The sequence below is a fragment of the Microcoleus sp. Pol11C3 genome (assembly GCF_036701485.1).
Taxonomy (GTDB): domain Bacteria; phylum Cyanobacteriota; class Cyanobacteriia; order Cyanobacteriales; family Microcoleaceae; genus Microcoleus.
This window is the reverse complement of the sequence record NZ_JAUBQW010000020.1, coordinates 1-57,671: the sequence shown is the minus strand read 5'-3', so window position 1 is coordinate 57,671 and position 57,671 is coordinate 1. Positions and strand designations below refer to the sequence as shown.

Annotated in this window: 47 protein-coding genes, 1 other RNA gene and 2 pseudogenes (1 of these 50 running past the window's edge); 33 read left to right on the top strand and 17 right to left on the bottom strand. The window is 44.3% G+C overall.

Annotation, left to right across the window (positions count from 1 at the left end):
• The 5 genes and pseudogenes from QUA40_RS07625 to QUA40_RS07605 form a co-directional block, all read left to right on the top strand.
• Positions 1–623, top strand: the final stretch of a protein-coding gene (locus tag QUA40_RS07625) for an FAD-dependent oxidoreductase (RefSeq protein WP_333123527.1). Its footprint begins 1,330 nt before the window's first position; 623 of the gene's 1,953 nt are visible here — the last part of the coding sequence; its start codon lies beyond the left edge, outside the window; its stop codon occupies positions 621–623.
• Between the two features lie 474 nt (positions 624–1,097).
• Positions 1,098–1,745, top strand: a complete 648-nt coding sequence (locus tag QUA40_RS07620) for a class I SAM-dependent methyltransferase (RefSeq protein ID WP_333123524.1) — start codon at positions 1,098–1,100, stop codon at positions 1,743–1,745.
• Positions 1,745–2,815, top strand: a complete 1,071-nt coding sequence (locus QUA40_RS07615; RefSeq protein WP_333123521.1) for an aromatic ring-hydroxylating dioxygenase subunit alpha — start codon at positions 1,745–1,747, stop codon at positions 2,813–2,815. Before QUA40_RS07620 ends, QUA40_RS07615 begins: the two co-directional genes overlap by 1 nt.
• A 158-nt stretch (positions 2,816–2,973) precedes the next feature.
• Positions 2,974–4,485 carry a DUF262 domain-containing HNH endonuclease family protein gene (locus QUA40_RS07610; protein ID WP_333123518.1) on the top strand — a complete coding sequence of 504 codons (1,512 nt, stop codon included), beginning with the start codon at positions 2,974–2,976 and terminating at the stop codon, positions 4,483–4,485.
• Between the two features lie 319 nt (positions 4,486–4,804).
• Positions 4,805–5,014: pseudogene (locus tag QUA40_RS07605) on the top strand (HNH endonuclease family protein); the annotation flags it as partial.
• A gap of 101 nt (positions 5,015–5,115) precedes the next feature.
• On the opposite strand, the gene QUA40_RS07600 reads toward QUA40_RS07605, so the two are convergent.
• Complete coding sequence (locus tag QUA40_RS07600; RefSeq protein WP_333123516.1) at positions 5,116–5,589, bottom strand: hypothetical protein; 474 nt, start codon at positions 5,587–5,589, stop codon at positions 5,116–5,118.
• 147 nt (positions 5,590–5,736) lie between these two features.
• Between QUA40_RS07600 and QUA40_RS07595 the strand changes: the two are divergent.
• A pseudogene (locus tag QUA40_RS07595) lies at positions 5,737–6,082 on the top strand (type II toxin-antitoxin system RelE/ParE family toxin).
• Positions 6,054–6,449: a transcriptional regulator gene (locus QUA40_RS07590; RefSeq protein WP_333123513.1), complete on the top strand. Its 396-nt coding sequence runs from the start codon at positions 6,054–6,056 to the stop codon at positions 6,447–6,449. The pseudogene QUA40_RS07595 and the gene QUA40_RS07590 overlap by 29 nt, the downstream one beginning before the upstream one ends.
• 16 nt (positions 6,450–6,465) lie before the next feature.
• Here QUA40_RS07590 and coaBC read toward each other — a convergent pair whose 3' ends face one another.
• From coaBC to QUA40_RS07565, 6 genes are all read right to left on the bottom strand, one after another.
• Positions 6,466–7,665 carry a bifunctional phosphopantothenoylcysteine decarboxylase/phosphopantothenate--cysteine ligase CoaBC gene (gene coaBC, locus QUA40_RS07585; protein ID WP_333123511.1) on the bottom strand — a complete coding sequence of 400 codons (1,200 nt, stop codon included), beginning with the start codon at positions 7,663–7,665 and terminating at the stop codon, positions 6,466–6,468.
• Between the two features lie 143 nt (positions 7,666–7,808).
• On the bottom strand, positions 7,809–8,021 hold the full coding sequence (gene isiD / locus QUA40_RS07580) for a protein IsiD (protein WP_006632739.1): 213 nt from the start codon (positions 8,019–8,021) through the stop codon (positions 7,809–7,811).
• A gap of 45 nt (positions 8,022–8,066) precedes the next feature.
• Complete coding sequence (locus tag QUA40_RS07575; protein ID WP_333123508.1) at positions 8,067–8,690, bottom strand: alpha/beta hydrolase; 624 nt, start codon at positions 8,688–8,690, stop codon at positions 8,067–8,069.
• A gap of 364 nt (positions 8,691–9,054) precedes the next feature.
• On the bottom strand, positions 9,055–10,119 hold the full coding sequence (locus QUA40_RS28970) for a sensor histidine kinase (RefSeq protein WP_445301132.1): 1,065 nt from the start codon (positions 10,117–10,119) through the stop codon (positions 9,055–9,057).
• A gap of 27 nt (positions 10,120–10,146) precedes the next feature.
• Positions 10,147–11,145 (bottom strand): CHASE domain-containing protein, encoded by a 999-nt coding sequence (locus QUA40_RS28965; RefSeq protein ID WP_445301131.1) that lies wholly within the window; start codon positions 11,143–11,145, stop codon positions 10,147–10,149.
• Positions 11,146–11,523: 378 nt separating this feature from the next.
• Positions 11,524–13,434, bottom strand: a complete 1,911-nt coding sequence (locus QUA40_RS07565; protein ID WP_333123505.1) for an acetate--CoA ligase family protein — start codon at positions 13,432–13,434, stop codon at positions 11,524–11,526.
• Positions 13,435–13,817: 383 nt separating this feature from the next.
• On the opposite strand from QUA40_RS07565, the gene QUA40_RS07560 reads away from it, so the two are divergent.
• Together QUA40_RS07560 and QUA40_RS07555 are read left to right on the top strand one after the other, a co-directional pair.
• Positions 13,818–14,015 carry a hypothetical protein gene (locus tag QUA40_RS07560; protein WP_333123502.1) on the top strand — a complete coding sequence of 66 codons (198 nt, stop codon included), beginning with the start codon at positions 13,818–13,820 and terminating at the stop codon, positions 14,013–14,015.
• Between the two features lie 665 nt (positions 14,016–14,680).
• Positions 14,681–15,526, top strand: coding sequence for a cyanophycinase (locus QUA40_RS07555; RefSeq protein ID WP_333123500.1), 846 nt, complete (start codon positions 14,681–14,683; stop codon positions 15,524–15,526).
• Positions 15,527–15,687: 161 nt separating this feature from the next.
• On the opposite strand, the gene QUA40_RS07550 is transcribed toward QUA40_RS07555, so the two are convergent.
• Positions 15,688–15,936 carry a hypothetical protein gene (locus QUA40_RS07550; protein ID WP_333123497.1) on the bottom strand — a complete coding sequence of 83 codons (249 nt, stop codon included), beginning with the start codon at positions 15,934–15,936 and terminating at the stop codon, positions 15,688–15,690.
• Between the two features lie 975 nt (positions 15,937–16,911).
• On the opposite strand from QUA40_RS07550, the gene QUA40_RS07545 reads away from it, so the two are divergent.
• From QUA40_RS07545 to QUA40_RS07530, 4 genes are all read left to right on the top strand, one after another.
• Positions 16,912–17,151: a hypothetical protein gene (locus QUA40_RS07545; RefSeq protein WP_333123494.1), complete on the top strand. Its 240-nt coding sequence runs from the start codon at positions 16,912–16,914 to the stop codon at positions 17,149–17,151.
• Positions 17,152–17,249: 98 nt separating this feature from the next.
• The gene (locus QUA40_RS07540) at positions 17,250–17,579 is read left to right on the top strand and encodes an alpha amylase C-terminal domain-containing protein (RefSeq protein ID WP_333123491.1); all 330 of its coding nucleotides are present in this window, start codon (positions 17,250–17,252) and stop codon (positions 17,577–17,579) included.
• 278 nt (positions 17,580–17,857) lie between these two features.
• Positions 17,858–18,235, top strand: a complete 378-nt coding sequence (locus tag QUA40_RS07535; protein WP_333042016.1) for a BON domain-containing protein — start codon at positions 17,858–17,860, stop codon at positions 18,233–18,235.
• A 90-nt stretch (positions 18,236–18,325) separates the two neighbouring features.
• Entirely contained in the window at positions 18,326–18,760 is a 435-nt protein-coding gene (locus QUA40_RS07530; protein WP_333123488.1) for a DUF2294 domain-containing protein, read from the top strand.
• Here QUA40_RS07530 and QUA40_RS07525 read toward each other — a convergent pair.
• On the bottom strand, positions 18,729–19,187 hold the full coding sequence (locus QUA40_RS07525; protein WP_333123485.1) for a response regulator: 459 nt from the start codon (positions 19,185–19,187) through the stop codon (positions 18,729–18,731). The genes QUA40_RS07530 and QUA40_RS07525 overlap by 32 nt on opposite strands.
• 541 nt (positions 19,188–19,728) lie before the next feature.
• Between QUA40_RS07525 and QUA40_RS07520 the strand changes: the two genes are divergently transcribed.
• Both QUA40_RS07520 and QUA40_RS07515 read left to right on the top strand, forming a co-directional pair.
• Positions 19,729–20,532, top strand: coding sequence for a DUF2267 domain-containing protein (locus QUA40_RS07520; protein ID WP_333123483.1), 804 nt, complete (start codon positions 19,729–19,731; stop codon positions 20,530–20,532).
• Positions 20,533–20,934: 402 nt separating this feature from the next.
• Positions 20,935–23,580 carry an EAL domain-containing protein gene (locus tag QUA40_RS07515; protein ID WP_445301130.1) on the top strand — a complete coding sequence of 882 codons (2,646 nt, stop codon included), beginning with the start codon at positions 20,935–20,937 and terminating at the stop codon, positions 23,578–23,580.
• Between the two features lie 316 nt (positions 23,581–23,896).
• On the opposite strand, the gene QUA40_RS07510 is transcribed toward QUA40_RS07515, so the two are convergent.
• On the bottom strand, positions 23,897–25,549 hold the full coding sequence (locus tag QUA40_RS07510; protein ID WP_333123480.1) for an alpha-amylase family glycosyl hydrolase: 1,653 nt from the start codon (positions 25,547–25,549) through the stop codon (positions 23,897–23,899).
• A 485-nt stretch (positions 25,550–26,034) separates the two neighbouring features.
• The gene (locus QUA40_RS07505) at positions 26,035–26,754 is read right to left on the bottom strand and encodes a response regulator transcription factor (RefSeq protein WP_333123477.1); all 720 of its coding nucleotides are present in this window, start codon (positions 26,752–26,754) and stop codon (positions 26,035–26,037) included.
• Positions 26,755–27,152: 398 nt separating this feature from the next.
• On the opposite strand from QUA40_RS07505, the gene QUA40_RS07500 reads away from it, so the two are divergent.
• Complete coding sequence (locus QUA40_RS07500) at positions 27,153–29,015, top strand: ATP-binding protein (protein WP_333123474.1); 1,863 nt, start codon at positions 27,153–27,155, stop codon at positions 29,013–29,015.
• Between the two features lie 654 nt (positions 29,016–29,669).
• Here QUA40_RS07500 and QUA40_RS07495 read toward each other — a convergent pair.
• A complete protein-coding gene (locus tag QUA40_RS07495) occupies positions 29,670–30,197 on the bottom strand; it encodes an orange carotenoid protein N-terminal domain-containing protein (protein ID WP_333123471.1) in 528 nt (175 codons plus the stop codon).
• A 327-nt stretch (positions 30,198–30,524) separates the two neighbouring features.
• Here QUA40_RS07495 and QUA40_RS07490 point away from each other — a divergent pair, with 327 nt between their 5' ends.
• Positions 30,525–30,890 carry a hypothetical protein gene (locus QUA40_RS07490; RefSeq protein WP_333123469.1) on the top strand — a complete coding sequence of 122 codons (366 nt, stop codon included), beginning with the start codon at positions 30,525–30,527 and terminating at the stop codon, positions 30,888–30,890.
• 232 nt (positions 30,891–31,122) lie between these two features.
• Here QUA40_RS07490 and QUA40_RS07485 read toward each other — a convergent pair whose 3' ends face one another.
• Entirely contained in the window at positions 31,123–32,283 is a 1,161-nt protein-coding gene (locus QUA40_RS07485) for a glycerate kinase (RefSeq protein ID WP_333123465.1), read from the bottom strand.
• Between the two features lie 96 nt (positions 32,284–32,379).
• Complete coding sequence (locus QUA40_RS07480; protein WP_333123462.1) at positions 32,380–32,712, bottom strand: DUF565 domain-containing protein; 333 nt, start codon at positions 32,710–32,712, stop codon at positions 32,380–32,382.
• Between the two features lie 361 nt (positions 32,713–33,073).
• Between QUA40_RS07480 and QUA40_RS07475 the strand changes: the two genes are divergently transcribed.
• The 13 genes from QUA40_RS07475 (at position 33,074) to nuoK (ending at position 44,369) form a co-directional block, all read left to right on the top strand.
• On the top strand, positions 33,074–33,652 hold the full coding sequence (locus QUA40_RS07475; RefSeq protein ID WP_333123460.1) for a hypothetical protein: 579 nt from the start codon (positions 33,074–33,076) through the stop codon (positions 33,650–33,652).
• A 296-nt stretch (positions 33,653–33,948) separates the two neighbouring features.
• Entirely contained in the window at positions 33,949–35,880 is a 1,932-nt protein-coding gene (locus tag QUA40_RS07470; RefSeq protein WP_333123457.1) for a glycosyltransferase family 39 protein, read from the top strand.
• Positions 35,881–36,030: 150 nt separating this feature from the next.
• On the top strand, positions 36,031–36,273 hold the full coding sequence (locus QUA40_RS07465) for a hypothetical protein (protein WP_333123456.1): 243 nt from the start codon (positions 36,031–36,033) through the stop codon (positions 36,271–36,273).
• Entirely contained in the window at positions 36,260–36,658 is a 399-nt protein-coding gene (locus tag QUA40_RS07460) for an HNH endonuclease signature motif containing protein (RefSeq protein ID WP_333123453.1), read from the top strand. The genes QUA40_RS07465 and QUA40_RS07460 overlap by 14 nt, the downstream gene beginning before the upstream one ends.
• A 181-nt stretch (positions 36,659–36,839) precedes the next feature.
• A complete protein-coding gene (locus tag QUA40_RS07455; RefSeq protein ID WP_333123450.1) occupies positions 36,840–37,862 on the top strand; it encodes a ParA family protein in 1,023 nt (340 codons plus the stop codon).
• Between the two features lie 81 nt (positions 37,863–37,943).
• A complete protein-coding gene (locus QUA40_RS07450; protein WP_333123448.1) occupies positions 37,944–38,162 on the top strand; it encodes a hypothetical protein in 219 nt (72 codons plus the stop codon).
• A 128-nt stretch (positions 38,163–38,290) separates the two neighbouring features.
• Positions 38,291–38,428 carry a ParE family toxin-like protein gene (locus QUA40_RS28960; protein WP_445301129.1) on the top strand — a complete coding sequence of 46 codons (138 nt, stop codon included), beginning with the start codon at positions 38,291–38,293 and terminating at the stop codon, positions 38,426–38,428.
• Positions 38,429–38,563: 135 nt separating this feature from the next.
• Complete coding sequence (locus tag QUA40_RS07440) at positions 38,564–40,339, top strand: serine/threonine-protein kinase (protein WP_333123443.1); 1,776 nt, start codon at positions 38,564–38,566, stop codon at positions 40,337–40,339.
• A gap of 186 nt (positions 40,340–40,525) precedes the next feature.
• Positions 40,526–40,916: a transfer-messenger RNA gene (gene ssrA, locus QUA40_RS07435) on the top strand.
• Between the two features lie 348 nt (positions 40,917–41,264).
• Positions 41,265–42,383, top strand: a complete 1,119-nt coding sequence (gene nuoH, locus QUA40_RS07430; RefSeq protein WP_333123440.1) for an NADH-quinone oxidoreductase subunit NuoH — start codon at positions 41,265–41,267, stop codon at positions 42,381–42,383.
• A gap of 102 nt (positions 42,384–42,485) precedes the next feature.
• Positions 42,486–43,061, top strand: coding sequence for an NAD(P)H-quinone oxidoreductase subunit I (gene ndhI / locus QUA40_RS07425; protein ID WP_333123438.1), 576 nt, complete (start codon positions 42,486–42,488; stop codon positions 43,059–43,061).
• 190 nt (positions 43,062–43,251) lie between these two features.
• Positions 43,252–43,875 carry an NADH-quinone oxidoreductase subunit J gene (locus tag QUA40_RS07420; RefSeq protein ID WP_333123436.1) on the top strand — a complete coding sequence of 208 codons (624 nt, stop codon included), beginning with the start codon at positions 43,252–43,254 and terminating at the stop codon, positions 43,873–43,875.
• A gap of 188 nt (positions 43,876–44,063) precedes the next feature.
• Positions 44,064–44,369 carry an NADH-quinone oxidoreductase subunit NuoK gene (nuoK, locus tag QUA40_RS07415; protein WP_333123533.1) on the top strand — a complete coding sequence of 102 codons (306 nt, stop codon included), beginning with the start codon at positions 44,064–44,066 and terminating at the stop codon, positions 44,367–44,369.
• Between the two features lie 84 nt (positions 44,370–44,453).
• Here nuoK and folB read toward each other — a convergent pair whose 3' ends face one another.
• Both folB and QUA40_RS07405 read right to left on the bottom strand, forming a co-directional pair.
• Positions 44,454–44,810, bottom strand: a complete 357-nt coding sequence (gene folB, locus QUA40_RS07410; RefSeq protein WP_172190257.1) for a dihydroneopterin aldolase — start codon at positions 44,808–44,810, stop codon at positions 44,454–44,456.
• A 152-nt stretch (positions 44,811–44,962) separates the two neighbouring features.
• Positions 44,963–46,336, bottom strand: a complete 1,374-nt coding sequence (locus QUA40_RS07405; RefSeq protein WP_333123433.1) for a serine/threonine-protein kinase — start codon at positions 46,334–46,336, stop codon at positions 44,963–44,965.
• A gap of 1,153 nt (positions 46,337–47,489) precedes the next feature.
• Between QUA40_RS07405 and QUA40_RS07400 the strand changes: the two genes are divergently transcribed.
• Positions 47,490–50,384, top strand: a complete 2,895-nt coding sequence (locus QUA40_RS07400; protein WP_333123432.1) for a response regulator — start codon at positions 47,490–47,492, stop codon at positions 50,382–50,384.
• Entirely contained in the window at positions 50,381–52,198 is a 1,818-nt protein-coding gene (locus tag QUA40_RS07395) for an EAL domain-containing protein (protein WP_333123429.1), read from the top strand. Before QUA40_RS07400 ends, QUA40_RS07395 begins: the two co-directional genes overlap by 4 nt.
• A gap of 37 nt (positions 52,199–52,235) precedes the next feature.
• Here the strand turns inward: QUA40_RS07395 and QUA40_RS07390 are convergent, their stop codons facing one another.
• On the bottom strand, positions 52,236–55,436 hold the full coding sequence (locus QUA40_RS07390; RefSeq protein WP_333123427.1) for a PAS domain-containing protein: 3,201 nt from the start codon (positions 55,434–55,436) through the stop codon (positions 52,236–52,238).
• A 347-nt stretch (positions 55,437–55,783) separates the two neighbouring features.
• On the opposite strand from QUA40_RS07390, the gene QUA40_RS07385 reads away from it, so the two are divergent.
• Entirely contained in the window at positions 55,784–57,169 is a 1,386-nt protein-coding gene (locus QUA40_RS07385) for a response regulator (protein ID WP_333123424.1), read from the top strand.
• Positions 57,170–57,671 lie beyond the last annotated feature (502 nt).

Genomic DNA, 57,671 nt, shown 5'->3' with positions numbered 1-57,671 from the left:
ATGTTCCGGGGATGCAGCATTTGTTTAGTTTGGCCAGCGGTGAGGTAAATCCGCAGGTGTACAGCCGGATCGAGAACTTAAAAATAGCCGATCCGTTTGCGGTGGGTCGTTTTTGGTTCGATCGCGAATTTCCCTGGGAACACAGCAATTTCAGTTCGCTTTCCGGCTACAAACTGACTGACAGCATCACGCTTTACCACCGAATTCAGGATCAGTTCATCGAGTGGAATCAGAAAACTGGCGGTAGTGTTGTGGAACTGCACGCTTATTGTTACAAGGAGAAGGAATTTCCGAATCAGGAAGTTTTGCTGGCGACTTTTGAGCAAGAATTGTACGAAATTGTGCCGGAATTAAAAGAGGCAAATATGCTGCACCGGGAATTGGTAAATCAAAAGAATTTCTCGGGATATCCGCCCGGTAGTTATGCGGAACGCCCGGAGACTTGCTGCGCTGTACCTAATCTTTTGTTTGCGGGAGATTGGGTAAAAATGCCGTTTCCTTGCGGTTTAATGGAAAGGGCAGTTAGCAGCGGTTTGTTGGCAGCTAATGCTATTTTATATCAGGAGGGTTTGCAAAGGCGATCGCTCTTGACGGTGAATCCCGAAGGCGTGTTAAAAATCTAAGGTTTGCAGCGGGGGCGGGTTTTATAAATCGTCAATTATTGGCTGCTATCCTGGGTGAAACCCGCCCCCAGCCCTACCAGTTTAGATTTTAGGATCGTGAATTAAATAATTTGCATAAGCCTGTGGGATGGGCCAGAAAGCCCGTCTCTTATAGACGGGCTTTCTGGCCCATCCCACAAGAAAATCACGCATTGCAGGTTATTTAATTCTCATTCCTTAGATTTTAGATTTTAGATGTGAAAAAATGGGAATGACTGATTCAAGAAGGGTTTGAAGCTTTTCTACAGTTGCCTTGTTTTTTTAAGATGAGTTACGGTTTGGGGGGGTGGTTTCGCTGAGGAGAAAAGGCAGAGCTTGCGAACAAAAAAAATATCTGCGTTGAGGGGGGTAGATCTGCGGTTAAAATATTATTGAATGAGTATAAAGCAATAATAGATGCTGAAGAGTAACTGCAAAATTTGCAATAAATCTGTAATGTTTGATGCTTTTGCAACAGAATACGATTTCGCTGCCACCTTGCAGAACCCGAACGATTTCTTTACTAGCAACCTATCGGCTAGCAAAGGTGCAGCATTAGATATTGGCTGCGGTTCGGGAATTCTTGCTTTTGAATTAGCCCAGTATTACGATAATGTAGTCGCCGTCGATTTTTCCGCAAAAATGCTGGCGATCGCCAGTCAAAAACGCTCAGCTCCCAATATCGAATACATCCAAATGGATGCCAGTCAATTAGCGCTCGATAGCCAATTTGATTTAATAGTTAGTGCTGCCACTTTTCACCACCTGCCAAACCTACCCGCCGCCCTAAATGCAATTAAAAAATTGTTAAATCCGCACGGAAAAATCGTGTTTTTAGATAATATTTCGGAAGTCGAAACCCCTGCTACAATAGGCTACATATTAGGTGCAGCGAGAGATTTTAGACCCGACTGTTCCACCTACGGGTTTCGCAATGCTTTAAGATTATTAAAATTTCGATTGTCGCCTGGGTGGTTGAAGCATTTAGCTAGCGATAAGTATTTGTCAGAACGGAGATTTAAAAAAATTTACGGTCGTTGCTTTCCCGGCTGTTATTTTGTAAAATTGGGTTGTTTTATGGGCGTAATTTGGGAACATTTGTAATGCAAAACAACGCGATAGAATCGGTATCTGCAAAAGAACAAAAAACTCACATCCGCCAGTTGGGCATTAATCTCGATCTGTGGTATGCAATCGCCCGTAGCACCGAGGTGCAAACTCAGCCCGTCGCTGCGAAAATCTGGAATCGGGCGATCGTACTTTTCCGCGACAGTGCAGGCAAAATCAACGCTTTAGAAGACAGATGTCCGCACCGACAAGTTAAACTCAGCCACGGCAAAGTTAAAGGCGATTTAATCGAATGCGCGTACCACGGATGGCGCTTAAATGCAAGGGGGGAATGCGCCGAAGTCGATTATTTAGCAGAAAATCAAAAGCTACCTAACTGCAAAATTCGCTCCTATCCAGTCAAGGAAAACAACGGTTTTATCTGGCTGTTTCCTGGCGACGAAACCCAAGCCGAAAAAACTAATTTATTGGATTTGCCAGAGTGGGAACATCTCAATTATGTTGCCACAGTTTCAGTTATTAACTGTCAGGCACACTATTCATTTTTAATCGAAAACTTGATGGATATGTACCACGGACACTTGCACGATGATTGGCAAGCTTGGGCAAATCCAGTGTTAGATACTTTAGAAGAAAACGAGCATCAAGTAACTGCTCGCTATCAGGCACAAAGTTATTACAAAATAGATAAAATCTGGTCAATTTCTCAGTTATTTTTTAAGTCTTTGCGCCGACTGCACCCGGAACCGCTGGAAGTGAGTTATGTTTACCCGCACTGGGTTTCAACTTTGGGGAGCGACTTTAAGATTTACTGCTTGGTTTGTCCGGTCAGCGAGACAGCAACTCGCGCTTATTTAATTCACTTTACCTCATTAAATGCGTTTTGGCGGCTGCACAAATTACCGGTTTGGTTTCGGAAATTTATCAAAGATAGTTTGTTTGGTGCTGCTCAAAAATTATTAGATGGTTTGGTGCGGCAGGATGTGTTAATGATTGAGGAAGAACAGGAGGCTTTTTTGCAGAATTCAGAAAGAAAAAATTATGAATTAAATCGGGCTTTGGCGAGCGTGCAAAAGTTGATGAGAAGTCAGGCAGAAAAGGGATAATTCAGGATCGGATTGAAACCTGCGGCGGGACGAATGAACCAGCGTGCACAGGCTAAGTTGAGAGTTCGCCTTTCCAAGCTTGAGCATGGTATTCTAGCAATAAGGAAGATTGACTTTCGGGAAGCAATTACCAATCACACCTAACACAGGACTCCAGCATGAACCGTGTCAGCATCAAGGGTGAACAACATCCGATTAAAAAAATATTTAGCGATGACTTTATGTTCACCATTCCCCTCTACCAGCGTCCCTATGCTTGGACAAAGGAGGAAGCTGGGGAACTTCTGGAAGACCTGCTAACATTCTTGGGAGATGGTAACGAGACGATTGATGAACTCAACCCGTACTTTCTCGGTAGCATTGTTTTGATTAAATCGGAGCAGCCCAAGGCTGAAATTGTAGATGGTCAGCAACGTCTAACGACTCTCACCATACTACTAGCTGCTCTCAGAGCATCATTGCCAACAGAACACGCCAATGACTTGACCACTTATCTATACCAAAAAGGCAGCTTAATCGCGAATATCTCTAATCGTTACCGTCTGACTTTGCGCGAGCGAGATGCAGACTTTTTCAAGACATATATTCAAAATGAAGGTGGTATTAACAAGCTTCGAGAATTGAACAGTGCTGAGCTGATGGATAGTCAAAAACTTATTAAAGAAAACGCATATTTATTCTGGCAACGTTTGCAGACTATCGCCGAATCCCACCGTATACGTCTTGCCCAGTTCATCATTACCCAGTGCTACTTAGTAGTAGTTTCAACGCCTGACTTTGACTCTGCATATCGGATATTTTCTGTGTTGAACAACAGGGGATTGGATCTCTCCATAACTGATATCTTGAAAGCGGACATTATCGGAAAAATACCCGAAAGCCAACAAGAAAAATATACTAAAAAGTGGGAAGATACCGAAGAAAATCTGGGCCGCGAGTTATTCAAAGATTTGTTTTCTCATATTCGCATGATTAAGGAAAAGAAAAAACTTAGCAAGAGTATCCTTAAAGAGTTTCAGGAAAACATTAATCCTGCGGCTGGGCCTCAGCAATTCATTGATGAAATTTTAGCTCCTTATGCTAAGGCTTTTTCGGAAATTCACAACTCAACCTATGAAAGCGAGGGGCGTGCAGAGGAAATTAATCAACTATTTAAATGGTTAAACAAAATTGATAATTTTGACTGGATACCACCAGCCATTCTATACCTATCTCGCAACCGTAATAAGCCCGATAATTTGGTGCGTTTCTTTATAGATTTAGACCGCCTTGCTGCCGGTTTAATGATTGTCCGCGCCAATATCAATGAGCGCATTGAACGTTACAGCAGATTGCTTACTGCTATTGAGCAAGAGGAAGATTTATTCAATTCCTATTCACCGCTCCAGTTTACTCCCGAAGAGTCAAACAATATCCTTAAAGTCCTCGATAGTGACCTTTACCTAATTCAAAAAATTCGTCGTTATGTTTTGCTGCGCTTAGATGCTGCTCTGTCAGAAGGTGAAGCATCTTACAACTTCTCCAACATTACTGTCGAGCACGTACTTCCCCAAAATCCAGGGGCTAATAGTGAGTGGATGAAGTGGTTTCCTAGTCAGGAAGAGCGCGATCAATATGTACATCGTCTTGGCGGTAGTGCCCTGAAGGTAATGATGGCTGAAACAGCCTAAAAGCGGGAGTCTATGGAGACACTGCCGTATAGAAAGATCCAAGTATCCGCCCAAGACAGAAGCCACCATGCTGATTCTCTCGTTGAGCTACTGGCTATCTGGCTGCAAAGACGTGAAAGAAGTCGGGATACTTCAGGGCTGCAAAGCCGACTTTAAGCTCTGAAAGCCTTGTCTGGAAGAACTTATAGCCATCATTACCTAAATAGGACTACCAAAGAAGTCGGGATACTTCAGGGCTGCAAAGCCGACTTTAAGCTCTGAAAGCCTTGTCTGGAAGAACTTATAGCCATCATTACCTAAATAGGACTACCGTCTTGGCAACTTAGTTTTGCTATCTTCTGCGAAAAACACTCTGGCACAAAATTATGATTTTGATGTGAAAAAACAGAAGTATTTCACCACTAAAACAGGTGTTTCACCCTTTGCACTTACTACCCAAGTGCTGCGGGAACAGGAATGGACGCTAGAAGTAATCGCTCGACGACAGAAAGAGCTGATTAATGTTCTCAAGAATCTTTGGCGCTTATAGGATAATTGAATTTGATATAAAATCGCTCTTATCTGTCCATCAGCACAAAACCATCTGCGTCCATCTGCGGTCAAAAAAATCTAAATTCCGCAGCAAAAACTTTACTTTTTAGGCCGCTGCTGCTGGTAAACGCTGACAACTTTATCCGCAAAAGTAGCAGTTGCGCCACTTTTGCAAGCTGCGGATTCCCCTGTCATCCACCAGCAAGCGGCGCGGCGTATAGCGGTTAATTCATTGTTGCTGCTAGCTTTGTATTCGTCACGCAGCAAATCGCCCACGATACAGGTAACAATTGATTTGGCTTTTGTTGCGTCGGCCTCAAATTGTTGCGGTGTTAAATCTTGTTTGGTACAGAATTTTGCCCAGCGGGAAATATTCTTGGGTAAAACTTGCCACTGACTGTACATTCCGTCGTTTGCGGCTTGTGGCGGGGCGGCTTGTCGCAGCGCTTCTACGAGGGCGGAAACTTGCGCGTCGGTGACTGGTTGCGCTGCTGCTGGAAGTGCTTGCAATCCGAGGCTAATTATCAGGCTGCCGAATAGTAGATTGGTTTTTGCGATCGATTTAAAATTCATTCAGAAGGCCCTGTTTTAATCAAAGTTTCCTGCCACAAAGTTTAGCTTAAAGTCGATCGAATACCTCTGTCTTAAGTATGATTTGCCCACTTAATGCGATGTCGATCGCCCTTACGATAGAAATTGTTAATCAAGTACGATAAAATGATGGAAGTACAACCCAGGGAAATTCTACGTTACACTAAAGCAGAGGGTAGGGCACCATTCACCGAGTGGCTTGATGCCCTCCGCGATCGGAATGTTAAAGTTAGAATCCAATCTAGGCTTGACCGAAGTTGAGCAAGGTAATCTCGGAGATTTCAAGTCAGTGGGACAATGAGTTTTTGAACTCAGAATTAATTATGGCCCGGGCTACCGCGTCTACTTCGGACAAGTCGGCTTGACAATTGTGGTCATCCTCATAGCTGGGGATAAAAGCACCCAAGAACAGAACATTCGACAAGCTATAGAATACTGGACAGATTATGAAAAACGTGAAAGCACCGACAAGTGATAGCTACCGCGAGTACCTAATTGAATCTCTCCACGAGCCGGAAGAAGCGGCTGGTTTTATCGGCGCTATTTTGGAAGAAAAAGATCCTGAACCCGCCCTTTTGAGAAATGCCATCCGAAAGGTGATTGAGGCTCGAATCAGGATGAATGCTCTTTCGGAGTCAGCAAAAGAACATCACGGAAAACTCGACAAGATGCTGACAGAAAGCGGCGGTTCGGAAATTTACAGCTTGGTAGAAGTGCTCGAAGTATTAGGATTTAAACTAGAAATTACTGTCGCAGATACTGAATTGTCGGCTGACTCGGAATCAACGGATTTGGGGGAATCAGAATTATCGCCTGAACCAGTAGTAATTAATCCCAGTTAATGAGTAGATCGCGCCCTCACCCGTTCATCACAAAATCTAACAACCGATGAGCCATTTCTAGCTTGCTGCAAGGTGCTATTTCTACTTGCTTGCCGGCGGCATTAATTAATATTGCTTGATTGGTATTGCTGCCGAAACCTGCACCTATTTGATCGATCGGGTTGGCGGCAATTACATCCAGTTTCTTTGCCCGCAATTTCTCCAAAGCTGGCTTGACAATATCTCCAGTTTGTGCTGCAAAACCGATTAATTTTTGGTGTGGCTGTTTCAATTTTCCCAACTCTGCCACAATATCCGCTACCGGTGCCAACGGTAAACAATTCGGGAGCGATCGCTTCGGCAATTTCTGACTACTGTACTCAGCCGGCTTCACATCCGCAACCGCCGCAGCCATCACCGTCAAATCCGCATCGTGAAAGCATTGCAGCATCGCCTGCCGCATTTCTTGTGCACTCGTAACTGCGATCGCCCGCATACCTGACAGCGGCAATTCGCCCGTTATACTGTGTACCAGCGTCACAGTCGCGCCGCGGTGCTGTGCAGCTTGCGCCAAAGCTATACCCATTTTGCCACTGGAAGGATTGCCGATAAACCGCACCGGATCGAGGTGTTCGCGCGTTCCTCCCGCACCGATCAACACCCGAAGGCCTGCTAAATCTCGATCGCCCTTCGCATACAACAGCGATTCAATATGAGGCAAAATATCACCAGGTTCTGCCATGCGGCCGACACCCGCGCGATCGCACGCCAGCATTCCCGTTCCCGGATTCGCCGCATGATAGCGCCCATCCGCCAACACTTCGCGCCAATTCCGCTGCACCGCCCGCTGTTCCCACATATCCGTATTCATCGCCGGTGCCAGCAAAATCGGGCAATTAGAAGCCAAGACAGTATTAGTCAGCAAATTATCAGCAAACCCCCCCGCCAGCTTAGCCAAAGTATTAGCAGTCAGGGGAGCAATCACAAAAACTTCCGCCCATTCTCCCAGTTGAATATGCAGCGGGCGGCCGTGACTTGGTTGCCAAAAATCTTTGTCAGTAAAAGCAGGATGGCGGCAAAGAGTAGCAAAAGTCAAAGGCGTTACAAACTCCCCGGCCGCATTAGTAAGAATAACTTTAACTTCCACTCCACCTTTTGCTAAAGTTGAAACTACTTCGCAAACTTTATAAGCCGCAATCCCCCCACTAACGCCGATTAAAATTCGTCTGCCTTTCATGTCATTAAAAAAAAAAAAGAATCAAGAAAGAAATTAAGATAAAAACAGACTCAAATCTCTAATTCATCTGTTTAATCCGCAACAAAATATGCTGCTAACTTCTTCCTCAATTCCATCGAAAATTTTGAGCTAGATTTTTCAGTCTATGCTTCGTCGTAGGCTTCCATATCCAGAAGGTGGAGATAAGGTTCAACCAGCTCCGGCCGCTGAAAGGCAAGCGATCGCAACAAATGCCAATCATTCAATCCCTCAAAAGGATCTGTATAATCGTCAACTTCCAAACGGACAGCCAATTCTGCCACGTCCTGAGAAGTAAGTACAGCAATATCGCGCGATGCTTTGGTTAAAGTTTTCATTTTTTTCCCCTGCCCGAGACTTCCGCCATACTATATCCTAAACCTTTAATCGGATTTCGACACAGTTTCTACAACAAAACTTCGCATTACATCTATAACTTCGGGCAGAATCTCGTGTCCCATGTTAAATTCTCGATACTGCACCTGAGCTCCCCAAGCAGTCAAACTGTCGCGCGATCGCACAGCAGCACTAACGGGCACAATAGTATCTTGAGTACCGTGCACGATTAAAACAGGTGGCAAAGCACTCCCAGCAACTGGCGAAATCGGGTGTAAATAACCGCTCAGACAAATTAAACCCGCTAGGGGCAAAGTCAATCCCACATCCAGAGTCATCGCTCCGCCTTGAGAAAAGCCCCCTAAAATCGTCCGAGACAAAGGCACGCCCGTGCTGCTTTCCAAAGACAGCAACAATTCCCTCAGCAATTGCCGACTTTCTATCAATCCCTGAGCATCTTTGCTTTGAAGGTTATACCACGCTTTGCCGCTCGTTACTTGGGGATGGGGAAAGGGGGCATCGGGAAACACAAACTGATAATCCGGCAAATTGAAAGCCGGTGCTAAAGAAGTCAAATCCCGAGCATTAGCACCCCATCCGTGCAAAGCGACAATTAAAGCGACAGGTTGGCGATCGGTTGTGGGCGGAATGCTAATAGATTGTAAAGACATCGTAGTTAATAATTGGTAATCTGGCCTTGCTACAATTATAAATTGTCACGACGGGTAAAACCCATATATTTGTTTTCGGCAATATTCCACTGGAAATTAGCAGGCGCTTGCCAATCACTCTAACAATTGACTGTTGACTGTTGAAAGTAGAGTGCGAAATCCGAAACTTTCCCAAGTAGAGTGCGGATAGTTCACCTTTTATAAACAGGAATTAGGGAACATTTCATATTTGTAAAAACAATTCTTATGGCTACTTCCTTCTTCCTCTTTCCTCCTGCCTCTTGCCTCCCAACTCCCATTTCTAGCTGGGCTGCAAAAGTGAGAGGCTTCCAGCAATACTCAGCTAGAAGCGAGATTTCTCCCGCTAATTCCAACTGGCACCTACCGCAGGTGAAACCTTTGAAACAGATTGCTCGGACTGTTGCCGAACGGGCACCTCAATCCAGAATTCAGTTCCCTCTCCCGGAGCCGATACGCACCTAAACGAACCTTGATGTTTTTCCACTATTTGATAGCCGATCGACAATCCCAAGCCCGTACCTTTGCCTACAGGCTTGGTAGTAAAAAACGGCTCAAACAAACGTTTTTTGACATTCTCCGTCATGCCAGTTCCATTGTCAGCAATCCGCACGCATACACAATTAGAACTTAAAAGTTCAGTGCGAATCCAAATAGTAGGTAAGAATGACGAAGTTGAGGAATTTTGCCCAAGCAGCTTTTTTTTATTTTGTGGCTCATCTAAAACATCAATGGCATTGCTCAAAACATTCATAAATACCTGATTTAATTGTCCCGCCCAGCACTCCACTAAGGGCAAATTGCCGTATTCTTTGATGACTGTAATGCCCGGAAAATCTGCTTTGGGTTTCAGCCGAACATCCAAAATCATCAAGGTGCTGTCAATGCCTTGGTGAATGTCAACCGACTTCATTTCAGCTTCATCCAAGCGCGAAAAATTCCTCAGAGAAAGCACGATCTGGCGGATGCGTTCAGCTCCCACATTCATAGATTTTAGGATTTTAGGCAAGTCTTCACTGATAAATTCCAAATCTATCTCTTTTAGTTTCGCTTGCACTTCTGGCGTTGGGTTCGGATATTGCTGCTGGTATATTTCCACAAGTTCCAGCAAGCTTCGAGTATATTCGCCTGTATGGATCAGGTTGCCAGAGATGAAGTTGACAGGATTGTTAATTTCGTGGGCTACTCCAGCCACCAACTGCCCCAAGCTGGACATTTTTTCAGTTTGGATGAGTTGAAATTGAGTTTCCTGCAAATTTTTTAGTGCTGTTTCTAGTTCAGCGGTACGCTCTTTTAGTTGAATTGTGCGATCGTACACTTGTTGTTCTACTTTGGCAGTACGTTCTAGAGACATCAACAGGTAAACCGTCAAGCTGCCAGTAATCAGCAGCCCGATCGCACAAATTGCCACTGAACCCTGATGCGTCCTCAGACCATTTTACCCCTTCCCTGGCAAAACTAGCAGCATCCACTGGCGGTCTGCTACGTTAAATAAGCGAGTGCAAGCACTAGGATTGCGACAGATTTTTCCCCGAACATTAGTTAACTCTGGCTTTTCTAGTTTTGGGTTATCTATCAACTGCTTAGCTTGTGAATCGTAGCGCACCAGAAAGCGTTCTTTCCCTGTGGCCGAGTTGTCGTAGAGGTAAAAATTAATACTGTCTAAATTTAGGGATTCTAAAGAGAAATCGACCATACTGGTGATCTGAAACAGACCCGCAATAACTCCCCGAAGGTTTTGGCGACCGTTGACCGAGTTATCTAGAGAAGTTGTGCGGCGGGCTACTGGGAGAAATACTTGCAATCCCGGTTGATCGTTGCTGACTAATGTGATCCGCGCGGAAGCAGCTATTTTCCCGGTATTTACCGACTTCTCTAAAGCTGCTTTGCGATCGGGGCTGGAGGCAACATCAAAACCGATCACTTTGTTATCTTCTTCTAGTGCTTCTCTGTAGGCTATTGGAAAATATTCCGATCGCACTTTTGCTTTGATCGGCTTTTTGTCAGCATCTCGCTCGTAAATTTGAAATGCCGGAAAACCTTCGGCTCGAATTGCCGCTTCGTAAGCTGATTTTTGGGCAGCAGGCACGCGCCGAATCCAGTTAACAGAATGGATAGCAGAATTTCGGGAAAGTGCAGGTTGAACGAATTGCTTAAAACCTTGTCTGCTAACTTCAGTAGATGCGCTGTAGAATGCTTGAAGTGAGTACAGAACTTCTAAATTTTTGTTGATGCTTTGCTGCAATGCCGCATTCAGGCGATCGGCTTGCTCATGAAATTGAACTTGCATTCGTTGGTTTTCCGAATGCCACACAAATGCCCCGGCTGCCAATGACAAGCTCGTACCGGTGCAAAGAGTCAGCGCTACTGGAATGTAGCAACGGTACGACTGTAAACTTTTCCTCTGCGAATTAAACCAATTGCTCGCAACATTCATATTTCCACACCTTCTGCCACCGGAGTGCAATTCGTTTAAGGACTTGTGAAGTTCCTTGATAACACGAGGGACAGCCCAGAAACAAAATTGTCTAAAAACTTATGATCGCAGGAATACGGCTTACCCTGCGAAACCTAATTTCTACGAAAATATTGGTGTGGTAACGAGAAATATGGCAAGAAACGGGGTTTCTGAGGAATAGTGCATCCACGACTGAGGGATTGCCACCAATTGTAACTAAGTGTAACGAAGCGAGTTCAAATCTGGGCGATCGCCAATTTCCTTCCCCTGAGGCACCCGGTAACCAGAAAAAGCCTTTATCTGGTGGGGCGGGTATTGAGTACCCGCCCCACAAAGCCAACTTAAATGTGGAACAGCTTACAAAACAGTCCCTATTTCCTTCAAATAAACCCGTGTAAACGGTTCATCATCCCCCAGAGTATACTGTTCGATCAACCCCTGGCGGCGAATAGAAACACTACTTCCCTCCCTCACCACAACAGTATCGTGATCGGTGCTTTCTCTGACCAACATCATCTCAGTTTCCCCCGGATTGTCCAGCACCACCATATTGCTTCCCTGATAAAACATTCCCTCAGCTTCCAAAATGTTTTCAGGATATTCAGCAATTAACAAATCGAGCTTGGGATTCCGCAGCAAACTTTGCACGTTAAGATTGTAATTCTTATTCAAAACTTTTTCAGAACGGTTGACAAAAAGTCCACCGCGACAAACAGCACCGATCGTCCAATCGGGATGCTGCAACAGAATGTGATCGATTGTTTCTTGCAGTTCGTGCACCGAAATTCGGTTGAAAGTAATAATCGGAATTCTGGCGGATTTTCCCGATTCAAAGAAAGTTTCGATAATATGCGAAGGCACATCCACCCCTTCGCCCACAGCCGGGTTGAGGTGCATAAAAATTCCAGGGGCGGCATTGATTTCGAGAATCCCAAAATTGCCTGTTTTCCAAGATTTGGCGAGAGTTTCTGTTACCACATCAACCCCCAAACAAGTTAACCGAAAATGTAGGGCGATATCTTGAGCTAAAACAATGTTATCCGGGTGAATATTGCGGGTAGCGTCGATGCTGACGCCGCCTGCGGAAAGATTGGCGACTTTGCGTAGAGACACAGTGCGATCGCGCTCTAGGACACTATCCAATGACAGCCCTTGTTCGGCAAGATACATTTCCATCGCTTCGTCGGACTGAATTTTGCTCAGGGCGGAAGTTGGCGTATCCAAACGTTCGGATTTGCGGTTTTCACGCCGGATCAATTCGCGAATTGTTGAGTCGCCATCACCTGTTACCCAAGCGGGTCGGCGTTCCGTTGCCGAAACAAATTTGCCGTCAACGCACAACAGCCTAAAATCCGATCCTTTGATGCTGTTTTCCACAATTACTCGCACCGGTTCTGTTTCGGGAATTGCCTTAACTGCTCTTTTAAAAGCGGCCTGCAATTCCTCAGCATCTCGGATATCTGCTGTGACGCCAATTCCTTTATGACCGACTACTGGTTTGACAGCAACTGGGTAGCCAATGTCTCTAGCAACTGTCACAGCTCCGTTTTCTGTGGAGACGATATCGCCTTTGGGAACAGGAAATCCTAATGTAGCGAGAAAAGCTTTACAATCGTCTTTGCGCGTGGTAAAATCTGAGTCTAAATGGCTGTCAGAATCAAAGGTAGTTGCAGAGCCGCGCACGAGTTTTTTGCCGTACCCGTATTGCATCAATCCTTCATCCCACAAATAAAATACGGGAATGCCTTTTTGAGATGCCGATCGCATTAACGAATAAACTGTCGGACCTCCGTAAACTGACTGCCGGAACATATTTTGCAGCGCGGCTATTTGTGCTTCCAAGGGAAAGTCTTGATTTTGATTGATGGCTTCAAACCAATCCCAAACTGCGTAAACTACGGATCGGGCGGTGCGGGCGTGAAGTGCTTCTATGCTAATTCTGTTAAACTGAGAAAATGGCTTGATGTTCGAGTGTTGGAAGTGCAAACCCATGTCGAGTTTTGCTACTTCTGAGGCGGTACGCCCGAACAGTTGGGCGTGGTTCGAGAAAGTTTCGTGCAGGAGTTGCGGGTAGCGCTGGCCAATAATTTCCTGGTAATGTGCGATCGGCAAAGGTTCGCTCGCGCCCGTCAGTGCCAAATCAAAAACTAAAGCCGCTGTTCCTAAATAAGGGTTTGGCCCCATATAGTGTTTGAAGTTGAAAACATCAAAAACATCGGTTTTTCGAGCATTGACGCGGGCTGTTTCAGTGCTTTTTTCTTGCAGCATTTTCTAACCTCCTTTTCTTTAATTTTTCACGTTAACTCTCTGGCCGGTGCATTAGATACTACCCGCAGGTATAGATATTCCAGCAGTTGATACAAACACTCTCACCAATTCTGCCTTCAGCATCGCGGCAAAGGGGGAGTGCGGAATTGGGGGAGTAGGGGATAAGGGAAGTGGGGGATAGGGGAAGTGGGGGAGAGTGGGAAAATATTTCTTCTTCCTTCAATATCTAACTAAGCACTGATGACTAAGCATTTATCGCTAAGCACTTATAACTAATGGCTACTTCCTTGCCCCCTACAAAAAAAAGCTATAACTTTTGAGAGGTGCACTGTGCACTTATAATTGTTTATGACAGTGAAGGAGAATTTAAGAGGCAGCAAATTATGAAGATCGCACAAACTGCTCTCAGGGATAAAGTTCACGAATTAGCTGAGGAAGCCTTTCACCGGAAGCTAATTTCTGGCTACGGTGATGGTCAAAACAGCAACGAATATCAGATTGTCTGGAACGGCAAACCCAGACACCTACCTTTAGAACGGGCGAGTACCATATTGAGCAATTTGATCGAGCGATCGCACTAACGGGCGATCGGACTAATTTAGGACTTACGCTCATCAATCCGATTTCTACGAGCAATCAGAGGAGGATTAGCAAATAATCGGATCAGAAACCGGATTGATCACCGCGCGCGCGTGGGCCCTGTAATTTAAGCTCATTTCTTGACCTCTCCTATCTCCTGTTAGGGGGGGTAAGTTTGTTTTGTCGATCATCGAGGATGAGTTAAATAGATAGTCCTAGACGCAGAAACCGGTTTTTTTTACCAGTCCCGGACGCAACAGCTCTCTCAAAAACCGGGGTTTCTGAGTTAAGTTTTTCCGTTCAAACGTAGAATTCTCGTTCCTATTCCCGGTTTATTTAGTAGACCTCTTGCAAAAATCCTTTTCATCAATTGATGGGACGGGCAAGATGCCCATCCCACAAGAAAACATAACTCTTGTGGGATGGGCATCTTGCCCGTCCTAATTATTTTTGCAAGAGGTCTACTCTAGTGCCTCCAGGACTGTTTACCAAACCATCGTTATAGCCCCGAGCAAAAGTAAAAAACAACCAGAACGCTTGAGCTGTATGCGTCCTGGAGGGGTAGAAGTCTGAGATATTTTTTGTATCCATATATACCTTTGGGCCGTTTTCGGAAAAAAGAAGTTTGTGTTTTAGTGAAATTAAATAAATTAACAGTGGAGATAATATGGCGAGCAACGAGAACCAGGGGAAGTTGCTAATTATTGGCGGCGCCGAAGACAAAGAGGGGGACTGCAAAATTCTGCGGGAATTCTTGCGGTGTGCCGGAGGCACTAAAGCCCGCATTGTTGTCATGACTGCTGCGACAAGCCTACCGGGAGAAGTAGGAGATAATTACATCCGAGTGTTTGAGCGGCTCGGCGCTGAAGATGTGCGAGTTGTTGACACCCAGAAACCCGAAGATGCCAACAATCCAGATTATTTAGAAGCGATCGAACAAGCGACAGGCATATTCTTTACCGGCGGAGATCAAGCGCGGATTATTAGCTGCTTGAAAGACACCAAACTCGACGCAGCTATGCACAAACGCTACTCTGAAGGGATTATCATTGGTGGCACCAGTGCCGGCGCAGCGATGATGCCAGACATGATGATTATTGAAGGAGACTCGGAGACAAATCCCCGCGTTGATGTGGTAGCAATGGGCCCGGGAATGGGTTTCCTTCCGGGAGTTGTCATCGACCAGCATTTCGCCCAGCGAGGTCGTCTGGGACGCTTAGTTTCGGCACTCTTGCTGCAACCTGCCGTGTTGGGATTTGGTATTGACGAAAATACAGCTATTTTAGTCCACGGTGACGAGTTGGAAGTTATTGGCGAAAGCGCTGTAACTGTCATCGACGAGTCGGAAAAACTCCACGACAATGTAGATGGACTTTTGAAAGATGAGGCTTTAGCGATTTGCGGCGCCAAGTTGCACATCCTCCCCCACGGATACCGGTTTAACTTGAGAACTCGCCAGCCGGTGCTCCATAACCTAGCAACTACAGCACAGACAGAAAGGGCGATCGCCTAATTTGCTTGCAACTGGCAAACATCTCAATATTATGTAGGGTGCGCCTCGGCGCACCTTACCGCTTCAACGAAGTATGAGGATGAAAAACCCAGTTGCTGCATCCTAAACTAATAAAAGAAGAGGATTTTACCTCTTCTTTTTTTCCTGCGGTTTCGGATTTTTTAAGCACTTTTCTGTTCGCCAAAAATCGACTGCTGCCCTTCTGCAGTCGATATTAAATTCCACCCTTGAGTTCTCAGCTTCTGAAAAGTTGCCCATCCCTTAGAACCGCCCGGTTCCCGGTAGTCGGATACAGCAAACTGCGGAAAAGCTGTATAAGGCCGCCACCCCTGACGGGCATCGGTGCGTAAGTGCAATATCTTTTCTCCCTTGCCTCCGAGTCTGGGCAACCAACACATTTGTTTTAGCATTTTTAACACTCCAGAGTTTTACAGTAATGGTAATTCGTCAACATCCCACATTAAACTTTTAGAGCCTTAGAGCCACTGCTCGGAATATCTAACGGGTAACAGGGACGGATGAGATTTTCACCGATTACCAATTACTGAGGTAGCAGCAGTCGTTAAAGCTGATGAAAGGTTCTACAAAGTTTGCCGGTCAAAAACTATAAAACAAGTGCTGCCAAGACATAAGCAACAATAATCATTGCTCTTCTCGGCTCAAACTTGGCTTAAAGTCGCAGGAAAACCCAGTTGAATAAAGCATTCATTTTTCTGGTTTCCCTTGCCTTTTAATTACACGCCGATCCTCGCTGTTTCCGCATAAAATGACATCTTTCTACAGTATTAGCTCTGTTAGCTAAAAAATGTTCCTTTAGTTACAAATATTAAACTCTTATCACGATTTATCTAGTTATCAAAAGTTAAATTACTTTTCATAAACAGCCCTTAATATTTTTTAGTTACTTTAACTACATTTTTGATTGGTTTAAATCAAGCCTTCGGGTGCTTAGCGGCGCACCTTACTCAATCGCTAGGGTTCGCACTACTAAATCTTCCGGCTCCGCCCCCAAGTACCTTACAACATATAGCAATCCTAAATGATTAGACTCGTTACCAGGAAGAGCCTGGTAACGCATATCCGGAGGCTCTGCCTCCATAGTCTGGGCCGAGGCAGAGCAAGAGTGACATCGGTTTCCAGGCTCTTCCTGGGAACCAGTTAACCAGTTATTGAAACTGATGCGAGGATTGCTATATATTTGGCAGCACGACGACAAAGAACTCCCCGAGAATGAAGAATTAGGATCGCGAATTAAATAACTTACAATTTTAATTGTTATTGTGGGATGGGCGTCCCGCCCGTCCCACAAACTTGTGGAAGTTATTTAATTCTCATTCCTTATCTGTGCGATTTGGGGATAAATGCGATCGAACTAATGCCAGTTAATGAATATCCGGCACGAAAGTTTTCGCATTTTTGCCCTAGAAAATCTGGGGGCGAAGACTTTCGATAGCGAAAAGCTCAAGCAAGTTCTGGATGCCAAGCAACAAGGCTATCAAAAGGTAACTAATGTTATCAATTATTTAACCAGTCACGACCGATCCCACTTGCTGGCCGAAGCCAGCTTTCGGGATATCGCTCAAGAACGGCTTTTAAACCCGCTAAATGGGGAGCGGTTTTGTTAGTCACAGCAGTAGGAATACCGATGCTGTGGATGGGCGAAGAGTTTGGACAATCCACTCGGCAAACTCCCAACTAGCCGAATAAACTGCAATGGTCTTTGTTGAAAAATCAGCCAAATCATGAGTTGTTGGATTACTACAAATACGTGATGCGGCTGCGGGAAAAAGTTCCGGCACTTTATACCGAAAATATTGAATTTATCCACGAAAATGCCGAAGCAAAAGTGCTGGCTTACTACCGCTGGAGCGATGAGGGAACGCGAGCAGTAGTTGTCGCCAATTTTTCTGATACTTATCTATCTGGTAACAGCATTCCTAAGTTTCCGGCTGCGGGAACTTGGCACGAGTGGATGTACAACAAAATGGTAGAAGTTGGGGAAGAAGGGTTTAAGTTTGATTTGCCGGAATGGTCAGCCCAAGTATTTGTTTGAGAGCGGGAGAATTATGTCTCCAGGCAGATGATCGGCGAAGTTGTAGAACAGTAAATTGTATTTACGACTGACGCACCAAACTCAACAAACCGGGTTTTTCTGCCTAGGTGGATGGCTGTAACGATACTTTTTTGTAAAAAAAACTCGGTTTCTGCATCCAAGAGTGCGATCGTAATTCCTGGTATTGAGAATAACAATTACAGGGCGACTTGCCAACCGTGAATTAACACGTCAATTAACACGTCAATTAACACAAACTTTGTCGGAGGACAAACTCTATGGGCTGGCTAAAAAGATTGTTTGGTTTAGAAAAACTTGAAAATCAAGAAACTGTGGACGCTCCTGCTTACCAAGCACCTGTCGCTCAATCTCAAGCTCAAGCTCAACCTGCTGCGAGCGCTCAGACAATCCCACCGGAACGCATGGGCTTGAATGGAGAATACGATCAAAGCGGCTTAGCTAAACGGGTGGCTCAGGCTTTCGATGCAAATCCCGATGTTGCGGATATTGAGACTGTTTATGTGGCTCAACTTGGCACTACTGTGGTTCTCAAAGGTACAGTTCCCAGTCAGGAAATTGTCAACAAGTTGGTGACAATTGCTAAAGGTGTTAAGGGTGCAACTGGGGTGGAAACTAATGAAGTTACTGTCGGCTAACGCGACGGTTATTTCTAACAGTTAGTAGGTAGGAGTTAACCGTTAACTTAACTGCTAACTGTTAACTGCTAACAGTCTTTTTTATCTATCATGGTTTCAATAAAAAATATGACTGGGGAAACCTTAGAACCTACTCGGGGTAAATTAGAACGGACTCTTTCGCAGGGAATTCAAGCTTTGTACCGCTCTCAACTCGGACACCCCACGAGTCAGGCGCTCTGCAATCTTTTGGATAACAAATTGATAATAGTTATCGAAAATGGGCTTACTCAACCCGAAAAACTGCTGGCTCAGAACGGTCAGCAAGATTTGGCCTTGCAGGTGCGGACACAATTAGAATCAGTTCTGGAATTGCCACTGAAAGAATTAATCCAAAAGGTTTTGGGCGTGGGAGTCACTGATTTGCTCCGCGATGCCACCTTGGAGACTGGCCGCACTGGAACGATCGCAATTTTGGACTCTGCACCTCAAGTTCGTGATTCTAATTATAAATCTAAAACTCAACCAAAACCATTGGATATCTGAGGTGCTGGCGAATAACTATTTCTAAATCTTTGATGTTAAAAGGTTTGGAAAGGTATTCCACGCAGCCAGCTTCGAGAATTCGAGCGCGGTCTTCTGGCTTTGCTAGTGCTGTGACAGCAACAATCGGAATATGTCTGATGTCGGGATTTTGTTGGACGCGCTTTACTACTTCCATACCGTCTATATCCGGCAGGCAAATGTCGAGTACGATTAGGTCGGGATGTCGATCGACTGCTGCTGAAAGAGCTGCGTACCCGTCCACTGCTCCCACGCACTCGCAGCCGAATAAATCGAGTATTTGTGTCAGCAGTTCTAAGTTGTCCTGATTGTCGTCTACAGCCAAGACTAAAGGACGCTTGTCAACCGGGGGTTTACCACTAATGAAAGACGAGGATTCCAATTTATTTTTCCAACGAGGGTAGTTCATAAATGCCGATCGAAACGATCAAAAAAGTTGTGTCCGAGGCATTCTTCAAGTGGCGCTGCGGCACTTGAAACCGATTGGCTCGTATTTGTAGCTCTCCGATGACCAGTTGGTCTAACCCGATACAATATGGCTACAAGCTGCGGGCAAAACGACCGCAGTTGATTAACCCCATCGCATCTGCTTAATTCTACCTCTCCTAGCGCTAATTACCAACTGAGGCTTTCTTGGTGTGTCAGCCTGGGTAAAAATACGCAATAACTACGAAAAATCTTACCAATAAAGCATCCTCGCTTAATAGCATTCAATAGTGGCGACAGCTTTTTAGGATATTAACCACATTAGAGATCGGTTCCCATAGACGGATCTACCTAAAGGAAGATTCTAGCGGGAACTTAAGTTTCCTAACTTCCATCTGCTGAGAGATACTTGATTACTCTACTTTATACTTCAATGTTTTTAAGTAGTAAGAATTACAATTTAAGCGAGTAAAAATATTCAGTTTTTACTTAAGCTTTACCGGATATTAACCTAGGAGGTTTTAATGACAATTCCAATCAGAGACGACCTGACTTACATTTTGCTCAAAAAGATTGGCAGCGGCAACGGCAGGGGAGAGTCGGAAATTAGGAACGCAGCGGAAGAATATGTCGGTCACGCGGTGGCGGAAGCGGAATTGCTCGGTCATTTGGACTACCTCAACCAAAGGGAATTTATCAAAGCGGATTTTAGTGGACAGCCTTACGGAGGAGCTGAGTTATTGCCGCCTTTAGTGGCATTTCAAGAAGCCGAGTTAACAGAAAAAGGCCGCAAACTGTTACACAAAATGGAGACGAATCCTCCAACGTCGCTCCTCCAGGAAGGATCGGCAGTTCCTATCGCTTCAAAGGATATGCCGTTTTTGGAAAAAGTGCTGGTAAAAGGTCACTTGGAGGATATTTTTGATGCCCGCGACATTACCGAAGTAGTGTACCGGGTCATGCGCGACGTGATGACAAAAGACGCCATCGAGCACGTGGAATCTGAATTGCACAAAGAAGTTTTGCCTACGGATGACAAAACCCTGCAACAAGAAATAGCAGACCTCTGGAAAGATACCAATCCGCTGGTGGGATTGCTGAGCCGGATACGTCAGCCTTTGACCGGCCCGCCTGCACCTGCGGGGATCGATGGCAATTTGTTTGCACGGAGGGTGGAACTAGAAGGCGCACTTCCTTCAGGAGTAAAACCGGAAACTGCGATCGCCGCTGTATTTTCGGCAACGAAGGATGAGCTGTCCGAGGAGCGAATTCAGGAAATAGCGGGCTTTTTGCCCGATCGAATTCGGGAACTTTGGGCGTCGGCTTAACGCAACATTTCCGGGTATAAATACTTACAAGCCGGGTTGACGAACCTGCATTCTGCGCTCTTGAGCCAGAATGCAGGTTCGTCAACCCGGTTTCTCTATATCTCTTGCCTTCTAACTGTGCAATTGTTTGGTCGTGAGGACTTGAGTCCCGATCGAACTCGATCAAACTTGAGTCCTCACTACTTGTGAGATCGCTCATTCCTTGGCTTCTAACTGCTGTGAAAAACCCGGTTTCTGGGCGAAATGTGGCCCGAAACCAGAAATAGCCCCAGAAACCGAGTTTCTCGCTCCCGGCTTGGCTACATCCAATAGATGTGGGGAAAGTGTTGTATTCTATAATACAGGGCCAGTTAAGACTGTGGCTCGCAAAAATGCTGTCCACAGCCTCGGAGCTCTAAAGAGATGGCCCGCACAAAAGTTAGACAAATGTCACAATCGACTTTAGAACAAGAGATTTTACTGAATCGAATTACCAATCGCATCCGCAACTCTTTAGAACTGCAAGAAATATTGACGACAACAGCCCGAGAAATCCGCAGCTTTTTAGGGAGCGATCGGGTAAAAGTTTATCGCTTTGAGGCCGACGGTAGCGGTGAGGTCATTGCTGAGTCCACCAACGGCGACAAATTGCCATCTCTGCTAGGTTTGCGCTTTCCACCAGGCGACATTCCCAATAGTGCCCGGGAAATGTTTCTCAAAGCGCGACAGCGAGTGATTGTAGATGTGGAATTGAAGCATCAAACAATTAATCGCTTAGATTGTCTCGAAACCGGCAAAACTTTAGCAGTTGAAGATATTAGCTATGGTCCTGTAGACCCCTGTCACGCTGAATATCTGAAGGCTATGGGAACCCGTTCTTCTCTGACGGTGCCGATTTTGCATCAAAATCAACTTTGGGGGCTGTTGGTATCTCACCACAGCCAAGCGAAACGGTTTAGCGATCGAGAATTGAAAATGGTGCAGTTGCTTGTGGATCAACTTTCAATTGCGATCGCCCAATCCTTTCTGCTAAGTCAAGCTAGAGGGCAAGCGCGCGACGAAGCCGTTATCAACCAAATTACCAGTTTGCTGCATTCTCCTCTGGAACTAAACGAAATTCGGCAAGCAGTTCTCCAACAAACTGTCAAGCATTTGCAGGGTTCGGGAGGGCGACTGTACATTGCAGCCGAGTTGGGCGATCGGCCGTCTTTACTTTATACCTACGGCCAGCAGCCCCGGGACATTGACCTTGAACTCAGCCCATTTTGGCAGCAGATCATGGGGTTGGCTAACCAAGACGAGCAACCAAAAACTCCTGAGATCAGCCAATTAGGTGTTTATCAAAATGTATATTCCCAGCATTACAATTCAATTGACAAAAATATTTTCAGTTTAATCGTACCCAACTTGTACGCGATTTCCGATATTTCTAAAGAACCTCACCTCAAATCTTTATCTGCAAATTTTCTGGAAGCTTCCATAGGATCATTTTTGGCAATACCGCTGCAATACGGCCAACAGTGCATCGGCTGTCTCACCATTTTTCGCAGCCCTATAGAAACCGAAATTGTGTGGGCGGGCCGTTGCAGTTCCGACACCCGGAGCGATCGTCCCCGAAAGTCCTTTGCAGCTTGGAAAGAAATCAAAATCGGCGAAACAAAAAAGTGGAGCAGCGAGGAACAGAAGCTCGCAAAATCTTTAGGAACTCACCTGTACATGGCTGCAATGCAGAGGCGCGTCGAAGCGATGATGCGACATCAAGCTTCTCACGACCCATTAACAGGTTTAGCGAATAGATTGCTGTTTAATGAAAGGCTGTCTTTAGCTTTAGCTAACGCTCACCAGAATGCAGAAATGTTGGCGGTGATATTTCTAGACTTAGACCGATTTAAAAATGTTAACGATACTCTCGGTCACCCAGTGGGCGATTTGTTGCTGCAAAGTGTATCTCGGCGTTTGACTAAGTGTTTGCGCGTGGGGGATTCGATTGCCCGTTGGGGCGGGGATGAATTTACTGTGCTGCTGTACAATATCAACAGCCCTGATGAAGCAGCTAAGATTTGCCAGGAAATTATCCAGAGTTTAAGCACTCCTTTTGATTTTGATGGTCGAGAACTTTATACTAAAGCTAGTTTGGGAATTGCTTTGGCTCCTTACGACGGAGAAGATGCAGAAACTTTGCTGAAAAATGCTGATGCTGCGATGTACAAAGCTAAACAGAAAGGTCGGAATAATTATCATTTTTATACGCGGGCGATCGGCAGTAAAGTATCAGAGGATCTTAAGTTAGAAAATCATCTTTACAAAGCTCTGAAAAAATCCGAGTTTGTGCTGCACTATCAACCGCAAATAAACTTAAATACTGGCCAAATAGTTGGCATGGAAGCTCTGATTCGCTGGCAGCATCCCGAACGCGGTTTGATTTCTCCCGATCGATTTATTCCCTTAGCTGAGGAAACAGGATTAATTTGCCAAATGGACGAATGGGTGATGCGGACTGCTTGCTTGCAAAATCGAGCGTGGCAGTTACTGGGATTGCCGCCGATGCGGATAGCTGTAAATTTATCAGCCCGGCAGTTTCTGCAAGCTAATATGGTACAAACCATCACTGAGATTTTATCAGAAACCAAGTTAAATCCCGAGTATTTAGAAATAGAAATTACCGAAAGCATTGCCATGACAGATGTGAATTTAACGGTGTCGGTATTGCAGCAGTTGCAGGACATGGGAATTCAAATTTCTCTGGACGATTTTGGCACTGGTTATTCTTCGCTGTGGTCTCTGAAAAACTTTCCGCTCAATAATTTAAAAATAGACAAATCTTTCGTGGCAGATTTGGTGACCGGCAGCAACGGTGCTACTATTGTGAAACTGGCGATCGCCTTGGGACAGGGCCTGAATTTACAGGTGATTGCTGAGGGAGTGGAAACAGCAGAACAGTTGGCGTTTTTGCGATCGCATCACTGCGATATGGGTCAGGGTTACTTCTTTAGCAAACCAATACCGGCGGCGGCTATAACCAAATTGTGCTTAGAAAATCAACTGGGTAAAATAGGTAGTTTAATTTAATATTGAGGAAGCGGAAAAAAAAGAGCTTCTGTGTAGAGTTGTAAAGTAGATCGGTTTTTTCGTTTGTAGTCAGGGCTTCAGTCCTCATATTAGACAAGATTAGATAAATCTTTGAATTTAGAGGGAAACCGCAGATGCTTTTCAAGATAGTTTCTGAATGCAATCTTGTCTAATGTTGAATTGGAAATGAGTGCTGTCAGTTCCTGATATCATTTCCGGTGAATTAGCCGTAATAAAGAATGTTTGTAGGGAGGACTAAAGTCCTCACTACAAATCAATTTTATTGTCGTCGTTAGAGCGGACACGATGTGACAGCTTACTGCCAAACAAACACTTTCGCTTCATATTCCGGCAAGTCAATCATAATATTATTATCGCCCGATTCAATATCATAATTGCCCGTCCATTCGTGCCAAGTTCCGTTTGCCGGGAAGTGGGGAACGCTGTAACCCGCTAGATAATTTTCCGACCAATTCGCCACTACTACAACTCTCGAACCTTCATCGTTCCAGCGAGTGTAAGCAAAAACTTTCGACTCGGGGTCTTCGTGGAAAAACTCGATGTTTTCTGTGTAAAGTGCTTGGTTATTTTTACGCAGGTGAATCAAGCCTTTGTAGTATTCCCACAAACCTTTATTCATGTCATTTCCTAGCAGCGTCCAGTCAATTTTAGCTTGCTCGATAGTTTTGGCTTTGTATTCGCCAAATTCTTCACCCATCCAAATCAGCGGCACGCCAACTGCTGTCATTAACACCACGGTTCCCAACTTCGCCCGCTTGAATGCTGCTTCATCCAAAATCCCCTGCGAACCCAATTCGGCAAAAAGGCGATCGTGGTCGTGATTGGTCAGATAATTCACTACATTCGTAGCACCCAAGTAACCTTGCCGCTTGCAGTCAATCACATCTTTGAGCCGTTCTAAATCAAAATTGTCCCCGCAGAGTTGTGGAATGATGCAGTGATAGAAACTGTCGTGCCAGCAGCCGTCCATCGGCCCGTCTAGATTCGTGATGCTGGGATCGTCGGGAATGTATTCGGCAACGGTATAAAACGGTTTGGGGCCGGCGACACTTTTGGCTTCTTGAACTATCCAGTGCATGAAATCGTAGTTAGCAATTTGTCGCGCCGCGTCGAAACGAATGCCGTCGAGATGATATTCTTGAACCCAGAAGCGGACTGTATCGCCAGCAAATCTGCGTGCCGGGAAAGTTCCTAAGTTTTCGTCGTAGAATTCGTAGTTAAATTCCGGGCCCCAATTGTTGTCTGCATCGCGGGGTTCGTGGTGATACCAATAATCGTGATCGATTTGAGTGAGGGGGCTCGATGCTTCCGAGTGGTTGTAAATCCCGTCCATGATGACGCGAATACCGCGCCCGTGACACTCGTCTATCAGGTTTTTGAGTTCTTCTGTGGTTCCGTAGCTGGACTCGGCAGCGAAGAAGTAGCGGGGGTTGTAGCCCCAACTGTAGTCGCCTGGGTATTCTTTGAGGGGCATGAGTTCGATCGCGTTGATGCCGAGTTCGACTAGGTAATCGAGTTTTTCGACGACGTGCTTGTACTGGCCGCGGGCCAGGGGATCGGCTTCGCCGCCGGAAAAGTCGGCAACGTGCATTTCGTAAATCACTAATTCCCGATCGGCCGGTAGCGGTTTATCGTCGTGTTTCCAGACGTAGGTATCGATAATGCGATCGCCGTCTTTGATCCGAACAAGGCCGTTTTGAGTAGGATCGTCGATGTCAGTCGCGTAGGGATCGACCACATCTACCCACTGATCCGCTTCCACAAACCAGCTTTTCGACTGAACGCGAAATTTGTATTGATAAACGCCATCCTCCAACTCAACTCGCGTGCGGAAATAACCCTCTTCGTCCTTTTCCATCGGAATCTCTTCCCAATTAGAAAAAGAGCCAATCAAGGCAGCTCCTTTGTTGTAGGGAGCAAATAACTTGAATTCAATTGGAGCGGCCATAATACCTCTTTCTAAAATATTTCAGTAGTAGTTGATACTTTTAATTTCGCAAGTTTAAGCGAACTCAGCATCGCTCTGCGGATATAATTTCTTTAAGGCTTAACTATTCCTAAAAGTATCGTAATCCGGCCAGGGCCTGCGCCTTTTATGAAGTGATATCGCGCAATATTGGCAGTGGGAGCGAAATTTATCTAACTGGGGAGCGCTCAATAATAAGTATTAGTAATAGGCTATTTTTTCAGCATCTATCTTAAGTTATATTTACTTTTTTAAAGCTTTAAAAAAATATCTGTACTTGGATAGATGCGGATTTAAACTTTATCACTTTTTTAACAACAAACAATTGCTCGGCTGGTGCACACTGCCTACCCTAATTTTGTGGTAAGAATTAGTCAGTCGGTGTGCACTGGCCACCCTAAATCAGTGGCTGTAAGGTGCGCCCAGCGCACCATACTTTTAACTTGATGTTGCCTGACGATCGGGCTTCATCCAACCAAGCCAGAACGCAGGGCGAGAACGGCTGCCTGAGTGCGGTCATCAGCACACAACTTGTTCAAAATATTGCGGACGTGAGTCTTGACTGTACCGACAGTAATGTACAGCTTTTCGGCGATTGCAGCATTGCTGTAACCCTGCACGATCAGTTCCAAAACTTCTAATTCCCGCTCGGTTAAAGGGTAAGTCTCAATGATGTGACTAAACTCGGGTTCGGCAGCCTTAATTGTGACTCTTTTGCCCTCAGCCTTCGGTTCTTCCGCCGCGGGTTCCTGAGTGCGAGCTTGTTTGAGGACGATACGGGCGATCGCCGGATCGATCCAAGAGTTACCTTCGTGAGTTACTTTTACTACATCTAATAACTGATCGAAGCTAATATCTTTCATGCAGTAAGAGTCAGCTCCGGCGGCAAAAGCTGCCAGAACTTCTTCTTCATTGTCCTGAAAAGTCAGAATCAAAATTTTTGTATCGGGATCGGACTCCGCTACGGATTTTTTGAACTTTTGTGTAAGTTCAATGCCATCAAAATCTGGCAACCCAATATCTACAATTGCCACGTCAGGTTTTGAAGACTGAAGCAGTTTCAATCCATCTGTAGCGTTAGCTGCATCGCCGACAACTTCTATCGTGTCACGCTGTTGTAAAGCTGTGCGGATGCCGACTCTTGTCAGGTCGTGGTCTTCTATCAAAGCAACGCGAATTTTACTCATCTTTTTTCCAATAGTCCAGTAAACCTTAAAAATATCGTCACTTGACTCAGCCTAACTGAGCAAATTTGAGAATGTGTCCTGATTTAGGGTTTTACAGGCTGCACATCATTTTTAAGCATACTCATGCAGCCGCCAAGAATGCAAGTTAATTTTTAAGTTATTTTGCGGCGATGCCTGCACGAGCCCGATCGGGACAGGTAAGCTCTCAATGTTTCAACATTTTAACTGAATTATCTCATTGTCCGCCCGTTGATAGAGGTAAAGATACCACTACCCGGATAAATTTAAAGTATAAAAAATTTTGATGCACTTGAGCCGTCAAAATCAATAAAGCTAGCAGCACTCCTTCTTTAGCCGGTGTTAGGGCTCAAGTCCAATGCTTATTTATATAACCTGTTATGACTCAGTATCACGGCAATAAGTCTTTTCAGTCGGAGTTTTCCGACTCTGAAATCTTACACAAAGTATCTGAAATAACATCCCCCCAACCGCAAGTTTGCGAGTGCGAAACTCAGGACGATCGCCTGTGGTCGGCAATTCCTCACATAGTTTGGAAAACAAAGGCCGACGGCTGGGCGACTTATTTCTGTCAGGGCTGGGAGGAGTACACGGGCGTACCAGCAGCAGCAGCTTTGGGTTTCGGCTATCTGGCGCAGATCCACCCAGAAGACCGTCCTCGTCTATTGGGGAGCTCGCACAGTTCTAAGTTCCCGCCGCCAAGTTACGAAATTCTATTTCGTCTGCGGACGCGAGAGGGCACTTACCGCTGGAATCGGGCGAGAGCAACGCCCGCTAATCTAGACAGTCAGGAAGTTTTGGAGTGGGTGGGCACCTACAGCGAAATCGACCCCATCCAAAAAACTCCAGCCGAACCAGAATTTTTGTCCCATCAAGTGCCCTTGGAAGACAATTTTACAGCAAAAAATTTGTGTGAAGCCCGGACGGTATGGGACGCGGAACACGAGTTGCACGCGATTGATCGATTTACAAATCTGTTGAGCCAGCGCGCGGGTAGCTTGGGTAAGTTGTTGCAAGGTATTGCGGACGCGACTGTAGAGGCGATCGCAGGAGCGGAATTTTGCCTAGTTGCTCTCCTGGATTACGATTGCAGCGGCCTAAAACTCAGCGCTGTCGGGGGCACGGAAAACTTTGGTGAGGGCAAAACCCCGCACGTGCAAAACAAGCTGCTGTGGAAAGCATTTGCGACGGGAGAGTCTGTACTGTTGCAGTCGGAGTGTGGGGATGGCGACGGCTTGCTGCCGGCGGCGGCTTGTGCTGCGGCGATCGAGTCGGAGCCAAGCGGGCGTTTGGGTGTGTTGGCCATCGGCAACGGGAAAGACTGCGGGGCGATTGACACCCATACTCAGCAACTGCTGGCAGTGATGGGAAAACAAGCTGCGATCGCGATTAACAACACACTGGCGATCGAAAAATTAAAAAAGCAGGAACAGCTTTTAGACTTGCAAAACGAGCTGCTAATTCGCCAGCAGGAAGAACTGGAAAATCAGGGGCGACGCATTCAACAGCAAAAATTGCAACTGCTAGAAGCAGCCAAGTTAAAATCGCAATTTTTGGGCATCATGTCCCACGAATTGCGAACACCCATGAATTCAATTATCGGCTTTTCCCAATTGCTGCTGCGCCAGCACAAACAACTGCTGACCCCCCAGCAAACAGAAATGGTGGGGCGCATTTTACATAACGGCAAAAACCTGCTACTGCTGATTAACGATATCCTCGACCTCTCCAAAATCGAGAGTGGCGGCACAGAATTAAAAATTGAAAAATTTCATTTAGGGCATTTAGTAATGGATGTCGCCCGGGAATTCGGAAATCAAGCCACCGATAAGAATGTGGCAATGTCCGTCAGCGTGTGCTTGCAGGATCAGTTGATAGTTAATGACAAGTTGCGCCTGCGGCAAATTTTGGTCAATCTCGTTTCCAACGCGGTTAAATTCACACATGAGGGCAGCATTTACATTGAGGTGCGGGAATTAAATTGCGATCGGCTAATGATCACCGTTCGGGATACAGGAATCGGCATCTGTGAACAGGATATTCCCCACATTTTCGACAAGTTCCACCAAGGCGACCAAAGCACAACTCGCAAATATCCAGGCACCGGTTTAGGACTAGCTATTTGTGCTTCTTTAGTCAAGAGGATCGACGGTACAATTACTGCCGAAAGTCAACCCAAAAAAGGTTCGACATTTCGGATACAATTCCCGCGAAAAGTTTACCCTAAAAAACTCACGGGCTGACTGAAAACCTTTTTTCTACCACTTTTGAAAAATAGGGCTATATATAGCAATCCTCGCATCAGTTTCAATAACTGGTTAACTGGTTCCCAGGTTCTGCCTGGGAACCGATGTTTCGAGGCTCTGCCTCGGCTGCCACAATGGAGGCAGAGCCTCCGGGTATGCCTTACCAGGCAGAGCCTGGTAACGAGTAATCCTAAATCATTTGTGTAATTCTTGTAGGGGCAAACCCCCCGTGGTTGCCCCCATGAGCCCGGGGTAGGCACGGGGAGTAGGGGTAGCACTACCCCTACATCTTTTGAAATGTGCTGTAGCAAGACTTTGTTAAACTGGTATTATATTTACAGCAAATTGCTGATTTCAATAGTGATGTAATAGTCATGGCGAGCGATTGTTTCGCGAGCGATCGCCATGACATACTATACTAATTGCCACTAAAAAAAAGCAAGTATTAAAACCGGATTTAGTATACAAACGACGGACATAATGAGGTTTATTTATGTCCGCTAATTATATAAAATCTGGTTTTAATCCCTCCTTTATTCTTCAGTCGGCGGATGACGTTGGGCGAAGCTCAGTCTTGCCCTGAGCTTGTCGAAGGGTCGAGCCGCAGGCTGGGTTTGACTCTCTGCAGCGGTTTGAACCGCCGAGTCTGATCTAAAGACTAGAAGTTTTCCCTACTTCGGCCTGAGTAGCAATTGGTTTAACATCGGTGTAGCCCATATTATTAGCTACGTCGCGCAGCACCGAAATTTGCTGTTCAAACTCAAGATCTTCAATTTGACCCAACACGCCATTGACAGCCTCAGTGGCCTCATATCCTTCGGGGATATCGACAATTTTTTCCCCCATATCAATAGCCCAAGCATACCAAACCAGCAACTGATTGTTAGCAGTTAAAGCTCCGTAAGCGTGAGAATAGGGCGTGTCGGATCGATTGACAATACCTCGCATTATATTCAGTTGTTCGTCATGGGAAAGGTTGTAAAAATCACCCAGCAGCATGGGAGCTAATTCTGGTTGGGCGGCGACGGGAGCGGCTGGTGTAATTGAATCTCCCATTTTTTCATAAACAAAGTAGAGCAGCGCCAGTTTTTCATCTGTACCCAACCCGTTGATTGTCTGAAGGATGCTTTGAGTCTCGTTGGAGAGAGAGTGAGGATTGGTGGCGGCGGGTGAGTTCATAAATTAAATTCCTTAAAAATGTTTCCAGAATATATAAGTATCAAGATTTGTAAGTGCAAGTCACCATCCCCGAGAGGTAATACGATTTGAGATTTGAGATTTGAGATTTGAGATAAAACAATGGGTAATGGCTGAGTATGTATGGGTTTGGAGCTTGCCTAAAGTTACATTATTTTAAGAAACTGGTGTAAGGTTGAGCCGCTACCCTAGAGTAAATCATCCTTAAGATAGAAGCCAACGATACATCTGCGGGTAGATGCAAAAGCCGGGGATTCAAGTAATAATTTATACAGTGAATTGTTAAATAAAACTAGCAAGGAGTCGGCTATGTCTGAAATCAATACAGAAGTCAATAACATTGAAAACTTTGACGCTCAGCAGATCACTGAAAGCGCGGAAGCTGGAGAACAAAAGTTGCCGACCGTTAATGTATCAGCAGACTACGAAGCTTCAAAAGAATTCAGCGTTAGTGACATCGATCGCACGGGTGCCGGCGCTCAAGCTGCCGCCGCTGCAACTGCACCTAAATTTCCTATTCCCGCTCCTAAAGATATCGCAAAGCCAGCAGATACAAGCGGTAATCCCGCTGATTTTCGTTCGATGGCTCAAGACCTTAGCCCCGCAGGTGCACCGGGCGAAGTTACCGACGATTTGATCCAGAAAGCGATCGATCTTGGAACTCCCGGCAGTTAATTTAGAAATTCTCCATCCTCAATGCAAAACCTCTGTATTGTAGGGTGCTTATGGCGCGCCGTACCTCTATAATTCGCGCGTCAAACCACTTTTTGCATAAGTCCTGAATTCTCAAGTGAGTGCACGATAAGCTGCAATACAGTAGGGACGGAACAAGGTTGTGTCCTTCAAGGCTGCAATAAGGTAGGGACACAACATTGTTGTGTCCTTAAACCGTTAATTTTAAGTCTTCCTAATAGCTTAAATTAAAGTCGATCGCCCGACAAATTGTACCAACAGTGCGATCGCTCAGAATTTCAATTACTAAATCCACTCGATCGCCCTCCACCATCGACTTAATAAATAACTCGGGATGTAGCGCTTTCCAGAAATATTCGACAAACCGATTAATTTCGGCTTCTGACATTCCCGACTTCCCCGCCGCCATCATTTCCCGTTCCGCCTGATTGCGCCAGACTTGAGAAATGCGATAATCTTGGGGATACAAAACCATCAACCGATCTAATCTGTTCCACAGCGGCAGATAGTCGTGCAGCTTCACATTCATATCGCGCGCAAACTGACAGTCACCCTCTGTGGAAATCGGAAACGGTGCATCCGCCAAAAACTCGTTCAATTTGTCATCAGCCACCGGATTCACGCCGACAAACCAACCTTCAAAAAGTACAATATCCGCGCCGGAAATAATTTCGGGTTGACTTCTATCTCCTGCACCTCCATAGGCAGATTTGTTAAACCTGGGAATTTCTATATTTTTATTAATTAAATCCGGTTTTAGGGCATCAGATTTGGGATTGTCAAGTGCTGCTAAATCGCGAGTTTGAGAACCACGCAACTTGTCTAAAACTGCGATTCCCAAGTCAATATCGTGAGTGCCGGGGGGGCCGCGCCAAATTAAACGCGGGTCGGCTTTTTGGAGTTGTTGGCGATCGGCATAAGTCTTGTAAAGATCGTCTAAAGAAAGGCTGACAGTAGAATATCCCAATTTTCCCAGAATCAGCCTCAAAACTTGGCATAAAGTTGTTTTTCCTGTTCCTTGCCCTCCTAAAATTCCTTGAATTAAAGGACGGTTTAAACTTTGTTTTGCAGCCGATAATTGCATTGCCAGTGGCAGCCACAGATTCCACAAAGTTTCGAGAAAAACAGTTGACTTTAGGGGGAAAGTATGCAGTTCGTCAACAAGAGAAAAGAATAAATCGGTTTTGCAGCGGACAACATCGGCTACATTGTCGGAAGTAATACCAAAAGCGCGCGTTAGCGAAGCCCTCGAAGAGGATCGCACATCATCCGCAAGTTCCCACAAAGCCAGGTGCTCGAAGTCGAGAGCGATCGGGCGATCGCCGGCTTGCCACCGGCGTAAAATTTCAACAGGGGTTACAGTCGATCGATCCATCAGCTCAAAACTCTCTAGGCGGGGGCTGGTTTTGTATAAATATTATCTGCAACTGACCAATATTTGAGCCTAAACCCGCGGTGATTCAAAAAGTTTTTAAGAGCCCAGTTTGAAAGCCTCCACAAATAAATTGTAAGTGACGCCAATCTTCAGAGCATTGAGCATATCCACCCAAAAAGAACCCGCAGCAGACCGCCGGCCGCCGTAAACCAGCCAGTTCGCGAATTCCGTCAACAAAACCAACAGCCCGGCGGCGATAATATCCCAATCAGCAGATTGTCCGGCGATCGTCGAAATAGCTGTTCCCAAAAAAGTGCCGAACAGCAGACTAATTATCAGAAGCGAAATCCGCCGCCAAGGATTGCTCAGCCAGCCTCGGAAGCGATCGCCTAGAACATCAATTAATCTGTTAATTCGGGTATTCTGCATAAAAGTTATACGATTTGAGATTTAAGATTGGAGATTTGAGATGCGGAATGACCTATGAATATTGGGGTTGGGAGTACGGGCCTATAGTGGTACTCTTTTTTTCAACTGGTATTAAAAGCTATACCGATGAGTAAACAAATGCCCCTCCCGACCAACTCCAAATCCTTACCGGGGTCAGTATGTCGCCATCTAAAATCTAAAATTTAACATCTAAGATGGTATTGAGCGATCGCCGACTTATAGCCGAGAACGCTCAAGTAATTAAGTGTAACTGTATCTTGTGGCACAGCAGACCCTGGTTTTACATTAAAAATAGTTAAGACTAATTTCGGGTGCTGTCTATCCTTTAAGCCTAAAATTTATGAATCTTAAAATTTACCAGATCGTAATTGGAGTGTCGATCGTCCTAATTACAGGAATGTTTCTAGGACGTTTTGAAATCACTATCTCCAACGGTTCAAATCCTTCCAGCGATTGGCCCTCACAAGCCACCGCATATCCCCCCACACCCCCCGTTTCCCCAGTCGCGAGAGCTTCTGCAGACACCGCCAGCGAGCCAAAACCCGACTCCACACCAACCCCCCCAGATCCAGAAGAGGAATTGCTTTCCTCAATCCCTGCAAATACTAATGTCACCGGCAGTCTGCGCGTCAGCAACCGCAGCGAACACCCAGTGCGAGTGGCCCTGCTGTCGAAACAGCAAGCCGAGAAATCTTACGGTAAACCGGCGCACTGGGATTTTGCGCCGGGGGAAGGTGGCGACAAGGGACTGATGCTATCGCTGCCGGAGGGAAAGTTACAAGTCAAACGGGGAGACATTTTAGTGGTTTTTGCTCAGGATGGTTCTCGCCACTACTGGGGGCCTTACGTCGCCGGGGAGACAGCCTCGCCCGCTTGGAACAGCACAGCCGGAGAATGGCAATTAATTTTGCAGCCGTGAACCCTTAGCTGCAGGTGCGGAGATTTTGGTCTAGAAAGCAGGTTGCTCCGGTTTTATTGAGAATGTTGGCAGATTTGAGTTGAACCTGAGATATTGCGTTTTTCAAGAGCGGGCGGGACGCCCACCCCACAAGAAGCTTGATGTCTTGTGGAACAGGCATCTTGCCTGTTCTTGAGAACGCTGCAAGATTTGAATTGAACCGGATTCGATCGAATTCCGAGTTTCGAGAATGCGAATCTTTCGGTAGACTCTCTATGCGAGCTAAAATTTAAAATCTAAAATCGCAGGAAGTTTGGGTGAAGGAAGTTATTAAAAATTTGTCAGAGTTTAGGAATCGCCCCATCGCACCAAAGCTGCTGTCGCTGTTGTGGCTGTGCGCGATCGCCTGGGTAGGTTTCTTGTGGAATCTCGGCAACATCGGTTTAGTTGACGAAACCGAACCATTGTTTGCCGAAGCCGCCCGTCAAATGACGGTGACAGGGGATTGGATCACTCCTTATTTCAACGGCGAAACCAGGTTTGACAAGCCACCGTTGATTTACTGGCTGATGGCGGTGGCTTACCGCACTCTGGGCGTTAACGAATGGGCCGTGCGTCTTCCCTCGGCTTTGTGCGCGATCGGTCTGACTTGCCTGGGATTCTATACCCTACAACAGTTCACTCACTCGCAGGAAGAACGAAGTTCGGCAACGAGCACTGTACGGGATTTAACGGATGTCAGGAAGCAGGAAGAAGTTCGATGGAAGCCGGAAGAAGAAACAGAGAATCAAAACTCAAAACTCAAAACTCCCCGTCTCCCACTCTTTCTTTCTACTCCTTGGATTGGTGCTGCCCTAATAGCTTTAAATCCCCACACTATTGCCTGGGGACGGACTGGCGTTTCAGATATGCTATTAGTCGGCTGTATGTGTTCGGCACTACTCGCATTTTTCCTTGGTTACACTCTAGAAGAACAGAGAGAAAAAGCCGAATTTTCCACTGTTTCCGCTTCCCGATTTCCCAATAAGTGGTATCTGACTTTTTACGTACTAATTGCCTTAGCAATTCTGGCTAAGGGGCCTGTGGGAATTGTCGTGCCAGCGCTGATTGTTGGCAGCTTCGGGCTTTATTTGGGAAATTTTCGGCAACTTTGGCGCGAAATGCGTCCGGTGTCGGGAATCTTGATTATTCTCGCGATCGCCTTGCCTTGGTACATTTTGGTTATTTTAGCCAACGGTCAAACTTATATTGACAGCTTTTTTGGCTATCACAATTTCCAGCGTTTTACGGGAGTAGTCAACAAGCACTCGGCGCCTTGGTATTTTTACTTTTTTGTAGTGCTAGTGGGTTTTGCACCTTGGTCGATTTATTTGCCACTCGCGATCGCCCGTACCCGTTTTTGGCAGCGCAGTTACTGGCGTCGTCAACCGCGCTCGGCTCAGTTGAGTTTGTTTGCCCTATTTTGGTTCGGCTGCATCTTTGGCTTTTTTACGATCGCCGTGACCAAATTGCCGAGTTATGTATTGCCTTTAATCCCCGCCGCTGCGATTTTGGTAACGCTGCTGTGGAGCGATATTATTGCAGGCAACGAACCCGAAAACAGGCGGGGAAAGTTAGAAAAAAAACCGAATTATTTACCGCGAGGACTGTTAGCTACATACATTTTCAATGTTGTCTTTTTACTGATTATAGCCGGAGCAACTTTCTACTGCTACAACTGGCTGGGAGATGACCCGGCAATGCCCAATTTTCCCCAAGCAATTCAGCAGTCGGGATTGCTGATTGTCGGCGGTACGATTTGGATAGTTACAGCCGTGGCGATCGCACTTTTACTCTGGAAGCGGCAACAGCGCTGGATTTTGGTTGCTAACCTGATCGGGTTAGTAGCATTTATCATCTTTGGTCTTACTCCCGCCTACAAAGTGGTCGATATCAACCGCCAGTTACCTCTGAGGCAGTTAGGGCAGGTTGCGGTTCAACAAAAACTGCCGGGGGAAGAGTTTATTATGGTTGGTTTCTGGAAACCAAGTCTGGTTTTTTATACCCAAGAGCCGGTGACTTACTACCGATCTCTCACAAAGGCGATCGACTACATTAAGGAATCTAAAAACCCAACTTCTTCCTCTATTTTGTTGCTGGGATATCCAGAGAAATTTGTGCAATTAGGATTGCAGCCAAATCAATATCAATTGTTGGACAGTCGGGGCGCTTACCAACTCGCCAGGGTTCCGAAAACAGCGTTTCGATAGTGTATTGTACTGCGGCTGTGGCAAGCCGACCTATAGGGTGTTTTATAGGGGCAATCCTGCGTGGTTGCCCGTGAATCTGTAGATGGTGCGTCCAGGACTGCAAAAGCTATAATCTACTCACTACCTAAAACCCTAAGCTCGGAGCCTACAATGGTTTCAATTCTCAACAAACCCTCCTCGTTAATTCATGAGATTTGCATTGAAAAAGTTGATCGGTGGAAGTTGTTCAAATTTAGTGAATCGCTCCAACAGCGCATGGAACAATTGTTAGAGAAAAAAAAGGCAGATCAACTAATGGCAGAAGAGGTAGCGGAACTCGACGCCATTGGGGAATTAGATCGCATCTTTACCCACATCAATGCAATGATGGTGGCTCAAGATGTCAATCAGTGAGCCTACAAGACAAGCGATTCGAGAAAGAGCGAGATATTTATGTGAATACTGTCATTCCCCAGAACGTCTAAGCGCGAATCGCTTTACCGTAGATCATGTTATTCCACGCTCTTTAGAAGGTTCTGATGACATTAGTAACCTTGCCTTAGCCTGTCGTCGTTGCAATGAGCGACGTTACAATTTTGTTGCCGGGGTCGATTCAGAAACCCAAGAGATAGTTCCTCTTTTCAATCCTCGCCGTCAACAATGGGCTGAGCATTTTGTATGGGTAGAGGGTGGAGTAGTAATTCAGGGTGTTACACCAACAGGACGAGCCACTTGCACCCGTCTCGATCTGAACGATATGCGCTATCCAGAGGAAGATTCTATTCGAGCAACCAGGTGATTTTGGATACAAACTGGGCTGCATCCTTCACCCAGCGATCCGTGTCAAACTTAACGTAGTAATTTTTGTGAGACGACTAAACCAATAAAATTCAGACTATTTTGGTGTACTATTTTTAGAGATGATGTACACTTGTCCCAGTACAACCATTAAAAAACCATTATTTAGGCAAAAAGCAGGTATGAAAAAATACGCTTACTGGAATAACAAAGGCGGTACAGGTAAAACTAGCTTGGCATTTCAATCTGTCGCTATCTTTGCTGAACGCAATAAGCAGGCTAAAATTCTGGTCATGGATCTATGCCCTCAAGCTAATATCTCCGAACTATTTTTGGGTGGTTTGCTGGGTAAAGGTAGTGAGAACCTTCTCAAATTACAAAGTTATAGCCCAAGAAAAACAGTTGGGGGCTATTTCCAAGAGCGGTTGCCATCACCGTACAAGATGCCACAAATTAATGTACAAGATTTTATAAGTAAGCCGTGTGTATTCAATCAGAACATATCTGATAATATATATCTGCTTGCTGGAGATGCGCTTGTTGAACTGCAAGCGAATGCAATCTCAACTTTAGCCAATACTCAAATTCCAGGAACTGATACTTGGCTTAAGATTGTGGATTGGCTAAATGACTTCATTAACAGCTTGGATAATGATTATGATTACATCTTTGTAGATGCTAATCCAAGCTTTTCAATATATACACAAATTGCTCTTGCGGCTGTTGATTCCGTCATTTTGCCCGTGATGGCAGATGATTCTTCTAGAAGGGCTGTGCAAAATGCCTTTTCATTAGTTCACGGTATTAATTTGCCTTCACCTATTTATAGTCAACATAACTTCTCGTCGCGGCTAAGCTCCGCTGGTAGGGCAACTCCTCAATTTCATGTGTTTCCCAAAAATAGGCTTACTCAGTACATGGGTGCAGCTTCAGCGTATCACTCAGTACTGACATCTATTGACCAGATGATTTCAGAGATTTTGTCTTCAAGGCCTTCAGTATTTTCGTTTAGTAATATCAGTGATGGGATTGTTGAGCTTCGTGATTTTCAGACAACGGGTGTAGTTGCTTTTGCTTTTGGTCTACCTTTTACAGCAATGAAACCACGTATATATAATATGTATGCCGGTACGGATACTCAAGTAAAAGCTGAGTATCTAGACAACTGTATAGAGTCAATGGATAGGCTAATTTCAAAGCTATGAGCGTGTTTGGACTACGCTCAACTTGCCTGAAACAATGGATAATGTATAGGATGCCATTTTAATTGTAAAAGTGTGGTAGCCATGACTGAGTTACTTGAACGTGCGATCGCCAAGTTGAAAACATTGTCTGCCAGCGAGCAAGATGCCCTCGCTTCAATGATTCTGGAAGAACTTGAAGACGAGAGGCGCTGGGATCAATCGTTCTCCCGTTCCCCAGATGTTCTTGCTAAGCTCGCAGCGACTGCAATGACTGAGTATCATGCAGGCAAAACCCAAGAACTCGATCCAGAAAAATTGTGAATTCACGCACTACAATCGAGTTCCGTAAATTATTTGCTGATTTACCTCAACAAGTTAAAGAGCAGACGCGAGCGTCCTAGCGCCAGTTCAAAGAAAACCCAAGTCATCCCAGCCTGCGTTTCAAGAAGGTGCATCCAGAGTTACCAATCTATTCTGCCAGAATTAGCCAAAACTATCGAGCAGTTGGTCAGTTGGATGGAGACAGTGCGATATGGTTTTGGGTTGGTTCACACGCAGATTACGATAAGTTGCTGGAGCAGTTGTAGCACCATAGGTGGAATCGACTCGGGAAGGAATGGCAACGCCGATCGAGGATTGCGATCGCCCTTTGGACTGGTGAGGAGAGCCCACTATACGTGCCATAATCAGCCATATTCTCTGGTACGCGATCGCCTGAACCTATGGATGCGCTAATCGGCAAAACTTTACAGGGTGGAAAGTACACCCTAGAACAAGAATTGGGCCGCGGCGGCTTTGGAATAACTTTCAGGGCAAATCACCGCTATTTAGGACAGCCTGTAGTCATTAAAACCCTCAACGAATCTCTGCGGCAGCAACCCAATTTTGCTGAGTTCGATCGCAAGTTTCAAGACGAAGCGAGGCGGTTGGCTTCCTGCGTTCATCCGAATATTGTCCGCGTCAGCGATTTCTTTGTGGAAGACGGGCAGCCTTACATGGTGATGGACTACATCGCCGGTCAGAATTTGGGCGATGTAGTCGGTTCAAATAATCCGCTGCCAGAAAATCTCGCAATTTCCTACATAACTCAAATTGGTGCTGCTGTGAAGGCGGTTCATCAAAAGGGTTTGCTGCACCGAGATATCAAACCACAAAACATTATTCTGCGCCAGAATACTCAGGAAGTTGTGTTAATTGATTTTGGAATTGCCCGCGAGTTTACTCCCGGTGCAACTCAATCTCACACTAATATGGTGTCCGATGGCTACGCGCCCCCAGAACAGTATTTTGCCCAAGGAAAATATACGCCCGCAACAGATGTTTACGGTATGGCGGCGACGCTTTACACTTTACTGACAGCACAGGTGCCGGTGGCTGCAATTTTGCGTACCAGCCAGCCGATGCCTTCGCCCCGCGACTTGCAGCCTCAGCTAAGTGCGGCTGTCAGCTCTGCGGTGATGCGGGGGATGACGGTAGAAGCTCAAAATCGCCCTGCTAGCGTGGATGAGTGGCTGTCGCTGCTGCACGGGCAGCCTCATGGTGCTGCGTCGCCGGACACCGGGCCCACGGTGGCGGTGATTCCGGGACACGGGCCTCAGTCGCCTGCGGGTTCCAGAACAGCGCCTGCTGTGGTGTCTTCTGGGGAAGGCAACCGCAAGATTTGGTGGATTTTGGGGATCGTGGCGATCGCACTTATTGTTGCAGGTTTTGTCGGTATTGCTAGGGTTTTCCTCAACCGGCCGTCTTCAGAACCCGCACCGGTGGCCCAGGACGATCGCACTTCGGCCCCAGCAGATCCAGACGCGCGCTCAAGGCCCGCACCAATTCCCGCGCCGACACCAACGCCAGCGCCGACTCGCAGAGAAACTCCGCCACCTGCTGCTGAAACTCCAGCGCCCGCTGCTGAAACTCCAACACCAGCCCCAACTCCAACACCAGCCCCAACTCCAACACCAGCCCCAACTCCAACACCAGCCCCAACTCCCGAAGCTGCCGAACCCACACCAACGGAAAAACTTGTTGACAAAGAGTTGCCGCCAGATCGATCGCCCGCACCCAGCGAACAACCGGGAACCAGTTATCAGAAGACTCCCACAATCCCTGGGTTTGCGGTTGGTACGCCGGAAAGTCAGATTTTATCCCAATTGGGAGAACCCACTGACTCTCAAGCCCGGGGCTATTGGCCGAATACTCGCACCGCACTTTATGAAATATTGCCAAATCGGATTACTCTCGGCTACATTTACGATCGCGATTCGGGCGAGCTAGTACAAACAGAGGGTTCTTTTGCCCAGTCGGTGGACGATTTGGTGGTGCGAACCGCCTTAAACGGAATGGTGGGCGGGGCCAGCCGGGAGATTTTGCAAGGCTTGGGCGACGTGCAGCAGCGCCGGAGTAATCGGTTTACGTTTAGGAAGGGTTCCCTCGAAGGGATGATCGAACGCAACGAGCGCGATCGGATTTACATCGGCGTCTGGGACGACAACTTGCATGATTAATTAGGAATTACGCACGGGTGGTCAGAAACCGGGTTTTTTGCCAGATACTTGGTTACAGCCCGCATTAACGGCAAAAAACCCGGTTTCTTTAGTCCCCAATCCAAAATCTAAAATCCAAAATCCAAAATCTAAAATCGCTTGACTTGACGCAACACGAAATATTGTCTATAATTAAAGAACACACGAGGGGCTGTAATGGTTTCGACAGGGTGGCGAAAGCTGCTCCGTGATGCAGGTCGAGAGGGAGTCTACTCTCGTTAATATCGGCTCAAAAAAAATAGTAAATGCGAACAACATCGTTCCTTTCGCTCGCAAAGCCGTAGCTGTAGCCTAAAAACTTCTTGAGCTTGGTTTAGAGTGTATGCCACCTCACTCCGTTAACGGTAGCATAACAACCCCCAACGGATGCCCTAGCTAAACGTTTCTAGTCGGCTAGCTAGGAAAGCAATCACTAGAAAATCCCCCCATTTGGGATAAAGATGGTTCCCGCCCCGAGGATTAGAGGGGATAAACCTGTGAACGATCGGAAGGTAAATACCCATTTTGGACGGCAGTTCGATTCTGCCCAGTTCCATAAAAAAAGTGACGTAAAATCAATGGTTTAAGCCATTTGAAAGTTACTTTAAAGCATTAAAAGGGCCCAGAGTTAACTCTGGGCCCTTTTGTTTGGCATTCCATGTTCATTAAATCTAAAATCTACTAAGCTTGTTGCCAGACTCAACATACATAAATTGCAAACCCATTAGCTAACCTGGGCTCTCACATAAAAATAATTTCACCCTCTCTGTAAGTTCTTGGAGCCTGTCGGGCGATATACTATTAGGCGGTAAAGCATTAAAAATCTTTACAAAGACCCCGATTTCTAAGCCTACTCCTACAAAGGACGGGTGAAAAATTATATGCTGAGCGCTCAAAAGCTGGACAAATGAACCCAGGAATTGACTTACAAGGAAGTTTCGTAGAAGCCCTCATGAATTTGGGCTTACCGGCGGACATCGCCCAAGTGCTTTGGCTACCGCTGCCAATGTTGCTGATGATTGTCGCTGCCGTTTTCGGGGTACTCACTAGCGTCTGGCTGGAACGGAAAATTTCCGCCGCCGCTCAACAGCGGGTAGGCCCGGAATTCATCGGCCCTCTGGGAGTTTTAGCACCCGTTGCTGACGGTCTGAAGTTGGTATTCAAAGAAGACATTGTACCGGCCAAAGCTGACGCGCTGCTATTTACCCTAGGGCCGGTAATTGTGGTGATTCCAGTTTTTCTCTCCTACTTAATCGTGCCCTTCGGAGAGCATATGCTGATTGCCGATATGGGGACAGCGATATTTCTGTGGATTGCCCTGTCTAGCATTCAGCCGATCGGCTTGCTGATGTCCGGCTATGCTTCAAACAACAAATACGCCCTCCTCGGCGGACTCAGAGCCGCGGCTCAATCCCTCAGCTACGAAATTCCCCTAGCTTTGGCAGTATTGGCAGTCGTGATGATGTCCAATAGCCTCAGTACGATCGACATCGTACAGCAGCAAGCCGGCTACGGCATTGTCGGCTGGAATATCTGGCGGCAACCTGCTGGTTTCCTGATTTTCTGGATTGCAGCATTAGCAGAATGCGAACGCTTGCCCTTTGACCTCCCGGAAGCAGAAGAAGAATTGGTAGCAGGATATCAGACTGAGTACACAGGCATGAAATTTGCTTTGTACTATATCGCTTCCTACGTTAACCTCGTCCTTTCTTGCCTGCTAGTAGCAGTTTTGTACCTCGGCGGCTGGGAATGTCCGATTCCTGTCGAAGTGCTGACAAATGCCCTGGGATTGAGCGAGACGACTCCTTGGTTACAGGTAATTACTGGCTTGCTGGGCATTACGATGACCATGTTGAAAGCCTACTTTTTCCTGTTTCTGGCAGTTCTGCTCCGGTGGACTCTGCCGCGAGTTCGGATCGACCAATTGCTAGATTTGGGATGGAAGTTTTTACTTCCCGTTGCTCTAGTTAATTTGCTATTGACCGCAGCTTTGAAACTTGCCTTTCCCTTTGCTTTTGGGGGTTAATTGATAATAGGTAAATGGCAACAGGTAAAAAAAATAGCTGTTAACCAATTACCTATTATCAATTAGCAATTACCAAAAACTCAAGTACAGAGAGAGAACACCATGCTAAAATTCCTCAATCAAGTAGGCGAATACGCCAAAGAGACTCTTCAAGCTGCTAAGTATATCGGTCAAGGGCTATCTGTTACTTTTGACCACATGAGACGCCGGCCGATTACGGTGCAGTATCCTTACGAGAAACTAATTCCTTCGGAACGTTTCCGGGGCAGAATTCACTTTGAATTTGACAAGTGCATCTCATGCGAAGTCTGTGTTCGGGTATGTCCGATCAACTTGCCTGTAGTGGATTGGGAATTTAACAAAGAAACTAAGAAGAAGCAACTCAAGCACTACAGTATCGATTTCGGAGTGTGTATCTTCTGCGGTAACTGCGTAGAATATTGTCCGACTAATTGTTTGTCGATGACAGAAGAGTATGAGTTAGCCACCTACGAACGTCATGAATTGAATTTTGACAACGTGGCTCTCGGACGTTTGCCCTACAAGGTTACAGATGACCCGATGGTGACACCGCTGCGGGAATTCGCTTATTTGCCGAAAGGTGCGATCGACCCGCATGAAGTTTCCTACACCGATCGCCGCGCCGGTCTGCGTCCAGAGGAAATTATCGAAAAGTAAGTAATGGGGCATGGGGCATGGGGCATGGGGCATAGTTAGTAGTTAGTAGTTAGTGGTTAATGGTTAATGATTACTTGTTAGTAGTTTTTCTAATAACAAATAACAAATTTCCCATGCCCAATGCCCAATGCCCAATGCCCAATGCCCAATGCCCAATGCCCAATGCCCAATTAACAGAGGATAAAAAATTGTGAATCTAGCTGAAGGGGTTCAAATTGTTTCATTTGGCATATTGTCCGTAATGATGATTGCAGGAGCATTAGGAGTAGTGCTGTTATCCAACATCGTTTACTCAGCTTTTTTGCTGTGCGGCGTATTTACCAGCATTGCCGGCTTGTACTTGTTGCTGAATGCCGACTTTGTAGCAGCAGCGCAGGTATTGATTTATGTTGGCGCTGTTAACGTCTTGATTTTGTTTGCGATTATGCTGGTGAACAAGCGAGAAGAGTTCCGCACAATTCCCAACGCTTGGGTGCGTCAAGTAGCAACAGCAGTAGTTTGCGTAGGCTTGTTTGCGCTTTTGGGTACGATGGTGGTGTCTACTCCTTGGGCTATTGTCGCGACGACAGGAGCACCGGCCGAAAGTTCGATCGTCACTATAGCCAAACATTTCTTCACCGACTTTTTGCTGCCTTTCGAGTTAGCATCAGTGTTTTTGTTGATGGCAATGGTGGGAGCAATTGTCTTGGCGCGCCGCGATTTCTTCCCGGATGAACTGTCAAAGAAGCTATCCGAAACACCTGCTTTGAGTTTGCCGGAAAGACCTCGCGAATTAGTTTCTGCCGGAGATGTGTCTTCGCCAGAATCTAAGTAAAAGTAGTGAGTCTAAATGATTCGTACAATTAAGGTAGAGGCAATTTACCCGTGGTTGCCCGGAGGTAGGTACGGAGCACTACCCCTACTGTATGAATGATTTAGACACGCTATAGTAGGGTGTGCACTGCACCTATCTCTATGTCTTGTAGTAATGTTGATTGAGAAAGACTCAAAAAATTTATGCAACTGCAACTCCAGTATTTCCTGTTATTATCCGCCGCACTTTTCTGTATTGGTATTTACGGTTTGATTACCAGCAGAAATGCAGTGCGCGTGTTGATGTCGATCGAGTTGATGCTGAATGCTGTCAATCTCAATTTGATGGGTTTCTCCAATTATCTCGACCCCGTACAAATTAAGGGCCAAGTATTTACCGTGTTTGTAGTTACGGTAGCGGCGGCTGAAGCTGCGGTGGGTTTGGCAATAGTTTTGGCGATTTATCGCAACCGCAATACCGTAGACATGGAAGAATTTAACTTGCTGAAGTGGTAATTCATCAATAGTCATCAGTCATCAGTCATCAGTCATTAGCGACAAACTAATGCAGATTAAAGACTGATGACTAAGGACTAAGGACTAATGACTTCTAGTAATTTCTAGAGTAATTCTACCCCCGAAATCAGGGATGGGGGCAGCAGGTTTCGAGAGTTGTAGTTTAACTTTTTCGACTAAGGGTAGTTGTAAAAGCGCTTGAGCTATAGTATCTGCTAGGCGTTCGATTAATAAAAACTTCGAGTCTTTGACTAGCTTTTGAATCAGAGTAATTGCGCTGCGGTAATCAAGAGTATGTTGAATATCATCACTTTTTCCAGCTTGCGATAAATCCAGCCAGAGAGTAACATCCACTTCAAACCACTGCCCCAAAACTTGCTCTTCAGGCAGATAGCCCGTATATCCGTAACAGCGAATTCCTGTAAGTTGAATAGAATCCATTTTGCAATAAACTAAAAGTGCGTTGTCTATACCAATTTGTATTAAACCAGATAAAGTTCTCTTTCTCTTCCTCTCTTTTTTTGCCCTTTTCCTTCTCCCTCTGCGCTCTTTGCGCCCTCTGCGGTTCAATCACTCTTATTCTCTCTTAAATTTCACAACTCTCCTCCTTTCTCCAACTTGTCCAGTAAATCCTCAGCAACTTCATACCATTTCCGCCTAATCTCAGCATCTTCTGGCTTTTCTGTCAAGGTACGACCTTGGAATTCGGGATATTTATTGTAATATAATTCATCAACTTTTTGATAGAATGTATCTTGATTAATGTTGAGATTTTTGCGCCGTTTACCAATCTTTTCTTGACGAATTATTTCGGCTTCCTCTAAGGATGTATCGGGAGGTTGCTGGCGGGAAGAAAATTTAGGTAAATCCGGCAATTTGGGCAACGTGAAACCCGATTTGACTACACTAAAAGCTAAGATTCCCGGCACCAAAATCACACTTAAACTCCCTATGGTTTTCCAAGGAATTAACTTGAATGTGCTGTTGTTGTTGTTGTTGACAATTTGAGGAGTTTGGTGAACAGGAGTATGATTATTGGTAGCAGTTTGAGGGGTGTTTTTGAAAGGGCGGCCGACAAAGTTCATTGTCACCATTTGGGAAATTATAATGCCAATTTGAGAGAGTTTTGGATCTTTGAGTGCTTCGCGGACTGCTTTTGCAGATTGGTAGCGATCGCCCGGTTGTTCTGCTAACATCTTATCCAACACAGTGCCGAGATTTGAGCTGACACTGACGTGCGATCGCCAATCCCAAGTTTTGCCGTTAATATCGTACAATTTTTGAGGCTTTTTGCCGCTTAACAGTACCAAAGCCGTGACGGCTAAAGCGTATAAATCGCTAGCGGCAGAAACTTTCCCCAGTCGCATTTGTTCGGCTGGCGAATAACCCTGTTTGCCGATCGCCGTATCCGATTGTCCGTTAAACTGAAGTACGGCATTGGCTGCAATTTGCTTAACAGAACCGAAATCAATTAAAAATGGTAGTTTGTCAGCATCATGCTGAATAATATTATCCGGGGAAATATCGCGGTGAATTAAATTTTTTGAGTGGATGTATTCTAAAACTGGTAAAAGCTGAAATAGCAGTTGAGTAACTTCAGCTTCGCTAAAATCTTTACCTTGTTGCTGGCGCCATATCAATATTTCTTCGTAGGTTTGACCCTTGATATAATCTTGTACTAAAAATAAAGATGGATTCCCTCCCAAATCCGTTCGCAGGAGTTCTCGAAACCGGGGGATTTGCGGGTGTTGGAGGTTGTAAAGCATACTCGCTTCGCGATCGAACAATTCGGCAGCTTTCGGGCTGTGCACCACCGGAGAAAACTCTTTGAGCACGCAATGTTCGTTGTAGCGGTTGATGTCTTCGGCAAGGTAAGTGCGCCCGAAGCCGCCCCGGCCCAATTCGCGGAGGATTCGGTAGCGTTTTTCGAGAGTCGAACCAGGGATGAGGAGGGAGGAGTTAGACATAAACCACGGCAAATTGTTCGATTTGGGGAGTCGCCGAGCACAGTATAGCTTATTGTAGCTAAGTTTGTTTGAATGCGAGGGAAGGAAGGGCGATCGCCCCAGCAATATCAATCCTCTACTCAATAGCTTTACCGATCGTTTGATGATGTAGACTCTCCCTCATCATTATCAAAAAAACGACTAAACTAAGCGCTATTTCTGGACTATTTTTTAACTAGAATTGCTTCTCATCCTGATACTGTCGTCAAATCGAGGTGAAGTCAACTGGCTTTGCGTATTCTGCACAATTCTGTCCCAGTAGGTGATTCACCTTTTCCGGAAATGTCTAATGTTTCTGCTCCCAATGACAACTTGAGTAATTTTACTTAATTCTGTCTGCTCTGGAAATAGCGATCGCCTCTAGGGGAAGTTATACAAAATATAAACATTTTGTCAATGCGTAAGTCATAGAAGTAAGATACGGGAGAGCGGTCTTTTTCTGAGAGTTAGCAACAATTCTATACATAAATTTTTGTCAACAAATGTACTATAGCAATCCTAAATGATTATACTCGTTACCAGGAAGAGCCTGGTAACGCATATCCGGAAGCTCTGCTTCCATAGTCTCCGCCGAGGCAGAGCAAGAGTGACATCGGTTTCCAGGCTCTTCCTGGGAACCTGTTAACCAGTTATTGAAACTGATGCGAGGATTGCTATACTCTATCGTCTCGAACAATAGAATATTTACCAAAGGTAGGAGTCTTCCGTAGAGAAGAGGATAGAATAGTTGTAGGACTAGAGCCTGTTACATTAATTTTAATGTAATGTAATAAAGATAACATTGTTAGCATCTTCGTTCAACTAGAATAGATATTCGGCAAAAGACAGCGTAATATTGATATTAATCAAGTACCTGCTGGGCAAATTCTAAAAAAGTCTCAATCAGTTAGTGAAGGACTGCCACTCCCAAAGTTTCGTTAGGTCTCATCTTGGTTCCACCTTTTATCCTAAATATTTTTGTGGGTGTAGGAATAAGGGGGTATGTATCTTTACATAATTGACAAACAACTACTAAAGAAATTGTCAAACTCTACCATGAGGTTAGAGCGCCGATTGATAATTATCTTAATAATAGCTATTTTAAAATAAATCATTACTCATTACTTATTACATTATGAACAAACACCTACACCAGCGCCTGGCAGAACCCATAAATTTAATTGCGTTGTTGTTGATTTTTATATTTCCTTTTGCTCTGGTAGTTTATCAATTACTTGCTGAAATTGATAGTAAAATTGAATGTACTCAAAAAGAAAAACTCGGCTTGGCTTATAACTATCCTTTGAAAAATTTGCTTGTCGCTGTTATTGAACACCGCACGCAAGTTAATCAATATTTAAATGGGGACAAGTCTTTAGCCCCTGCGATCGCCACGGCAACAGAAAAGATCGAGACGGCAATCCAAAACCTCAATGCCGTGGAAAAACAGCTATTGCCCCAATTTACAGCTAGCCCGCAATGGCTAGCGCTCAAAACTTCCATTAATGGCAACTGGCAGCAATTAAAAAAGCAAAAATTAAACTTATCTCCTACCCAAAGCTGGCAAGCACATACAACTGTTGTTAACCATATCCTCGATTTAATTGCACACATCGGAGATGTTTCTAATCTCATTCTCGACCCATCTTTAGACAGTTATTATTTAATGGATACCGTGGTCACGCAGCTACCATTAACGATAGAAAATACGGCTCAAGCTAAAGATATCGGTGCAAAGATCGCCGCTCAACACGCTAAACAAAGAATTACAGACAGCGATCGAGCAAAACTTTTGATTATTCGGAGTCTAATTGCACCCCCTATACAAGCAGTGGAAAGAGGCTTGCAAATTTCTGCTAATGCTAATCCGCAAATTCAGCGGCAGCTATCCACTAGCGTGCGCGAAAATTTCAAGAATATCAAAAGATTTATTGACTTACTCGACAAAGATATCATTAATGCCAATATCATCAACTTACAGCCATTCGTATATAGAGCTACAGCCGAAACTGCCCTAGAGTCCCAATTAAAACTTTACGATAAAGCTTTTCCACTTTTAGATCGTTTATTAGAACAGCGACTGAATCAGTTAGGGGGTAGAAAATATCAAATCATCGGGTTTGCACTGCTAGTATTAGCGGTAGTTACTTACGTTTTTATAGCTTTGGTCAGCAACAGCAAAAAGCGGCAGCAATTTGAAAAAGAATTGCAAGCTGCTGAAGCCAAATATCGCAGCATTTTTAACAATTCAATTAATGGAATTTTCCAATTTACGCCAGCCGGCGCATATCTTAGCGCTAATCCAGCCTTGGCTGAAATTTATGGTTATAATTCTCCTGGCGAATTCATTAGCAAATTAACCAATATTAACCAACAACTTTATATAGATCCCAACCGCCGAGAAGAATTCATAAAAATTATAAGCGATCGCGGCAGTGTTGCCGACTTTGAATCTCAAGTTTATCGCCGCGACGGTAGTATTATTTGGATTTCAGAAAATGCTCGCGCTATTTGTGATGAAAATGACCATATTCTCTACTACGAAGGTACAGTAGAAGACATTACCGAATACAAACGTGCCGAACAAGAAATTTATGCGGCTAAAGAAGCCGCAGAAAATGCAAACCAAGCCAAAAGCGAATTTTTGGCTAACATGAGTCACGAACTGCGAACCCCACTCAACGGGATCTTAGGCTATGCCCAAATCCTCAAACGTTCTGTAAAACTAGGAGAACACGAACAAAATAGCGTTGAAATTATCTACCAATGTGGTTCTCACTTGCTAACTTTAATTAACGATATTCTCGATCTTTCTAAAATAGAAGCTCAGAAAATGGACCTCTACCCTACAGAATTTCATTTTCCCGCTTTTCTACAGGCCGTTGCCGAAATTTGTCGCATTCGCGCCGAACAAAAAAGTCTCAAATTTAGCTACCAACCCGATCCCGATTTACCCATTGCCATTCACGCCGACGAAAAACGCTTGCGACAAGCATTAATTAACCTTATTGGTAACGCCATCAAATTTACCAAAATAGGAGAAATAAGTTTTAGTGTCAGTTCAATTGAAAAAAATATTAATTTTTCCCATCAAACTCTCTATAAAATTCGCTTCAGTGTCAAAGATACAGGAGTAGGAATTAAACCCGAAGAAATCGCCAAAATATTTTTACCTTTTGAACAAGTTGGATCTCGCAAAAATCAAGCAGAAGGAACGGGATTAGGACTGGCAATCACTCAAAAAATTATTCAATTAATGGGTAGTACCATTCAAGTCACGAGTCAATTACAAATGGGCAGTATTTTTGGGTTTGATTTAGATTTATTAGAAGCCACAGAGTGGGTTAATACAAGCTCTCAAACTGACAAAGGTAAAATTATTGGATTTAAAGGAAATCCCCAAAAAATTCTCGTGATTGACGATCGTTGGGAAAATCGCTCGGTAATTGTTAATTTACTGACTCCTCTAGGATTTGAAGTAATAGAAGCGACTAACGGTAAACAAGGATTGAACATAGCAACTCAGGCTAAACCAGATTTAGTGATTACAGATTTAGTTATGCCAGAAATGGATGGATTTCAATTGATGGAATACTGGAAAACAAGCTTAGAATTAAAAGATATTAAAATAATTGTTTCTTCGGCGAGTGTTTTTGAAACAGACCAAAATCAAAGCTTACAAGCTGGAGCAGTTGATTTTTTAGCCAAACCAGTTCAAGCTGAAGAACTTTTAGAAAAGTTAGAACTTCATTTACAAATAGAGTGGATTTATGAAGCTGCATCATTGATGCCTTCAGGAAGGAAACCCAATTACGATAAAATTGTTCCTCCTCCTCCAGAAGCATTAGATAAACTGTTGAATTTGGCTTTGCGAGGTAATTTGAAAGAGATTATAAAACAGACAGAAGTTCTTGAAGAAACCGATCCAAAATATATGTCTTTTGCGTCAAAATTGCGGCAGTTAGCTAAAGAGTTTCAAGAGAAAAAAATCTTGGAAATGCTCACTCAATACAAGGAAATAAATTTATGAAAAATTTAATGTCTTACTCAAATACTATTTTGGTAGTGGATGATGTCCCTGCTAATTTAGGAATCTTAGCGGATTTCCTCAGTGAAGCTAGTTTTGAGGTTTTGGTAGCTCAAGATGGAGAAAGTGCTATTCAAAAAATAAATTATGTGATTCCCGACTTAATTTTATTAGATATAATGATGCCCGGAATAGACGGCTTTGAAACTTATGAACGCTTGAAAGCAAACCCCTTATGGAGTCAAATTCCTGTAATTTTTATTACGGCTCTTTCGGAAACCGATAATGTTGTCAAAGGTTTATCTTTAGGAGCCGTAGATTATATTATTAAACCTTTTCAAAAAGAAGAGGTTTTAGCGAGAATTAAAACTCATTTGGAGCTGCGACATTTAACTCAAATTATTGAAGCTAAAAATCAGCATTTATTGCAAGAAATTGCTGAACATGATAAGGCTCGTGCAGAGTTAAAACAGCTAAATCAAGAATTAGAAATTCGAGTCAAAGAACGAACAGCAGAACTTTCTCGAACGCTGCAAGACTTGTACAGAAGTCAATCTCAATTGGAGCATAATGCCTTCCATGACTCCTTAACAGGTTTGCCAAATCGAGACTGGTTGATTAAGAAATTGCATGAATTAATTGCAGCAAATACAAGTTATTCTGTTTTGTTTGTTGACTTAGATCGTTTTAAAATTATAAATGATAGCCTAGGACATTTAGCAGGAGACGAGCTACTAAAGTGCGTAGCCAAGCGGATGCAAGGGTGTTTAAAACCTTGCCAAATATCAACGCGAATGGGTGGGGATGAATTTGTTATTTTACTACAAACAGAAACCGGAACTTTAGTCGCTCAAAAATTATTAGAACAGTTTAAGTTACCATTTAATTTTAATGAATATGAAGCTATCGTAGAAGCGAGTATTGGTATAACTTCTAGTGCAATAAATTATCAACACCCGATGGATATCCTTAGAGATGTGGATATTGCGATGTATCGAGCCAAAAAGCAGGGAAGTGGTAACTATCAGGTTTTCGATCCACAGATGCAAGCGGATGCGATCGCACGCCTCGAACTGGAGCAAGACTTGCGAAAAGCGATCTCTCAACAAGAATTTTGCTTGTACTATCAACCTATTGTTTCCCTCATTACTGAAGAAATTAAAGGTTTTGAAGCTTTAATCCGCTGGAATCATCCCAAAGGCATGATTTCACCCGATCAATTTATCCCTGTTGCTGAAGAAACAGGATTAATTAATCCTTTAGGTTGGTGGATTTTACAGGAAGCTTGCAGCCAGTTAAGACGTTGGCAAGAGGAATTGCCTGACCTGCCTTTGAAAGTGAACGTTAACTTTTCTCCTATTCAATTCCAGCAAGTTAATTGCTTGGAAAAAATTGCAGATATTTTACAACAAACTGGGATAAATAAAAACACTTTAAATATAGAAATTACTGAAAGTTGTCTATTAAAAACAACAAGTTTTAACTTTGAATTTTTAAAAGCTATGGGTGTTGGTATATGTATCGATGATTTTTGTACTGGCTACTCTTCATTAAGTTTACTCAAAGAGTTGCCAATTGATACTTTAAAAATCGATCGTTCCTTTTTGCAAAACTTGGCTCGAAATCCCAACGATACAAGTTTAATTCAAACAATTATATTATTAGGTAAAAATTTAAATATGGAAATTGTTGCTGAAGGATTGGAAACTCAAGAACAAATAGAAATTATTCGAGAACTAGGATGTTTTTTTGGACAAGGTTACTTTTTTTCTCGCCCCTTAGATAGTCATAACGCTACGCGGTTTATAGGCTTATAATTAAAATATTATTATCGCGTTATTTTTAACCATCAATTTAATTTTTTTTGTCGGTTTTATAATCGTTCATAAATAACCGTAATTGTTTTTCCTGAAAGCTTGCAGCCAATTCACCTACCCGTTCGGCAAAGGGAATATATTTTGCATCCAAATTTTTAAAATGTTCAACTTGTTGAGTCACGGCTTTTAAATTACCTCTCATAACCAAATCGTATAAAATTACCAGTTCTTCATCTGGTGGTGGTACTAACGAAGAAGCGGAATCCGATCGCACGGATTGATTGACATTTTGATTGAGGTGAGATGACTCTTGATATACCCAAGATATCCTTAAATGCTTTTGTAGCAATACAAATAACTCAGCCGCCTGTACGGGTTTAGGTAAAAAAGCATTTGCGCCCATATCTAAACTCTTATGCTGGTCAGCTTCAAACACGCTAGCTGAAGAAACGATAATGACTAAATCTTTAAACTTAGGTTGAGAGCGGAGACGGCTTACTAACTCGAAACCATCCATTTCTGGCATTACTAAATCAGTAATAATAGCATTAAAATCGCCACAATTGACTTGTTTTAAAGCTTCTTTGGCATTCGTAGCTTCTAGCACTTCAAAGCCAAGGGGTGTTAACAAATGAACGAGCACAGATCGATTTTCCCACTGATCGTCAACTGCGAGAATTTTCAGTTTAGTTCCTTGATAGCCAGCGATCGCAGCTTGTAGCTGAATGGCCGATTCCCATTTACTAGCAGAAGGTAAATCTAAATCAAACCAAAATTGGCTGCCAGCATTTAACTGACTGTTAACTTGAATACTGCCACCCATCATTTCGATGATTTTTAAAGTAATTGCTAATCCCAAACCTGTTCCTTCTGACATCTTATCGGTATTGCCTACCTGTTCAAAAGGTTGAAAGATTTTCTGCATTTTCTCTTCGCCGATCCCCACTCCAGTATCTTCAATTTGAAAGCGGATAGAGTTGATGGCATTTAATTCATTAGGGTTGGTTTCTAAGGGTACTGATTTTATAAGTTGAACTTTGAAGGTAACGCCCCCTCGATCGGTAAATTTTACAGCATTACCTAAGAGATTAATTAAAATCTGCCTTAAGCGTTTTTCATCCCCTTGCACGTTGGTGGGTAAGGAAGAGTCAAATTGACAAATAAAACTGATGGCTTTTTGTTCCGATCTGAGGCGAAAGATTTGGCTGACATCTTCTAAAAATGCCCAAAAATGAAATTGCGTCGGGTAAAGTTCTATTCTCCTAGCTTCGATTTTAGAAAAGTCGAGGATGTCGTTAATTAAAGTGAGCAAATGAGAGCCACATTGATAAATAATTTTTAGACTATTTACCTCTTGATTGTCTAAGTTTTTTGAACGCATGAGGATTTGAGCATAGCCTAAAATCCCGTTGAGGGGTGTGCGAAGTTCGTGGCTCATGTTTGCCAAAAATTCGCTTTTGGCTTTGTTCGCAGCGTCGGCAGCTTCCTTGGCTATTTGCAATTCTATTTCTGCTTGTTTGCGATCGGTCAGATCGGTGTGAGAACCGACTAAACGTAAAGGTTCGCCTTCCGCATCCCGCTCGACAACTCGACCTCGCGATAGTATCCACCTGTAGCTACCGTTTTTGTGTCGCATCCGAAATCCCCAACTATAAGGTTCGTTACTTCCATTTTTTAAAAAGTCTGCGAAAGAGTCTAATACCGGGTGTAAATCATCGGGGTGAACCAGTATCTTCCAAGAGCTAAATAGGTTTAAAATTTCGCTATCTTGATAGCCTAGCATCGCTTTCCATTGGGGTGAAAAATAGATGGAGTTTGTTTGAATTCGCCAGTCCCAGATGCCCTCATTCACGCTTTCTAGCGTTAATTGATATCTTTCTTCGCTTTGCCGGAGTGTTTCTTGGATCTGTTGGCGATCGCGCATTTCTTGCTCTAATGCTTGGGTTCTTTCTGCAACTTTTTGTTCTAAGGAGTTCGAATAATCTTCTAATTGTGCGTAAGACTGCTTGAGTTGCTGGCTCATTAAATTAAAAGAAGTCGCTAGATCCCTGATTTCTTGAACGGAGGAAGTAGTTACTTTTTGCTCAAAGTCACCACCAGCGATCGCGCTTGTGGCTTTACCCAAACGCCGAATCGGTCGGGCTATCCATTCAGAAGTCACAATTCCCAAAACAGTTGCCAAAAATAGTGCCAAAAGACATAATAAAATTGTGGTATTTCTGCTGGCATTAATGTGTTCCATGAAATCATTTTCTGGGACTGCAATGACAATTAACCAATCAATACCTTTACCATCTTGAAAAGGGACAACTTGTACAAATTGTTTTTTCCCATTTAGTGAGAAATCTAACTGCTGAAAACTTTTAATATAATTGAGATTGTTAAATTGCTCTGTTAAATATTTAGCAGTAGCTTTGGTTAAAATATCTTTGCTGTCAATAGCTGGAAATCGTTGCTGATTTCGGTATGGTTTTTCTGATGTGGAAGTAGCAACTAGCATTCCAGTCGGCTCAATAATAAAAGTCTGTCCCGTTTTCCCAACTTTTAAGGTTTGCAAAAAATTCCCGATCAGGGATAAACGTAGAGTTGCTGACAAGACACCAAGAACCTTTCCATCTTTGTCAAAAACAGGTTGACTGGCTGCCATTACAGGAGTAGGAATAAGCTCGCCAAACTGAATTTTACTCCAGATGGGTTTGCCAGCTTTTATGCCCTGTTTATACACTTTAATTTTTCGTGGATCGAAATTTTCAACGACCTTGATTAATTTGAGCCTTTCTCCTTGACTACCAGCCAAATACATCTTTATCTGATTCGGCTTTGTTTTCTCTGTTGCTTGAATTACTAGCTTTCCTTCATCATTACTAGCAATAGATATACCTTCCCCTTTTTCATTGATCATTATTATGCCATTTACACTATTAAATCGATTTTTTTGTTGCCAAATATGACGCTCCCACGCTCTCATATCTTCCATGCTCAATTGACCCAGACTAACAGCATCAGCATTAATTTGATTAACTAAATGGGGAGTAGCAAGATATGTTTGCAAATTCTGCTCAATTCTCGTGGCAATTTCACGGCGTAACTGTCCTGCTACATCATTAACTGCTTTCTGTCCGTTTTGTAACGAAAAATATCCGGTTAACCCTACGGCTGTAAAGATTTGTAAAACAAAAGGAAGAATTAAGACACGGCGTAGCGGCATTTTCGGGAACTTAGCAATATTTGTACACATAACTTTTTAGGAATAATGTATTTGTCTATACTATAGAGCAATAGAATCTTTACCAGACGTAGGACTCTTCTGTAGAGAAAGGGATAGGAAAGCTATCAGACTAGAGTGTGTTACAAAAACTTTACGTTAAAATAAAAAAGATTACATTGCTTGGCATCCTCGCTGAACTATAATATGATGATACACCAAGGGAACAAAATTACTTTTTTTCCGCCCCTGAGATAGTCAGAACGCTACGCAGCTTATATTTGAAAAATCCTGCTGATTGGCTCTGCAAACTCGCAGCTTAGATAGTCAGAACGCCACGCGGCCTATAATTAAAAAACCAAGGAGAAGGCTAAACATTTATGAATAATTTGTCTTTTTCAAAAAACACCATTTTAATTGTAGATGATAATCCTACAAACTTAGGTGTTATATTTAACGTTTTAGATGAAGCAGGGCTAGAAGTTTTAGTAGCTCAAGATGGAGAAAGTGCGCTGCAAAAAATAGAATATATCACCCCCGATTTAATTTTATTAGATATAATGATGCCGGGAATTGACGGATTTGAAACTTGTTCTCGACTGAAAAGTAACCCGTCAACTTCAGGAATCCCGATCATTTTTATGACCGCTCTTGGCAACACCGATCAAAAAGTCAAAGGTTTGAGCCTTGGGGCTGTAGATTATATCACTAAACCCTTTCAAAAAGAAGAAGTATTAGCTAGAATTCAAGTTCATTTAGAGTTGCGAAACTTGACCAAAGATCTGGCAAGCAAAAATCAATTGCTCCAACAAAAAATTGAAGAAAAAACGACTTTAGAAAAAACTTTACAACAATTGAATCAAGAATTAGAAAAACGAGTTGAAGACCGAACCTCTGAACTAAAACAAGCTCTACAGACCATACAACAAGCTCAACTCCAATTAATCCAAAGCGAAAAAATGTCTACCCTCGGTCAATTAGTGGCTGGAGTGGCTCATGAAATTAATAATCCAGTAGGCTTTATCAAGGGAAACCTGACTCATGCTGAAACTTATATTCAAGATTTATTAGAAATTGTTCATCTTTATCAGCAACAGTTTCCCTCTCCAGGTGCAGCGATTGCAACTCGTGCCGAAGAAGTGGATTTAGAGTATCTCATACAAGACTTACCCGAGCTTATTTCATCCATGAAAGTGGGCGTAGAACGAATTCGTCAAATAAGTGTATCTTTAAGAACTTTTTCCCGCGCTGATAGTACATCAAAAGTAGAAGCTAACCTGCATGAAGGGATTGACAGTGCATTACTAATTCTACAACATCGATTAAAAGCAAATGATACACGTCCGAAAATAGAAGTCGTTAAAGGATATGGAAATTTACCTCTAGTACCGTGCTACCCCGGACAGATAAATCAGGTATTTATTAACATTATTGCTAATGCCATTGATGCTTTAGAAGATTCTCTTCTGAAGCAAAATTTGGAACAAATTCAAGTAAATCCCAGACAAATTATGATTTGCACTGAAGTTGACCGCCAGCGAAATATTGCCATGATTCACATTAAAGATAACGGTTTGGGAATGCCGGAAGAGGTACGCACTAAAATATTTGATTATCTATTTACAACCAAGCCAGCAGAAAAAGGTACGGGATTGGGTTTATCAATTAGTCATCAGATTGTTGTAGAAAAACATTGTGGTCAACTGAGTTGCTTTTCAGAACAGGGTGTTGGGACAGAGTTCATTATTGAAATTCCTTTAGCCTAAAGGGAGAGCGTAGGAATTAACGCATTTATTGGAGACTAAACCGACGTAGCAGACAACGTCTCTACTCGCTCAATGAGACCCTTCATTTAGACGCGCTATATAGCGGTTCAAAGCAGGATTTATCAACGCCCTTGGATAAATGATGATTTCATCCCCGCAGTTCCCCCAGCCAATCAATAAAAATTAAGAGAAGCCGCTAGGACTTATATCAATTCCGGTTGCACCGTCAGGTGATTGTTGACTGTTGACTGTTGACTGTTGACTGTTGAAGGAGGGGTTGAAAAACTGAATGGTTGAGTGTTAACGGTTGACTCGATTTTATTATTCCGATGCAACCGGAAACGATATTACGCATGACACAATGTTTATATTTTGTATAACTGCCCCTAGAGGCGATCGCTATTTCCAGAGCCGACAGAATTAAGTAGGGCTTGCTGAATATATCGATCGCACTTGAGGTAGCCTGGGTTTTGAGCGCGCGATCGAGAATAAAGTGCAAGAT

Excerpts from the sequence above, each read along its gene's own strand:
- QUA40_RS07610 (WP_333123518.1), top strand. The coding sequence starts at position 2,974 with ATGAACCGTGTCAGCATCAAGGGTGAACAACATCCGATTAAAAAAATA.
- QUA40_RS07520 (WP_333123483.1), top strand. The coding sequence starts at position 19,729 with ATGACAATTCCAATCAGAGACGACCTGACTTACATTTTGCTCAAAAAG.
- folB (WP_172190257.1), bottom strand. The coding sequence starts at position 44,810 with ATGGATTCTATTCAACTTACAGGAATTCGCTGTTACGGATATACGGGC.
- QUA40_RS07460 (WP_333123453.1), top strand. The coding sequence starts at position 36,260 with ATGTCAATCAGTGAGCCTACAAGACAAGCGATTCGAGAAAGAGCGAGA.
- QUA40_RS07500 (WP_333123474.1), top strand. The coding sequence starts at position 27,153 with ATGACTCAGTATCACGGCAATAAGTCTTTTCAGTCGGAGTTTTCCGAC.
- QUA40_RS07560 (WP_333123502.1), top strand. The coding sequence starts at position 13,818 with ATGAAGATCGCACAAACTGCTCTCAGGGATAAAGTTCACGAATTAGCT.
- QUA40_RS07465 (WP_333123456.1), top strand. The coding sequence starts at position 36,031 with ATGGTTTCAATTCTCAACAAACCCTCCTCGTTAATTCATGAGATTTGC.
- QUA40_RS07515 (WP_445301130.1), top strand. The coding sequence starts at position 20,935 with ATGGCCCGCACAAAAGTTAGACAAATGTCACAATCGACTTTAGAACAA.
- QUA40_RS07530 (WP_333123488.1), top strand. The coding sequence starts at position 18,326 with ATGGTTTCAATAAAAAATATGACTGGGGAAACCTTAGAACCTACTCGG.
- nuoH (WP_333123440.1), top strand. The coding sequence starts at position 41,265 with ATGAACCCAGGAATTGACTTACAAGGAAGTTTCGTAGAAGCCCTCATG.
- QUA40_RS07510 (WP_333123480.1), bottom strand. The coding sequence starts at position 25,549 with ATGGCCGCTCCAATTGAATTCAAGTTATTTGCTCCCTACAACAAAGGA.
- QUA40_RS07600 (WP_333123516.1), bottom strand. The coding sequence starts at position 5,589 with ATGAATTTTAAATCGATCGCAAAAACCAATCTACTATTCGGCAGCCTG.
- QUA40_RS07450 (WP_333123448.1), top strand. The coding sequence starts at position 37,944 with ATGACTGAGTTACTTGAACGTGCGATCGCCAAGTTGAAAACATTGTCT.
- QUA40_RS07525 (WP_333123485.1), bottom strand. The coding sequence starts at position 19,187 with ATGAACTACCCTCGTTGGAAAAATAAATTGGAATCCTCGTCTTTCATT.
- QUA40_RS07575 (WP_333123508.1), bottom strand. The coding sequence starts at position 8,690 with ATGTCTTTACAATCTATTAGCATTCCGCCCACAACCGATCGCCAACCT.
- isiD (WP_006632739.1), bottom strand. The coding sequence starts at position 8,021 with ATGAAAACTTTAACCAAAGCATCGCGCGATATTGCTGTACTTACTTCT.
- QUA40_RS07490 (WP_333123469.1), top strand. The coding sequence starts at position 30,525 with ATGTCTGAAATCAATACAGAAGTCAATAACATTGAAAACTTTGACGCT.
- QUA40_RS07590 (WP_333123513.1), top strand. The coding sequence starts at position 6,054 with ATGAAAAACGTGAAAGCACCGACAAGTGATAGCTACCGCGAGTACCTA.
- QUA40_RS07565 (WP_333123505.1), bottom strand. The coding sequence starts at position 13,434 with ATGCTGCAAGAAAAAAGCACTGAAACAGCCCGCGTCAATGCTCGAAAA.
- QUA40_RS07535 (WP_333042016.1), top strand. The coding sequence starts at position 17,858 with ATGGGCTGGCTAAAAAGATTGTTTGGTTTAGAAAAACTTGAAAATCAA.
- QUA40_RS07545 (WP_333123494.1), top strand. The coding sequence starts at position 16,912 with ATGAATATCCGGCACGAAAGTTTTCGCATTTTTGCCCTAGAAAATCTG.
- QUA40_RS07495 (WP_333123471.1), bottom strand. The coding sequence starts at position 30,197 with ATGAACTCACCCGCCGCCACCAATCCTCACTCTCTCTCCAACGAGACT.
- QUA40_RS07385 (WP_333123424.1), top strand. The coding sequence starts at position 55,784 with ATGAATAATTTGTCTTTTTCAAAAAACACCATTTTAATTGTAGATGAT.
- QUA40_RS07480 (WP_333123462.1), bottom strand. The coding sequence starts at position 32,712 with ATGCAGAATACCCGAATTAACAGATTAATTGATGTTCTAGGCGATCGC.
- QUA40_RS07395 (WP_333123429.1), top strand. The coding sequence starts at position 50,381 with ATGAAAAATTTAATGTCTTACTCAAATACTATTTTGGTAGTGGATGAT.
- QUA40_RS07485 (WP_333123465.1), bottom strand. The coding sequence starts at position 32,283 with ATGGATCGATCGACTGTAACCCCTGTTGAAATTTTACGCCGGTGGCAA.
- QUA40_RS07405 (WP_333123433.1), bottom strand. The coding sequence starts at position 46,336 with ATGTCTAACTCCTCCCTCCTCATCCCTGGTTCGACTCTCGAAAAACGC.
- QUA40_RS07475 (WP_333123460.1), top strand. The coding sequence starts at position 33,074 with ATGAATCTTAAAATTTACCAGATCGTAATTGGAGTGTCGATCGTCCTA.
- QUA40_RS07505 (WP_333123477.1), bottom strand. The coding sequence starts at position 26,754 with ATGAGTAAAATTCGCGTTGCTTTGATAGAAGACCACGACCTGACAAGA.
- QUA40_RS07615 (WP_333123521.1), top strand. The coding sequence starts at position 1,745 with ATGCAAAACAACGCGATAGAATCGGTATCTGCAAAAGAACAAAAAACT.
- QUA40_RS28965 (WP_445301131.1), bottom strand. The coding sequence starts at position 11,145 with ATGAATGTTGCGAGCAATTGGTTTAATTCGCAGAGGAAAAGTTTACAG.
- QUA40_RS07455 (WP_333123450.1), top strand. The coding sequence starts at position 36,840 with ATGAAAAAATACGCTTACTGGAATAACAAAGGCGGTACAGGTAAAACT.
- ndhI (WP_333123438.1), top strand. The coding sequence starts at position 42,486 with ATGCTAAAATTCCTCAATCAAGTAGGCGAATACGCCAAAGAGACTCTT.
- coaBC (WP_333123511.1), bottom strand. The coding sequence starts at position 7,665 with ATGAAAGGCAGACGAATTTTAATCGGCGTTAGTGGGGGGATTGCGGCT.
- QUA40_RS07390 (WP_333123427.1), bottom strand. The coding sequence starts at position 55,436 with ATGTGTACAAATATTGCTAAGTTCCCGAAAATGCCGCTACGCCGTGTC.
- QUA40_RS07620 (WP_333123524.1), top strand. The coding sequence starts at position 1,098 with ATGTTTGATGCTTTTGCAACAGAATACGATTTCGCTGCCACCTTGCAG.
- QUA40_RS07400 (WP_333123432.1), top strand. The coding sequence starts at position 47,490 with ATGAACAAACACCTACACCAGCGCCTGGCAGAACCCATAAATTTAATT.
- QUA40_RS07555 (WP_333123500.1), top strand. The coding sequence starts at position 14,681 with ATGGCGAGCAACGAGAACCAGGGGAAGTTGCTAATTATTGGCGGCGCC.
- QUA40_RS07550 (WP_333123497.1), bottom strand. The coding sequence starts at position 15,936 with ATGCTAAAACAAATGTGTTGGTTGCCCAGACTCGGAGGCAAGGGAGAA.
- QUA40_RS07440 (WP_333123443.1), top strand. The coding sequence starts at position 38,564 with ATGGATGCGCTAATCGGCAAAACTTTACAGGGTGGAAAGTACACCCTA.